At 73.5% G+C, this 52,697-nt stretch carries 44 protein-coding genes, 2 tRNA genes, 1 rRNA gene and 2 pseudogenes; 35 read left to right on the top strand and 14 right to left on the bottom strand.

Annotated elements, in window-relative coordinates; all coding sequences use genetic code 11:
* Positions 1–90, top strand: a 5S ribosomal RNA gene (gene rrf, locus IF06_RS32885); the annotation flags it as partial.
* A 94-nt stretch (positions 91–184) separates the two neighbouring features.
* Here rrf and IF06_RS34465 read toward each other — a convergent pair.
* Entirely contained in the window at positions 185–1,981 is a 1,797-nt protein-coding gene (locus IF06_RS34465; protein WP_052166220.1) for a hypothetical protein, read from the bottom strand.
* Between IF06_RS34465 and IF06_RS34460 the strand changes: the two are divergent.
* Together IF06_RS34460 and IF06_RS0127135 are read left to right on the top strand one after the other, a co-directional pair.
* Positions 1,904–2,513 (top strand): annotated as a pseudogene (locus IF06_RS34460) (Replicase polyprotein 1ab); the annotation flags it as partial. The gene IF06_RS34465 and the pseudogene IF06_RS34460 sit on opposite strands and share 78 nt — an antisense overlap.
* A gap of 496 nt (positions 2,514–3,009) precedes the next feature.
* Positions 3,010–4,080, top strand: a complete 1,071-nt coding sequence (locus tag IF06_RS0127135) for an HAD-IIA family hydrolase (RefSeq protein ID WP_036311658.1) — start codon at positions 3,010–3,012, stop codon at positions 4,078–4,080.
* Positions 4,081–4,093: 13 nt separating this feature from the next.
* Here IF06_RS0127135 and IF06_RS0127130 read toward each other — a convergent pair whose 3' ends face one another.
* Positions 4,094–4,429 (bottom strand): SCP2 sterol-binding domain-containing protein, encoded by a 336-nt coding sequence (locus tag IF06_RS0127130; protein WP_013285576.1) that lies wholly within the window; start codon positions 4,427–4,429, stop codon positions 4,094–4,096.
* Positions 4,430–4,540: 111 nt separating this feature from the next.
* On the opposite strand from IF06_RS0127130, the gene IF06_RS0127125 reads away from it, so the two are divergent.
* From IF06_RS0127125 to IF06_RS0127105, 5 genes are all read left to right on the top strand, one after another.
* Positions 4,541–5,122 carry a phasin family protein gene (locus IF06_RS0127125; protein WP_030274387.1) on the top strand — a complete coding sequence of 194 codons (582 nt, stop codon included), beginning with the start codon at positions 4,541–4,543 and terminating at the stop codon, positions 5,120–5,122.
* Positions 5,119–5,346 carry a hypothetical protein gene (locus IF06_RS0127120; RefSeq protein ID WP_030274386.1) on the top strand — a complete coding sequence of 76 codons (228 nt, stop codon included), beginning with the start codon at positions 5,119–5,121 and terminating at the stop codon, positions 5,344–5,346. The genes IF06_RS0127125 and IF06_RS0127120 overlap by 4 nt, the downstream gene beginning before the upstream one ends.
* Positions 5,347–5,367: 21 nt before the next feature.
* Entirely contained in the window at positions 5,368–6,216 is an 849-nt protein-coding gene (locus IF06_RS0127115) for a TlyA family RNA methyltransferase (protein ID WP_013477413.1), read from the top strand.
* Positions 6,213–7,097, top strand: coding sequence for an NAD kinase (locus IF06_RS0127110; RefSeq protein WP_013285580.1), 885 nt, complete (start codon positions 6,213–6,215; stop codon positions 7,095–7,097). The genes IF06_RS0127115 and IF06_RS0127110 overlap by 4 nt, the downstream gene beginning before the upstream one ends.
* Before the next feature lie 468 nt (positions 7,098–7,565).
* Positions 7,566–11,294, top strand: a complete 3,729-nt coding sequence (locus IF06_RS0127105; protein ID WP_030274385.1) for a S8 family serine peptidase — start codon at positions 7,566–7,568, stop codon at positions 11,292–11,294.
* A gap of 46 nt (positions 11,295–11,340) precedes the next feature.
* On the opposite strand, the gene IF06_RS0127100 is transcribed toward IF06_RS0127105, so the two are convergent.
* Positions 11,341–12,315, bottom strand: coding sequence for a helix-turn-helix domain-containing protein (locus IF06_RS0127100; protein ID WP_030274383.1), 975 nt, complete (start codon positions 12,313–12,315; stop codon positions 11,341–11,343).
* Between the two features lie 79 nt (positions 12,316–12,394).
* Between IF06_RS0127100 and recN the strand changes: the two genes are divergently transcribed.
* The 9 genes from recN (at position 12,395) to IF06_RS0127055 (ending at position 25,366) form a co-directional block, all read left to right on the top strand.
* Positions 12,395–14,152 (top strand): DNA repair protein RecN, encoded by a 1,758-nt coding sequence (gene recN / locus IF06_RS0127095; RefSeq protein WP_013285583.1) that lies wholly within the window; start codon positions 12,395–12,397, stop codon positions 14,150–14,152.
* A gap of 118 nt (positions 14,153–14,270) precedes the next feature.
* The gene (steA, locus tag IF06_RS0127090) at positions 14,271–15,449 is read left to right on the top strand and encodes a putative cytokinetic ring protein SteA (RefSeq protein WP_013477411.1); all 1,179 of its coding nucleotides are present in this window, start codon (positions 14,271–14,273) and stop codon (positions 15,447–15,449) included.
* A 27-nt stretch (positions 15,450–15,476) separates the two neighbouring features.
* Positions 15,477–16,418, top strand: coding sequence for a copper transporter (locus tag IF06_RS0127085; RefSeq protein WP_013285585.1), 942 nt, complete (start codon positions 15,477–15,479; stop codon positions 16,416–16,418).
* A 61-nt stretch (positions 16,419–16,479) separates the two neighbouring features.
* Positions 16,480–17,343, top strand: a complete 864-nt coding sequence (locus IF06_RS0127080) for a hypothetical protein (RefSeq protein ID WP_030274380.1) — start codon at positions 16,480–16,482, stop codon at positions 17,341–17,343.
* A gap of 1 nt (position 17,344) precedes the next feature.
* Positions 17,345–19,042 (top strand): murein biosynthesis integral membrane protein MurJ, encoded by a 1,698-nt coding sequence (gene murJ, locus IF06_RS0127075; RefSeq protein ID WP_030274378.1) that lies wholly within the window; start codon positions 17,345–17,347, stop codon positions 19,040–19,042.
* Positions 19,039–20,172, top strand: a complete 1,134-nt coding sequence (locus IF06_RS0127070) for a glycosyltransferase family 4 protein (RefSeq protein WP_030274375.1) — start codon at positions 19,039–19,041, stop codon at positions 20,170–20,172. The genes murJ and IF06_RS0127070 overlap by 4 nt, the downstream gene beginning before the upstream one ends.
* A complete protein-coding gene (locus IF06_RS0127065) occupies positions 20,172–22,673 on the top strand; it encodes a hypothetical protein (RefSeq protein ID WP_030274373.1) in 2,502 nt (833 codons plus the stop codon). Before IF06_RS0127070 ends, IF06_RS0127065 begins: the two co-directional genes overlap by 1 nt.
* A gap of 322 nt (positions 22,674–22,995) precedes the next feature.
* Positions 22,996–24,726, top strand: a complete 1,731-nt coding sequence (locus IF06_RS0127060) for a CTP synthase (RefSeq protein ID WP_030274371.1) — start codon at positions 22,996–22,998, stop codon at positions 24,724–24,726.
* A 34-nt stretch (positions 24,727–24,760) separates the two neighbouring features.
* Positions 24,761–25,366: an NUDIX domain-containing protein gene (locus tag IF06_RS0127055; RefSeq protein ID WP_013285591.1), complete on the top strand. Its 606-nt coding sequence runs from the start codon at positions 24,761–24,763 to the stop codon at positions 25,364–25,366.
* A 63-nt stretch (positions 25,367–25,429) separates the two neighbouring features.
* Here the strand turns inward: IF06_RS0127055 and IF06_RS32340 are convergent, their stop codons facing one another.
* The gene (locus IF06_RS32340; RefSeq protein ID WP_030274369.1) at positions 25,430–25,681 is read right to left on the bottom strand and encodes a TM2 domain-containing protein; all 252 of its coding nucleotides are present in this window, start codon (positions 25,679–25,681) and stop codon (positions 25,430–25,432) included.
* A gap of 288 nt (positions 25,682–25,969) precedes the next feature.
* On the opposite strand from IF06_RS32340, the gene ald reads away from it, so the two are divergent.
* From ald to IF06_RS33715, 11 genes are all read left to right on the top strand, one after another.
* Complete coding sequence (gene ald / locus IF06_RS0127045; RefSeq protein ID WP_030274367.1) at positions 25,970–27,085, top strand: alanine dehydrogenase; 1,116 nt, start codon at positions 25,970–25,972, stop codon at positions 27,083–27,085.
* Between the two features lie 11 nt (positions 27,086–27,096).
* Positions 27,097–28,068: a site-specific tyrosine recombinase XerD gene (locus IF06_RS0127040; protein WP_030274365.1), complete on the top strand. Its 972-nt coding sequence runs from the start codon at positions 27,097–27,099 to the stop codon at positions 28,066–28,068.
* Positions 28,069–28,262: 194 nt separating this feature from the next.
* A complete protein-coding gene (locus IF06_RS0127035; RefSeq protein ID WP_013285595.1) occupies positions 28,263–29,186 on the top strand; it encodes a ParA family protein in 924 nt (307 codons plus the stop codon).
* 41 nt (positions 29,187–29,227) lie between these two features.
* Positions 29,228–30,316: a segregation and condensation protein A gene (locus IF06_RS0127030; RefSeq protein WP_030274363.1), complete on the top strand. Its 1,089-nt coding sequence runs from the start codon at positions 29,228–29,230 to the stop codon at positions 30,314–30,316.
* Positions 30,317–30,320: 4 nt separating this feature from the next.
* Positions 30,321–31,325: an SMC-Scp complex subunit ScpB gene (scpB, locus tag IF06_RS33260; protein WP_084588851.1), complete on the top strand. Its 1,005-nt coding sequence runs from the start codon at positions 30,321–30,323 to the stop codon at positions 31,323–31,325.
* A complete protein-coding gene (locus tag IF06_RS0127020; RefSeq protein ID WP_030274358.1) occupies positions 31,312–32,082 on the top strand; it encodes a pseudouridine synthase in 771 nt (256 codons plus the stop codon). The genes scpB and IF06_RS0127020 overlap by 14 nt, the downstream gene beginning before the upstream one ends.
* Positions 32,083–32,253: 171 nt before the next feature.
* Positions 32,254–32,934, top strand: a complete 681-nt coding sequence (gene cmk / locus IF06_RS0127015; protein WP_030274356.1) for a (d)CMP kinase — start codon at positions 32,254–32,256, stop codon at positions 32,932–32,934.
* Positions 32,931–34,337, top strand: coding sequence for a ribosome biogenesis GTPase Der (der, locus tag IF06_RS0127010; RefSeq protein WP_013285600.1), 1,407 nt, complete (start codon positions 32,931–32,933; stop codon positions 34,335–34,337). Before cmk ends, der begins: the two co-directional genes overlap by 4 nt.
* Before the next feature lie 147 nt (positions 34,338–34,484).
* A tRNA-Pro gene (locus tag IF06_RS0127005) sits at positions 34,485–34,558 on the top strand.
* Positions 34,559–34,995: 437 nt separating this feature from the next.
* Positions 34,996–35,670: a GNAT family N-acetyltransferase gene (locus tag IF06_RS0127000; RefSeq protein WP_030274354.1), complete on the top strand. Its 675-nt coding sequence runs from the start codon at positions 34,996–34,998 to the stop codon at positions 35,668–35,670.
* Positions 35,671–35,994: 324 nt separating this feature from the next.
* Positions 35,995–36,067 (top strand) — tRNA-OTHER (locus IF06_RS33715).
* Between the two features lie 567 nt (positions 36,068–36,634).
* Here the strand turns inward: IF06_RS33715 and abc-f are convergent.
* Positions 36,635–38,290, bottom strand: coding sequence for a ribosomal protection-like ABC-F family protein (gene abc-f / locus IF06_RS0126995; protein ID WP_030274352.1), 1,656 nt, complete (start codon positions 38,288–38,290; stop codon positions 36,635–36,637).
* Between the two features lie 105 nt (positions 38,291–38,395).
* Positions 38,396–39,256: an SDR family oxidoreductase gene (locus tag IF06_RS0126990; RefSeq protein WP_030274350.1), complete on the bottom strand. Its 861-nt coding sequence runs from the start codon at positions 39,254–39,256 to the stop codon at positions 38,396–38,398.
* A gap of 130 nt (positions 39,257–39,386) precedes the next feature.
* On the opposite strand from IF06_RS0126990, the gene IF06_RS0126985 reads away from it, so the two are divergent.
* Positions 39,387–39,998, top strand: coding sequence for a TetR/AcrR family transcriptional regulator (locus IF06_RS0126985; RefSeq protein WP_030274348.1), 612 nt, complete (start codon positions 39,387–39,389; stop codon positions 39,996–39,998).
* An 84-nt stretch (positions 39,999–40,082) separates the two neighbouring features.
* Here the strand turns inward: IF06_RS0126985 and IF06_RS0126980 are convergent, their stop codons facing one another.
* From IF06_RS0126980 to IF06_RS34040, 3 genes are all read right to left on the bottom strand, one after another.
* Complete coding sequence (locus IF06_RS0126980) at positions 40,083–41,660, bottom strand: FAD-dependent monooxygenase (protein WP_232236777.1); 1,578 nt, start codon at positions 41,658–41,660, stop codon at positions 40,083–40,085.
* A gap of 67 nt (positions 41,661–41,727) precedes the next feature.
* Positions 41,728–41,877, bottom strand: a complete 150-nt coding sequence (locus IF06_RS34045; protein WP_176921683.1) for a hypothetical protein — start codon at positions 41,875–41,877, stop codon at positions 41,728–41,730.
* Entirely contained in the window at positions 41,877–42,023 is a 147-nt protein-coding gene (locus IF06_RS34040; RefSeq protein WP_176921682.1) for a hypothetical protein, read from the bottom strand. Before IF06_RS34040 ends, IF06_RS34045 begins: the two co-directional genes overlap by 1 nt.
* 297 nt (positions 42,024–42,320) lie before the next feature.
* Between IF06_RS34040 and IF06_RS0126965 the strand changes: the two genes are divergently transcribed.
* The 3 genes from IF06_RS0126965 (at position 42,321) to IF06_RS0126955 (ending at position 45,963) form a co-directional block, all read left to right on the top strand.
* Entirely contained in the window at positions 42,321–42,935 is a 615-nt protein-coding gene (locus tag IF06_RS0126965) for a TetR/AcrR family transcriptional regulator (protein ID WP_030274343.1), read from the top strand.
* A 301-nt stretch (positions 42,936–43,236) separates the two neighbouring features.
* Positions 43,237–44,649 (top strand): glycosyltransferase family 2 protein, encoded by a 1,413-nt coding sequence (locus IF06_RS0126960; RefSeq protein WP_030274341.1) that lies wholly within the window; start codon positions 43,237–43,239, stop codon positions 44,647–44,649.
* Between the two features lie 90 nt (positions 44,650–44,739).
* Positions 44,740–45,963: a glycosyltransferase gene (locus IF06_RS0126955; RefSeq protein WP_030274339.1), complete on the top strand. Its 1,224-nt coding sequence runs from the start codon at positions 44,740–44,742 to the stop codon at positions 45,961–45,963.
* A 140-nt stretch (positions 45,964–46,103) separates the two neighbouring features.
* Here the strand turns inward: IF06_RS0126955 and IF06_RS0126950 are convergent, their stop codons facing one another.
* The 4 genes from IF06_RS0126950 to IF06_RS0126935 form a co-directional block, all read right to left on the bottom strand.
* Positions 46,104–46,664 carry an NADPH-dependent FMN reductase gene (locus IF06_RS0126950; protein ID WP_013285613.1) on the bottom strand — a complete coding sequence of 187 codons (561 nt, stop codon included), beginning with the start codon at positions 46,662–46,664 and terminating at the stop codon, positions 46,104–46,106.
* A gap of 11 nt (positions 46,665–46,675) precedes the next feature.
* Positions 46,676–47,611, bottom strand: a complete 936-nt coding sequence (locus IF06_RS0126945; protein WP_013477294.1) for an ROK family protein — start codon at positions 47,609–47,611, stop codon at positions 46,676–46,678.
* A gap of 8 nt (positions 47,612–47,619) precedes the next feature.
* Positions 47,620–47,973, bottom strand: a complete 354-nt coding sequence (locus IF06_RS0126940; protein ID WP_013285615.1) for a DoxX family protein — start codon at positions 47,971–47,973, stop codon at positions 47,620–47,622.
* Between the two features lie 91 nt (positions 47,974–48,064).
* On the bottom strand, positions 48,065–48,496 hold the full coding sequence (locus IF06_RS0126935; protein WP_013285616.1) for a type II 3-dehydroquinate dehydratase: 432 nt from the start codon (positions 48,494–48,496) through the stop codon (positions 48,065–48,067).
* A gap of 332 nt (positions 48,497–48,828) precedes the next feature.
* Here IF06_RS0126935 and IF06_RS0126930 point away from each other — a divergent pair, with 332 nt between their 5' ends.
* Genes IF06_RS0126930 through IF06_RS0126920 form a run of 3 tightly spaced genes read left to right on the top strand, consistent with a single transcriptional unit; the run spans position 48,829 to position 51,852 of the window.
* The gene (locus tag IF06_RS0126930) at positions 48,829–49,992 is read left to right on the top strand and encodes a DegT/DnrJ/EryC1/StrS family aminotransferase (RefSeq protein ID WP_030274336.1); all 1,164 of its coding nucleotides are present in this window, start codon (positions 48,829–48,831) and stop codon (positions 49,990–49,992) included.
* A complete protein-coding gene (locus IF06_RS0126925; RefSeq protein ID WP_030274335.1) occupies positions 49,989–51,119 on the top strand; it encodes a Gfo/Idh/MocA family protein in 1,131 nt (376 codons plus the stop codon). Before IF06_RS0126930 ends, IF06_RS0126925 begins: the two co-directional genes overlap by 4 nt.
* Positions 51,120–51,156: 37 nt before the next feature.
* A complete protein-coding gene (locus IF06_RS0126920) occupies positions 51,157–51,852 on the top strand; it encodes an HAD-IA family hydrolase (protein WP_013477291.1) in 696 nt (231 codons plus the stop codon).
* Between the two features lie 75 nt (positions 51,853–51,927).
* Here IF06_RS0126920 and IF06_RS0126915 read toward each other — a convergent pair.
* Positions 51,928–52,697, bottom strand: a pseudogene (locus tag IF06_RS0126915) (non-ribosomal peptide synthetase); the annotation flags it as partial.

The raw sequence follows: 52,697 nt of genomic DNA, 5'->3' as shown, positions 1-52,697 counted from the left end.
CCCGGTCACATTCCGAACCCGGAAGCTAAGCCCTCCAGCGCCGATGGTACTGCACTCGGGAGGGTGTGGGAGAGTAGGACACCGCCGGACAATCTTCCAGTCGAGGGCCGCCCCAGCAGGGGCGGCCCTCGACTGCGTTAGCGTTCTCGGCGGAAACGCCATCAGGAAGGATGTACCTGTGAGCTCAGGACCCCAGGGCGGGGACCGCCCCCGTCGTTACGAGGATCGCGCCGACCGCGGCCAGGGGCGTGGTGACGCCGGCCGCGACGGCCGTCGCGATGACCGTCCCTCGTACCGGGGCGGCCGCGACGACCGCCCGGGTGGCTTCCGTGGTGGCGACCGTGACAGTGGCGCCCGCGGCGGTGACCGTCGTGAAGGCGGTTTCCGCGGTGGCGATCGCCGCGAGGGCGGTTTCCGCGGTGGCGACCGTGACGGCGGTTTCCGCGGTGGTGAGCGTCGCGAGGGCTTCCGTGGCGGTGACCGTCGTGAAGGCGGCTCCGGCGGCGGTGACCGGCGCGAGGGCGGCTTCCGTGGCGGCGACCGTGAGGGTGGCTTCCGGAGTGGAAGCCGTCCGGGCGGCGACCGTCGTGAAGGCGGCTTCCGGGGCGGCGACCGTGACGGCGGTTTCCGCGGTGGTGAGCGTCGAGAGGGTGGCTTCCGGGGCGGCGACCGCCGCGAAGCCGGCACCCGCGACGGCAGCTTCCGCAGTGGTGACCGCCGTGAGGGCGGCTTCGGCGGTGGTGACCGTCGTGAGGGCGGTTTCCGTGGTGGGGACCGTCGTGAGGGCGGCGCCCGTGACGGTGGCTTCCGGGGCGGCGACCGTCGTGAAGGTGGCTTCCGCGGTGGTGACCGTGAGGGCGGCTTCCGCGGTGGTGACCGGCGCGAGGGCGGTTTCCGTGGCGGTGACCGTGAGGGCGGCTTCCGCGGTGGCGACCGCCGTGAGGGCGGTTTCCGTGGTGGGGACCGTCGTGAGGGCGGCGCCCGCGAGGGTGGCTTCCGTGGCGGTGACCGTGAGGGCGGCTTCCGCGGTGGCGACCGCCGTGAGGGCGGCTTCGCCGGTGGCGACCGCCGTGAGGGTGGCTTCCGGGGCGGTGACCGCCGCGAGGGTGGCTTCCGTGGTGGGGATCGTCGTGAAGGCGGTGCCCGCGAGGGCGGTTTCCGCGGTGGCGACCGTGAGGGTGGCTTCCGTGGTGGGGATCGTCGTGAGGGCGGCGCCCGTGAGGGTGGTTTCCGTGGTGGGGATCGTCGTGAAGGCGGCGCCCGTGAGGGTGGTTTCCGTGGCGGTGACCGTCGTGAGGGCGGTTTCCGCGGTGGCGACCGCGACGGTGGTTTCCGTGGCGGTGACCGTCGTGAAGGCGGGTTCCGTGGTGGCGACCGTGAGGGTGGCTTCCGTGGTGGGGATCGTCGTGAAGGCGGCGCCCGTGAAGGTGGCTTCCGTGGCGGTGACCGTCGTGAAGGCGGTTTCCGCGGTGGCGACCGTGAGGGTGGCTTCCGTGGTGGGGATCGTCGTGAGGGCGGCGCCCGTGAGGGCGGTTTCCGGGGCGGCGACCGTCGCGAGGGCGGCTACCAGGGCGGCGACAACCGCCGGGAGAGCTACGCCGGCGGCGAGCGCCGCGACGGCGGCTTCCGCGGCGGCGACCGCGACCGTGGCTTCCGGCGCGACGACCGGCGCGATGACCGGCGGCCGGGCGGCTACCGGGGTGAGCGGGACGGTGAGCGCCGTGGCTACGGCGACCGGCCGGGCGGCGACGACCGCCGGACCGGCAACTACGGCCCGCAGCGGGAGCGCCAGGACGAGCGTGGCGAGGGGCGTACCGGTGAGGCGCCGGAGCTGCCGGACGACGTCGTCGCGAGCGACCTCGACTCGGCCGTCCGGGCGGAGCTTCTCTCCCTGGCCAAGCCGGTGGCGGAGACTGTCGCCCGGCACCTGGTCGCGACCGGTCTGCTGATCGACGAGGACCCGGTGCTGGCGCTGGCGCACGCCATGGCGGCCCGGAGGCTCGCGTCGCGGATCGCCGCCGTGCGGGAGGCCGTCGGGCTGGCCGCGTACCACGCGGGTGAGTGGCAGACCGCCATCGCCGAGCTGCGGACGTACCACCGGATGAGCGGCCTGCAGAGCCACCTGGCGGTGCTGGCGGACTGCGAGCGGGCGCTGGGCCGGCCCGAGCGGGCCATCGACCTGTTCCGCGGCGCGGACCGGGACAAGCTCGACCAGGCCGTCGCGATCGAGCTGCTGATCGTGGCCGCCGGGGCGCGCGGCGACCTCGGGCAGAAGGACGCCGCGGTGGCGATGCTCCAGGTGCGCGAGCTGACCGGCGACTCGACCGACCCGTGGGCGGCGCGGCTGCGCTACGCGTACGCGGACGCCCTGCTGGCGGTGGACCGGCGCGAGGAGGCGCGGGAGTGGTTCTCCCGGGCCGCCGACGTCGACTCCGAGGGGGAGACCGACGCCGCCGAGCGGCTGCTGGAGCTGGACGGCGTGGTCATCGAGGGCGACGACGAGCCGGAGGACGACACCGACGCGTCCGAGGCGTCGGCCGAGGACGTCCGCGACGACGACGACCTCGACGACGAGGACGAGGACGACGAGGACGACCTCGACGATGACGACGACGAGGACGACCTCGACGACGACGATGACGACGATGACGACGATGACGACGACGACCGGGATGACGACGCGCCGCTGAGCGGCGACGACACCTCGGGCGTCGACGGGGACGCGGCACGGGCCGGCTACCGGGACCGGGACGCCGGCGATCTGGCCGCCGGCGATCTGGCCGACGACGAGCTGGCCGACGACGAGCTGGCCGACGACGAGCTGGCCGACACCGAGGTCGGCTCGCTCGCCGCCGACACCCCGACCACCACCGCCACGACCGAGGATCCGGCCACCGCACCGGCCGCCGACGCCCAGGCGCCGGCCGCCGACGTCACCCCGGACGGCAAGGCCGACCGGCCCGCGCCCGGTGACGCCGCGGACGGCGAGGGCGAGGCGGCGGACCGCCGATGACCGGGTACGCCGGTGACACCGCCTCCGGCGCGGATCGGGGCGAACCCGACCGCGCCGGGGCGGGCGGGCGGCTGGTCGACGCGTACTCGCTCGTCGTCTTCGACCTGGACGGCGTCATCTACCTGATCGACCGGCCCATTCCCGGCGCGGTCGAGGCGGTCGGCCGGCTGCATGCCGAGGGGCGCGCGGTCGCGTACGCGACCAACAACGCCTCCCGCCGCTCCAGCGAGGTGGCCGACCTGCTCACCGGCATGGGCGTCGCGGCCCGGCCGGCGGAGGTGCTCACCTCCGCGGCGGCCACCGCCGAACTGCTCCGCGACCGGCTGCCCGAGGGCGCACCCGTGCTCGTGGTCGGCGCGGAGGCGCTGCGCGCCGAGCTGCGCGCGGTGGGCCTGCGGCCGGTCGCCACCGCCGACGAGGAGCCCGCCGCGGTGGCCCAGGGTTACGGCCCGCAGGTCGGCTGGTCCGACCTGGCCGAGGCGTCCCTGGCGGTACGGGCGGGCGCGCCCTGGTACGCCACCAACACCGACCGCACGCTGCCCAGCCCGCGTGGCCCGCTGCCGGGCAACGGCTCGCTCGTCGCGGTGCTGCGGACCGCGCTCGGCCGCGACCCGGACGTGGTGGTGGGCAAGCCGGAGCCGGCGCTGTTCACCACCGCCGCGCGGCGGGCCGGGACCGGGCGCACGCTCGTGGTGGGCGACCGGCTGGACACCGACATCGAGGGCGCCCGCCGGGCCGGGCTGGACAGCCTGCTGGTGCTCACCGGGGTCAGCGACGCCGCCGAGCTGCTGGCCGCACCCGAGGAGCGCCGCCCCGCGTACGTCTCGTTCGACCTGGCGGGCCTGTTCGACCCGGCCGCAGTGGTGGCGGTGCCGGGCCGGGCCGCAGACGACGGCTGGTCGGTGACGGAGGCCGGCGCGGACCTCGTGCTCGACGGCGCGGGACCGCCGCTGGAGGCCCTCGCGGCGCTCTGCGCGCTGGCCTGGTCGACCGGGGCCGGGCCGCGCGTCCGGGCGCAGTCCACGGCGGCGGAGGAGGCCCTCGCCGCGTTCGGTCTGGACGACTGAGGCGCCGGGCCGCTCAGAGCAGCTTGCGGAGCTTCATCAGGTCGAACGGGTTCGCCTTGATCGACACCCGCCGGGAGGCCACCGCCGACATGACGTCGAGCCGGCCGTGCACCAGCGCGACGAGGTCGTCGCTGCCGGTGCTCAGCGCGATCTTGGCCTTCGGGTCGTCGCCGTCGGACAGGTCGACCAGCCGGCCACCCTCCAGCCGCCCGTGGAACGCGGTGCCGAGGTCGGTGATCCGGCAGGCCAGGGTGCGGTCGAGGTCGATGCGTCCCTGTGCCTCGGCGTTGCGGTCCAGCCGCGCGGCCAGGTCGTGCAACGCCTGCCGGCACTCGTCCACGCTGGCCACATCGTCTCCTCACCACGAACCACGCCGTTCCCGGCACCGTACCGCAATGGGGTGTCCGGGGTGCCCGGTAGCGTGGCACCTGCACACCTCGCCCCGCGGAAGGACTCAGGCATGCAGGACGCGTGGCGCGCCTACCTCGAGCTGGCCATGGGCCTGACGGAGGCGCCCCGGAAGAAGGCACAGGACGCGGTCATGCGCGTCGTCGGCCAGGGCGGCGCGACCGCCGCCCAGCTCCAGACGCTCGCCGAGGAACTGGTCGCGACCGGCCTGGCGAACCGGGAGTCGCTGACCAAGCTGGTCCGCTTCGAGGTGGACCGGGCGCTGGGCGCGGTCGGGCTGGCCACCGCCGACGAGGTCGCCGAGCTGACCCGCCGGGTGCACGACCTGGAGCGGCAGCTGCGCGAGGCGCGCGGCCACCTCGGGCCGGGCGACACGCCGCCCGCCGCCGCGCCGTCCGGAACAGGCGCGGCGCCGAAGACCGGTTCGCCCGCCGCCGAGTCCTCCCCGGCCACGACGCCGGCCAAGGCCCCCGCGACGACGCCGACGAAGGCGGTGGCGAAGAAGACGGTGGCCAAGAAGGCGATCGCGAAGAAGCCGCCGGCCACCGTGGTCCGTACCCCCGCCGACGGCTCGCCTGCCGCGCCCGCCCGGCCGGCGAAGAAGGCCACCGGGCGCCGGGCGGCCGGCTCGTGACCGCGCCCCGGCCCGGCCCGCCGCCGGGTCTGCGGCCCGGACCGCCCCCGGGGGTACGCCCCGCGCCGGTCGAGGAGGTCGGCGAGGCGCGGCACCCGGCGGTGGACGCGGCCGTACTCGGCATGGCCAACGCCGAGGCGCTCGCCCCGGCCGACCAGATCGCCCAGTACGAGGCGGCGTACGAGACGCTGCGCGAGACCCTCGCCACCATCGACCAGGCCTGAGCAGAGGCGGAGACACACCTGATGGCTCGTCGTACCCGGCTGGACGCCGAACTGGTCCGGCGCGGGCTGGCCCGCTCCCGGGAACAGGCCGCCGCGCTCGTGGAGGCCGGTCGCGTCCAGCTGCGCGGAGTGCAGGCGCGCAAGCCCGCGGCGATGGTCGACCCGGCCGACCCGCTGCTGGTCACCGGCGAGGACCCGGCACAGGAGTACGTCTCCCGGGGCGGCCACAAGCTGGCCGGCGCGCTCGCCGCGTTCGCCCCCGGCGGGCTGACCGTCACCGGCCGGCGCTGCCTGGACGCGGGCGCGTCGACAGGCGGTTTCACCGACGTGCTGCTGCGCGGCGGCGCCGCCGAGGTGGTCGCCGTGGACGTCGGCTACGGGCAGCTCGCCTGGTCGCTGCGGACCGACGAGCGGGTGCGGGTGTTCGAGCGCACGAACGTGCGTACCCTCACGCCGGAGGCGATCGGCGGCCCGGTCGACCTGACGGTGGCCGACCTGTCGTTCATCTCGCTGCGGCTGGTGCTGCCGGCGCTTGCGGCGTGCACCGGGCCCGGCGGTGACCTGGCGCTGATGGTGAAGCCGCAGTTCGAGGTCGGCAAGGAGCGCGTCGGCGCCGGCGGTGTGGTCCGCGATCCGGCGCTGCGCGCCGAGGCGGTGCTGGACGTGGCCGCTGCCGCCGCCGGGCTGGGCCTCGGCCTGGCCGGTGTCGCGGCCAGCCCGCTGCCCGGGCCGAGCGGCAACGTCGAGTTCTTCGTATGGTTGCGCGGGGACGCGCCCGCCGCGGATCCGGAGCGGGTCCGCGCGGTGGTGGCCGCCGGCCCGCAGGGCGCCGCCGCGACGGCGGCCACGACCGAGGAGGTGTCCGGGTGAGCCGTACCGCGCTGCTGGTCACGCACACCGGCCGTCGACGCAGCACCGAGCACGCCCGCGCGGTGGCAGCCGACCTGATCGCCGCCGGGTTCGAGGTGCGTGTGGTGGCCGAGGAGGCCGACGACCTGGACCTGCCGGGCGTGGTGCCGGTGACCGGCCCGGAGGCCGCCGAGGGCGCCGAGATCGTGTTCGCGCTCGGCGGGGACGGCACGTTCCTGCGCGCCGCCGAGCTGGCCCGCCCGGCCAAGGTGCCGCTGCTCGGCATCAACCTGGGCAAGGTCGGGTTCCTCGCCGAGGCGGAGATCGACGACCTGGACACCGCGGTCCGTGACGTGGTCGACCGCAACTACACGGTGGACGAACGACTCACCCTGGACGTCACCGCCGAGTTCGAGGGCGGGCCGACCATCGAGTCGTGGGCGCTCAACGAGATCAGCGTGGAGAAGGGCGAACGCGCCCAGATGCTGGAGCTGCTCGTCGACGTGGACGGCCGGCCGCTGTCCCGGTACGGCTGCGACGGCGTGATCTGCGCGACCCCCACCGGCTCGACCGCGTACGCGTTCTCCGGCGGCGGTCCGGTGGTCTGGCCCGAGGTGGAGGCGCTGCTGCTGGTGCCGATCAGCGCGCACGCGTTGTTCAGCCGCCCGCTGGTGACCGCGCCCACGTCGACGTTCGTCATCACCGTCGACCCGTTCACCACACTGGCCGTGCTCTGCTGCGACGGGCGGCGCGTCTACGACCTGCCGCCGGGCGCCCGGGTGACGGTGCGCCGGGGCACGCTGCCGGTGCGCATCGTGCGGCTGCGGGCCCGCCCGTTCACCGACCGGCTGGTGGCCAAGTTCGACCTTCCCGTCCAGGGCTGGCGGGGCAACCGTCGCTGACCAGCGGCTCAGCGGAAATCTCCGTTCGGCCCACCGGTCCCGGCGCTCGCGCGCGTTACGGTGGGCGTACGGGCCGCGAAGAGGTGAGTCCGGGCGCGGCGGTGAGGCCCGCCGCTTCCCGGATGCGGCCCACCTGTCGCGGGCTCGGCCAGGGGGTGGTCGGGGCCGCGACGGTCGGGACGCCGGAGCGTCGTAGCCGGCCGCGGCGGGCGGACCGGCACGCCGTGTCCGGTCGGGTGTCGACCCCGGCCGGGCCGACAGGTCGCAGGGCCGCCGCCGGAGGAAGCGGCGGCACGCGAGCTGGGCGACACGGTCTCCGGCGTCCCGGCCTCCACTCCGTCGTGCTCGTGTCCACCTGGCGACATGTCGCCGGTGCGGCGGCCTGTACCCGGTGACCAGGTGGCGGACGCCGTCGCAGACTCCGATCGCCGGTCTCACGAGGCCGGCCTCGGAGTAGAGGAGCGTCACATGCACCGGTTCCCCCGCTGGCTCGCCGCCGGCGCGGCCGGGGCGTTGGTGGTCGGGCTCGCCGTACCGGCGTCCGCCGTACCGCCCGCCCGGCCCGCCGGCCCGCCCCCGGGCACATCTGCCCCGGGCGCGCCGCCCGCCCGCGTCACGCTGATCACCGGCGACCAGGTCGAGCTGGTCCAGGCCGCGCCGGGCCGGATCGCCGCCACTGTCCACCCCGGGCCGGGCCGGGACCGGATCGTCTTCCAGACCACGCAGGCCGACGGCGGGCTGCGGGTACTCCCCGCCGACGTCGTGCCGTACGTGTCGGCGGGCGTGCTCGACCCGGACCTGTTCGACGTGCAGGAACTGGCCGAGCAGGGCTACGGCGACGCGGGCCTCACGGCGCTGCCGCTGATCGTGCGCTCCCGGGAACCGGCCGCCGGGCGGGTGCGCCCCCTCGCCGTCGCCGCCGAGTCCCGTCCGCTGTCCAGCATCAACGGCGCCGCGCTGCGTGTCGACAAGGACGATCTGGGCGCGCTGTGGACGTCGCTGCGGGAGACGCCGCAGGCCCGCACCGCGGGTGCCGGACCGGTCCGGCTCGGCGCGGGCGTGGAGCGCGTGTGGCTGGACGGGCGGGCCCGGGTGGCGCTGGAGCACAGCGTCCCGCAGATCGGTGCGCCCGCCGCGTGGGCGGCCGGGCGCGACGGCGCCGGCGTGCGGGTCGCGGTGCTCGACACCGGCGTGGACGCCGACCACCCCGACCTGGCCGGCCGCGTCGCCGAGGCGCGCGACTTCACCGGCGGCGGCAGCGCCCGGGACGGCCACGGCCACGGCACCCACGTGGCGGCCACCGTCGCCGGCAGCGGCGCGGCCTCCGCAGGGCTGCGTAAGGGCGTCGCGCCCGGCGCGCGGCTGCTGGTCGGCAAGGTGCTCGACGACTCCGGCTCCGGCTACGACTCCGGCATCATCGCCGGCATGGAGTGGGCCGCGCGCTCCGGCGCCAAGGTGGTCAGCATGAGCCTCGGCGGCGCGCCCACCGACGGCACCGACCCCATGAGCCAGGCCGTGAACGATCTCACCGCCGAAACCGGCGCGCTGTTCGTGATCGCCGCTGGCAACGACGGTGAGCCGCGCAGCGTCGGCTCGCCCGGCGCGGCCACCGCCGCGCTCACCGTCGGCGCCGTCGACCGCGACGACGTGCTCGCCGACTTCTCCAGCCGTGGCCCGCGCCTGGGCGACAACGGCCTGAAGCCGGAGATCACCGCGCCGGGCGTCGGCATCGTCGCCGCCCGCGCCGCCGGCACCACCATGGGTACGCCTGTGGACGACGCCTACACCCGCGCCTCGGGCACCTCGATGGCCACGCCGCACGTCGCGGGCGCGGCCGCCGTACTCGCCCAGGAGCATCCCGGATGGACCGCCGCGCAACTGAAGGACGCGCTGGTCAGCACCACCCGGCCGAGCACCGGCGCGACGGTGTTCGAGCAGGGCGCCGGGCGGGTCGACGTGGCCCGTGCGCTGCGCCAGCGGGTGTACGGCACGGCCACCGCCGACTTCGGCCGGCTGACCACCGGCGGGCCGGCCGCGACCCGGACGGTGCGCTACGTCAACGGCACCGGAGCCGCGCAGACCCTGCGTCTGGCGCTGGAGCTGCGCAACCTGGACAGCGGCGCGGCCGAGACCGACGGCCTGACACTCGACGCCGGCACGGTGACGGTGCCGGCCGGCGGCGGTGTGGACGTGCCGCTGCGCGCCGACCCGGCCCGGCTGGACCGGGGCCCGCACGGCGGCTGGCTGGTCGCCACCGGCACGGACGGCGTGACGGTGCGTACCGCGGTCGGGCTCACGCTCAGCGGCCCGCAGCACACCGTGACGCTGCGCGCGCTGGACCTGGCCGGGCGGCCCGGATCGTCGCCGGTGGTGACGCTGTTCGGCGAGCACCCGGAGTCGGACGCGATGGGCTGGCTCGGCGTCGGCGACGAGTGGCGGATCCAGGTGGAGGAGGGTCCGTACCTGCTGCACGCGCTGATCGAGCACGGCGCGCCGCTGGACGAGCAGCTCACCCTGGTCACCGACCCGGAGCTGACAGTGGACCGGGACCTCACGGTGGTGCTCGACCCGCGGCGCGGCACGCCGGTACGGATCGAGACGCCGAAACCGTCCGAGCAGCGGGCCGTCCTGAGCTTCTACCAGCACCGGGTGTTCGGTAACGGCCGGCAGGTCGACCACGGCGTGATGACGTTCAGCACCGTGCAGCAGCTCAACGTCACCCCGACCCGGCAGGTGCGCCGCGGCGAGTTCGAGTTCTCCTCGCGCTGGCAGCTCGTCGCACCGATGGTCGACATCGACGTCAGCGGCGTGTCCGGCGCGCTGGACGTCAACCTGATGGGCCAGTCACCGGCCCCGGCCGGGCGGCAGCGGCTACGCCTGGTCGCCGCCGGCACCGGCGCACCCGGTGAGCTGGCCGGCGTGCGGGGCGCGGCGGCGCTGCTCACCGCGTCCGCCGACCGGTCCGAGGAGGAACAGGTGGCCGCCGCGGCGGCGGCCGGCGCGAAGGCGGTGCTGATCGTCCGGCCGGCGGACCACAGCGCGTGGACGGTGTGGCGTCCGACCGGGGAGCGGCTGCCGGCACCGGCGCTCGCGGTGGCGTACGACGACGGGCAGCGGATGCTCGCGGCGGCGCGTACCGGCCGGGCCCGGATGGACCTGACGCTCACCGTTGACAGCCCGTACCTCTACGACGTGTTCCAGGTGTCGAAGGGCCGGGTGCCGGAGCGGATCCTCCACCGGGTCACCGCCGCGAACACGGCCGAGGTGACCGCGCGCTACGGCGACACCGGCGGCCTGGACTGGGCCACCGAGCAGCGGTTCGGGTGGCGGCCCTGGCAGGAGTTCTCCTGGAACGACGACCAGCGGATGGTGCGTACCGGGACGACCCGGCGGGAGTACGTCAGCTCCGGTGACTCGTGGTGGCAGCACCGGGTGCTGCACCGGCTGATGTTCTCCACCATGGGGACGCTGACCGGCGGCCTGTCCGACCGGCCCCGGCGCTACGCGGCCACCGACCGGACCACCGAGTCGTGGCACACGCCGCTGGTGCGTCCCGCCGTGCCGGCCGGTGCGGCCGCGCCGAGCCGGACCGCTGACACGCTCGACCTGAGGGTGGCCGAGTTCGTCGACGCCGACGGTCACGCCGGCGTGGACAACCGGTCGGAGGAGCAGGACACGGTGACCCGCCGGGTCAGCCGCGACGGGCAGCCGATCGCCGACCTGTCCGCCGGCTGGGCGCCGGTGCCTGCCACCGCCGGTCCGGCCCGCTACCGCCTCGACGTGACGACGGCACGGTCGTCGGCGGAATGGCGGTGGGCGACCCGTACCGAGACGGCGTGGGAGTTCACCTCGGCCCGCCCGTCCGGTGACGCGGCCCGGCCGCTGCCGCTGCTCCAGGTCGACTACCGGGTGCCGGCCGACCTGCGCGGCGAGGTGCCCGGCAGGCGGAAGCACACCGTCGGGCTGACGCTGCGCCACCCGGCCGGCCTGCCCGCGCCGGCCGGCACGACGGTACGCGCCGAGGTGTCGTTCGACGGCGGACGCACCTGGCGTACGGCGCCGGTACGCGGCTCCGGCACCCGGTTCACCGCCGAGGTGCCGGCCGGGCGCGGCACGGTGTCGCTGCGCGTCTCGGCGCGGGACCGGTCCGGCAGCACCGTGACGCAGACCGTGATCGACGCGTACGGGCTGCGATGAGACGCCGGGGCGGGGCGGTCCTGGGGCCGTCCCGCCCCGGCCCCGGTCAGATCCAGCCGCGCCGGGCGGCCTGGAACGCCAGCCCGGGCCGGGTGTCCACACCGGCGGCGGCCATCAGGTCGGCCAGCCGCCGCTGCACGGTACGCCGGCTCACCCCGAGCTGTGACGCGATCGACTTGTCCGGCACCCCGGCGACGAACAGCGACAGCAGCCGCGCCTCGTCGCCGTCGGGCTGGTAGCCGGTGGCGGCCCGGTCGGCGGGCGTGCCGAGCGGCGTCGCCATCAGCCAGTGGCTCTCGAAGAGCGCCAGCAGGGCGTCCAGCAACTGGCTGCGGCCGATCACCGCGGCCGTCGGCTCCCCGCCGTCGCGGTCGGGCACCAGCGGGCACACCGCGGTACGACCGTCCACCACGGCCAGTCGCACCGGCAGCCGGTCCAGCACCCGGGCCTGCTCCCCGGCGCGTACGCCCCGCTCCACGTCCGCGAGCGCGCCCGGCTCCAGCAGCATGGCCCGTTCGTAGATGGCCCGGTAGCGCACGCCGCGGGCGAGCGCGTCGAACTCCTCGACGTTCTCCGGCCCGGGCATCGCCAGCGGGTTCGCCCGGCAGAACCAGAGCACCTCCTCGCGCGCGCCGTTCTGCAGCTCGCGCAGCCGTTCCCGCAGCCCCCGCGCGCCGGTGACCACCTCGACCAGGTGCGCGGCGTCGTGGCTCCGCATCCCGGCCCGGTAGTCCTCGGCGAGCCGGCTGACAGCGGCGCGGGCCTCCTCCAGCGCTGACTGGCGGCGCAGCAGCGCCTCGCCCAACGGCACGTCCGGCGCGAGCGGCCGCAGCGGCGCGTCCGGTTCCGGCCCGGTCGGCAGCACGAGACCCTTGTCCCGCAAGGCGTCCAGCCGGGCGGCGACCTCCGCGCGGGGCCGTCCCAGCCGCTGTGCGAGCTCACCGGCCCGGGCCGTGTTCGCCCGTACCAGGCTGCGGTAGAGCTCCTCCTCGTCCGGGGTCAGGCCGATCTCCTCCAGCACGGGGCTGAACTGTACGGGTGCCTGCGGCTCGCCCTGCCGGCTGGTCAACTGTCACACGGCGGGGCTACTGTCGGGTGCTGTGCTGGAAGAGCTGCGCATCACCGGACTGGGCGTCATCGAGGACACCACGCTGCCGCTGGCCGCGGGGATGAACGTCATCACCGGCGAGACCGGCGCCGGCAAGACCATGGTGGTGACCGGCCTCGGCCTGCTCTTCGGCGGCCGCGCCGACGCCGGCCGGGTGCGCGCCCAGCCGGGCCGCGCGGCGGTGGAGGGCCGGCTGCGCCTGAGCGGCCGGGTGGCCGAGGCGGTGCACGCCCGCATCCTCGACGCCGGCGGCGAGCCCGACGAGGACGGTTCGCTGCTGCTCAGCCGCACCGTGACCATCGAGGGCCGCTCCCGGGCGCACCTGGGCGGGCGCGCCATGCCGGTGTCCACGCTCGGCGAGGTCGGCGAGCAGGTGCTCGCAGTGCACGGCCAGTCCGACCAGCTGCGGCTGCTGCGCCCGGCCGAGCAGCGCGCCTCGCTCGACCGGTTCGCCGGGCCCGAGCACGAGAAGCTGCTCGACGCGCTGCGCGAGACGTACGCCCGGTGGCGCACCGTCGTCGACGACCTGGCCGACCGGCGGCGCAACGCCCGCGAGCGCAACCAGGAGGCCGACCTGCTGCGGCTGGGCCTGGACGAGATCACCCGGGTCGACCCGCAGCCGGGGGAGGACGACGAGCTGAAGGCCGAGGCGCAGCGGCTGGAGCACGCCGAGGGGTTGCGTACCGCCGCGCAGGTGGCGCAGCAGTGCGTGGCCGGCGGCGTCGAGGCGACCGACGAGACGCCGGACGCGACGGTGCTGCTCGGCACCGCGCGGCGCACGCTGGAGGCGCAGGCCGGCACCGACCCGGCGCTGGGTGAGCTGGCGGCCCGGCTGGAGGAGGCGGCCACGCTCGTCACCGACGTGGCCGCGGAGCTGTCGGCCTACCTGGCCGCGCTGGACGCCGACCCGGCCCGCCTGCAGACCGTCTACGAGCGGCGGGCCGCGCTGCGCGCGCTCACCCGCAAGTACGCCGACGACGTCGACGGCGTGGTGGCGTGGGCCGAGCGGGCCCGCACGCGGCTGTCCGATCTGGACACCTCCGACGAGCTGCTGGACGAGCTGGACCGCGAGGCGACCCGGCTCGCCGGTGAGGTGGCCGACCTGGCCGGCCGGGTGTCGGCGTCCCGGCGGGAGGCGGCGGTCCGCTTCGCCGAGGAGGTGACAGTCGAGCTGGCCGGGCTGGCGATGCCGCACGCCCGCATCGAGGTGGCGGTGCTGCCGCGACCGGCGGGCCGGTCCGAGCCGAGCCTGCCGGTCAACGGCGTCGAGACCGGCGTCGGCGCGGACGGCGCCGACGAGGTGGAGCTGCGGCTGCTGGCGCACCCGGGCGCGCCGGCGCTGCCGTTGCAGAAGGGCGCGTCCGGCGGTGAGCTGTCCCGGGTGATGCTCGCCATCGAGGTGGTCTTCGCCGGCTCCGGCGGCCCGCCCACGCTGGTGTTCGACGAGGTCGACGCCGGTGTCGGCGGCCAGGCCGCGGTGGAGATCGGCCGTCGGCTGGCCCGGCTGGCCCGCAGTCACCAGGTGCTCGTGGTCACGCACCTGCCGCAGGTCGCCGCGTTCGCCGACCGGCATCTGGTGGTGGCCAAGGACACCGGGGGAGCGGTCACCACGAGCGGGGTGCGCGTGGTGGAGGACACCGAGCGCGCCCGGGAACTGGCCCGGATGCTCGCCGGTTTGCCGGACTCGGATCTGGGTATCGCCCATGCCGAGGAGCTCCTGGCCGTGGCGGCCAAGGAAAGGCGTCCGTGATACCCCGATTGTGAGCGCAAGCACACCGGCGCGGGTTCCGGTGTGCTTCCCTGGGTAGGCGGCCCTGCTCAGGCATGTCGCGACAGCAAAACCTGCCTCACATGCCAGGATGGTCACGATGCGTCTACCCACACTGCGCCGGAGCCGGAACCCGGAGCCGGGCTCCATCGTCGGCACCGCGCGCCTCGACCGCCGGACGAAACGGCTGGTCGGGCGGCTGCGACCCGGCGACATCGCGGTCATCGACCACGTCGACCTGGACCGGGTGGCGGCCGACTCGCTCGTCGCGGTGGGTGTGGCGGCGGTCCTCAACGCCAAGCCGTCGGTCTCCGGCCGCTATCCCAACCTCGGCCCGGAGGTGCTGGTCTCGGCCGGCATCCCGCTGCTGGACGACCTCGGCGAGAGCGTCTTCGAGCAGGTCCGCGAGGGCGACCGGGTCCGCATCGAGGGCAACACCGTCTTCGTCGGCGACGATCCGGTCGCGCACGGCTCGTTGCAGGACGCCGAAACAGTGGCCAAGTCGATGGCCGACGCCCGGGAGGGCCTGTCGGTGCAGTTGGAGGCGTTCGCCGCCAACACGATGGACTACCTGCGCCAGGAACGCGACCTGCTGCTCGACGGCGTCGGCGTGCCGGAGATCCAGACCCAGATCCAGGGCCGGCACTGCCTGATCGTGGTGCGCGGCTACGACTACAAGGCCGACCTGGACGTGCTGCGCCCGTACATCCGGGAGTTCAAGCCGGTGCTCATCGGCGTGGACGGCGGCGCCGACGCGCTGGTCGAGGCGGGCTACACCCCAGACATGATCATCGGGGACATGGACTCGGTCACCGACGACGTGCTGCGCTGCGGCGCCGAGGTGATCGTGCACGCCTACCCGGACGGGCGGGCGCCGGGCCTGGCCCGGGTCAACGGGCTCGGCGTACCGGCGATCACCTTCCCGGCGGCGGCCACCAGCGAGGACCTGGCCATGCTGCTGGCCGACGAGAAGGGCGCGTCGCTGCTGGTGGCGGTCGGCACGCACGCCACCCTGGTGGAGTTCCTCGACAAGGGGCGCGGCGGCATGGCGTCGACGTTCCTGACCCGGCTGAAGGTCGGTGGCAAGCTGGTCGACGCCAAGGGCGTCAGCCGGCTCTACCGGCAGAGCATCTCCGGGTCGTCGCTGCTGCTGCTGGTCCTGTCGGCGGTGGCCGCGATGGCCTCCGCGGTGGCGGTCTCCACCGTCGGGAAGGCGTATCTGGGCGTGGTCTCCGAATGGTGGGACAATTTCGTGTTCCAGCTCGGCCAGCTCTTCTAGCTCCCCGACGATCAAGAGGCTGCAAGCGTGATCAACTTTCGCTACCACGTGGTGTCCCTGACCGCGGTGTTCCTGGCGCTGGCGATCGGCCTGGTGGTCGGCACAGCCGCCCTCAACGGGCCGGTCGCCGACTCGCTCCGGGAGAACGTCAACGGCCTGCGCAAGGACAACTCGCTGATGCGCCAGTCGGTCAACAGCATGCAGAAGCAGCTGGAGACCGAGGAGGACTTCGCCGCCGAGATGGCCCAGCTCGTCCTGCCCGGCAAGCTGACCGGCCGCCGGGTGCTGGTGCTCACCCTGCCCAGCGGCCGGGACCAGGCCGAGGGCGTGGTGAAGATGCTCCAGACCGCCGGCGCCGACGTCACCGGCCGCATCGACGTGCAGGACAAGTTCGTCAACCCGGACAGCAACAACAACCTGCTGGAGCTGGCGGTCACCGCCGCCCGCCCGAACAGCGCCCCCACCGGCAACCTGCCCGGTAACGGGCACGGCGTGGAGACCTCCAGCGCGCTGCTGGCCAACGTGCTGGTGGACCGCCCGGCCGGGAGCCCGCCGGTCAGCGACGCCGACCGGCGCGCCGTGCTGGAGCAGTACGCCACCGCCGGCTACCTCACCCCGGCGGACCGGATCTCCACCGCCGCCGAGGCGGTGGTGATGGTCACCGGCCAGCCGTACGTGGACAAGGACTCGGCGAAGAAGGACGAGTCGGTGGTGAAGATCGCCGAGCAGTTCGACCGGGCCGGCGCGCTCGTGGTCGCCGGCATGGGCTCGACCGGCGGCAACCTCGTCTCCGTGGTCCGCGGCGACCCGGTGCTGTCGCAGACCATCTCCACCGTCGACAACGCCAACACCGTGCAGGGCCAGCTGGTCACCAGCCTCGCCCTGGCGCAGCAGCTCACCGAGAAGAAGACCGGCCAGTACGGCGTGGGCGACAACGCCGCCGCCCGGGTGCCTACACTGCCCCGGTGACCGCTCCGGGCCGCCCGGTCCGTGCCCGCGTCGCGTTCGAAGTCCGGATCGAGGAGGTCCCGTGAGACTGGGTCGGCTGCTGGCCGTGGGCGCGGGAGCGCTGGCCGCCCGCTACGTGCTGCGTCAGACGCGTACGTCGCCGGGCGGGCCGGCGTTGGAGCGCACCAACTACCGGGGCCGCACGGTGACCCTGGCCGCCGGTCCGGCTTTGGCCGTCGGCGCGGCCACCGGGGCCGCGCTGGGCGCCGGTAGCGCCCCGGCCGGCGCCGCCGCGCTCGTCGCCGGGCTCGGCGCGGGCGCTGTCGGCCTCTACGACGACGTGGTCGGCGCCCGCCCCGAACAGAAGGCCGCGAAGGGGTTCGCCGGGCATCTCGCCGCGCTGCGCGAGGGTCAGGTCACCGCCGGGATGGTCAAGGTCGCCGGGGTGGGCGTGGCCGGGCTGGGCGCCGCCGCGCTGCTCGCCGCCGACCGGCGGGTCGCCGCGCACCCGCGCCGCCGGCGGGCCGGTGCGTTCGGCCGCGGGCTCGACGTGCTGCTCGGCGCCGGCGTGGTGGCCGGCACCGCCAACCTGGTCAACCTGCTCGACCTGCGGCCCGGCCGGGCGTTGAAGTCCGGCATACTGCTCGGCGCGCCGCTGACCGCCGGCCCGTACGGCGGCCTCGCCGCGGGCGCCGTGGGCGCGTCGGCCGCGCTGGTCGGCGACGACCTCGGCGAGCGCGTCATGGTGGGCGACAGCGGCGCCAACGCTCTCGGCGCGCTGCTCGGCGTGAGCCTCGCCGCGCGTACCGGGCCGCTGGGCCGGGCCGGCGTGCTGGCCGTGCTCGCCGCGCTCACCGCGGCCAGCGAGAAGGTCAGCTTCACCCAGGTCATCGCGCGGACCCCGGGACTGCGGCACCTCGACGAGCTGGGCCGGCTCCCGGACTGACGTGACGAAACCGGCTCCTCTCGCCGCCGCCGGCCGGGTCGCCGGGGCGGCCGCCCTCATCGCCGTCCTCACCGTCCTCAGCCGGCTCGCCGGCTTCGGCCGTACCGCCGTGTTCACCTGGATGCTGGGCCCCACCGATCTCGGCGGCGCCTACCTGGTGGCCAACTACGTCCCGAACTTCATCTTCGAGATCGTCGCCGGTGGGGCGCTCGCCAGTCTCGTCGTACCGCTGCTGGCCGGCGCCGTCGAGGCGGGTGACCGGCGCGCGGTGGCCGCCACCACCGGCGCGCTGCTGACCTGGACGCTGAGCCTGCTGGTCCCGCTGGCGATGCTGCTGGCGCTGTTCGCCGACCCGCTGCCGGGCCTGATCGGGAACGGTCTCAGCGAGGCCCAGCAGGCGTCCGGGGCGCGGATGCTGCGGGTCTTCGCGCCGCAGCTGCCGCTGTACGGCGTGGGGATCGTGCTGACCGGTGTGCTCCAGGCGCACCGCCGCTTCGCCTGGCCGGTGATCGCGCCGCTGCTGTCGAGCGTCACGGTCATCGCCGTCTACCTGGGCTTCACCGCGCAGCAGGGGCGGCTGGCCACGATCGGGGAGGCGGGACGCGGCGGCGAGCTGCTGCTGTCCGCCGGCACCACGCTCGGCGTGGTGGTGCTCTCACTGTCGCTGCTGATCCCGGTGCGCCGCCTGCGGCTGCGGATCCGGCCGGGCTACCGCTTCCCCGCCGACGCCCGCGCCCGGGTCGGCGGTCTGGTGGTCGCCGGGGCGGTCACCGTGGCCGCCCAGCAGATCGCCCTGGTCGTCGCGCTCAACCAGGTCACCTACGGCCGGACCGCCGACGTCAGCGTCTACAACCTCGCCCAGACCGTCTACTTCCTGCCCTGGGCGGTGCTGGCCGTGCCGCTCGCGGTGGCCGCGTACCCGACGCTCGTCGCGGCCCGGGCCACCGGCGACGAGCGCGCCTACCGGGAGACCCTGGCCCCGGCGGTACGCGGGGTCGTGCTGCTCAGCCTGCTCGGCGCCGCCGCGCTCGTCGGCACCGCGATCCCGGTCGGGCACTTCTTCTTCTCCGATGCGCTCGACGCGCGCACCGCGGCGGCCGGGATCGCCGGTTTCGCGCCCGGCCTGGTCGGCTACGGCCTGTTCGCGGTGCTCACCCGCGCGCTGTACGCGCGGGGAGAGACCCGCGCGGCCACAGTGGCCACCGCGCTCGGCTGGCTCAGCGTGCCCGCGCTCGCCGTGGTGTCCGCGCAGGTGGCGCCGCTGGCCGACCGGGTGCTCGCGGTGACGCTGGCGACCTCGGCCGGCATGCTGCTGCTCGGCGTGCTGCTGATCGCCGCGGTCCGGCGGGCCGCCGGTGGCGAGGCGCTGGCCGGTGTCGGCCGGGCCGGCGCCGCCGGGCTGCTCGCGGCCGTCGTCGCCGGAGCCGGCGGAGCGGCCGTCTCGGCGGGACTCGCCGGGCTCGGTGACGGCACCCCGACGACACCGTGGGCCCTCGCGCAGGGCATGCTGTCCGGGGTCGTGGTCGGTGTCCTGTTCCTCGCCGTCGCCTGGCTGACCGACGCCCGCGACCTGCGGCCGCTGCTCGCGACCGTGACCCGCCGGCTGCGCCGGCGACGCCCGGCCGGCGGGGACGACGGCCCGCCGGCGCAGCAGCACCCCGGCGAGCGGGGTGACGGAAGGGAGACCGTTTCCTCATGACGGACGCCTCGCCGGCACCGCGCTGGCCCGGGTCGGTGGCCCTGGTGCTCGCCTCCAGCACCGGCGGGGTCGGGCAGCACGTGCGCTCGATCACCCGAGGGCTGACCGAGGCCGGCGCGTCCGTGCTGGTCTGCGGCCCGGCCGCCACCGAGGAACAGTTCGACTTCACCGGCGCCGGGGCCCGGTTCACGCCGGTGGAGATCCCGGCCAGCCCCACGCCGGGCGACGCGCGCGCGGTCACCGCGCTGCGCCGGGCGCTCGCTGACAAACCCGTCGACGTGGTGCACGCGCACGGGCTGCGCGCCGGCCTGGTGGCCGCGCTCGCCCGTCCCGCCGCGCCGCTGGTCGTCACCTGGCACAACGCGGTCCTCGCCAATGGCCTGCGCGGCGCGGTGTCCCGGCTGGTCGAGCGGGTCGTCGCCCGGTCCGTGCGGGTCGCGCTGGGCGCCTCCGCCGACCTGGTCGACCGCGCCGCCGCGCTCGGCGCCGCCGACGCCCGCCTGGCCCCGGTCGCCGCGCCGGCGCTGCCCGCGCCGCGGCGCCGCCGCACGGCGGTACGCGCCGAGTTCGCGGTCGCCGCCGACCAGCAGCTGATCCTCTCGGTGGGCCGGCTGCACCCGCAGAAGCGGTACGACGTGCTGATCGACGCCGCCGCCCGCTGGCGGACCCGTACTCCCGCCCCGCTCGTGGTGATCGCCGGCAGCGGTCCGGCGTACCTGCCGCTGGCCGCCCGGATCTCGGCCGCCCGCGCGCCGGTGACGCTGCTCGGGCACCGTACCGACGTGGCGGACCTGCTGGGCGCCGCCGACCTGGCGGTGGTGACGAGCGACTGGGAGGCCCGCCAGCTGTTCGCGCAGGAGGCGCTGCGGGCGGGCGTACCGCTCGTCGCGACCGCCGTCGGCGGGCTGCCGGACCTGGTCGGCGACGCGGCGGTGCTGGTGCCGCCGGGCGACGTGGACGCCGTCGACGCGGCCGTGCGTGACCTGCTCGACGACCCCGTACGCCGGGCCGATCTGGGCCGTCGCGGCCTGGCGCGGGCCGCGACCTGGCCCACCGAGGCGGACACCATGGCCGCGCTCGCCGGCCTCTACGCCGAGCTGACACCCCAGCTCTCCACCGGGAACCGCTGATGCTGCGCAGACTGACCCCGGTGCTGCTGACGCTGGTCGTGGTGGCGCTGGGCATCACCGCGCTCTCCGCCCGCCCGGACGAGGGTGCGACCCGGCCCGGCGCCGACTTCGTGGTGCTCGTCGGCGCGGCGGGCCTGCGGTGGGACGACGTCGACCCGGAGAACACGCCGACGCTGTGGCGGATGGCCGAGCAGGGCGCGATCGGGTCGCTCTCGGTACGCTCCGCGCACCGCCCCACCTGCCCGGTCGACGGCTGGCTCACGCTCGGCGCGGGGAACTTCGCCGCCTGGCCCGGCGCCCGCCCGGGCGGTGGCTGCCCGGCCACCGGTGTGACAGTCGAGCGGCCCGACGGCATCGGCGCGAACCTGCCCGACCAGCCCAGCGCGGTGGCGCACAACCAGGAGCAGCTCTCCTGGGGCGCCACACCCGGCGCGCTGGCCGAGTCGGTGCGCTGCTCGGTGGCCGTCGGCCCGGGCGCCGCCGTGGCCGCCGCCCGCCCGTTCGGCCGGGTCGACAGGTACGCGCCCACGCTCCCGGAGAAGCCGGCGGAACTGCTCGGCTCCTGCGTGCTGAGCATCGTCGACGTCGGCACCGTCGACGACGACGACCCGGAGGTACGGGCCGCCCAGGCGCGGCAGGCCGACGCCCGGCTGGCCCGGGTGCTCGCCGCCCGGCCGCCGCGCTCGCTGGTGCTCGTCGCGGGCGTGTCCGACACCGACTCCCCGGCGCGGCTGCACGTCGCGATCGCCGACGGACCCGGCTGGGAGGGCGGCTGGCTGACCTCGCCCAGCACCGCCCGGTCCGGCTACCTGCAACTGATCGACCTGGCCCCGACCGTGCTCGCCGTGCTCGACAAGCCGATGCCGGAACGGGCGTTCCTCGGCCGGCCCGCGGTGACTGTCGACGACCGGCCGGACGACCTGCGGGCCGCGATCGAGGCGCCGGCCGACGCGGACCGGGAGGCAGCCGCCCAGCGCCGCGTCGCCGGCTGGTTCTTCACGCTGCTCGCCGCCGCCCAGCTCGCCCTCGCGGTGGCGGTGCTGCCGCTGCTGCGCCGCGCCCGCCGGCTCGCCGGACCGCACGGGCCGGAACCGGTGTCCCCGCGGATCGTGGCGGTGGTGGAACTGCTGCTGATCGCCGCCGCGCTGGCAGTGCCCGCAGCGTTGCTCGCCGACGCCGTGCCCTGGTGGCGCGGCGACCACGCGGGCCTCTGGTACGCCTCGGTGACCGCGCTGCTCATCGTCGGCGGCACCGCCGCGGTCCGGTTCAGTCCCGGACACGAGCGCACGCTCGGTCCGCTCGGGGCGGTCGCCGGGCTGGCCACGCTCGTCGTCGGAGTGGACGTGCTCACCGGCTCCCGGTTGCAGCTCAACGGCGTGGTCGGCTACTCGGCGCTGGAGGGTGGCCGGTACGCCGGGCTCGGCACCGTCGGGCTGGGCGTGTTCATCGCCGGGGCGCTGCTGTGCGGCGGCTGGCTCGCCCAGCGGTTCCGCAAGGGCTGGCGGCCGATGGTGATGGTGACGGTCGGCGGGCTCGCCGTGGTGATAGTGGGCAGCCCCTACCTGGGGGCCGACTCGATCGGCGCGATCGCGCTCACCGCCGGGGTCAGCGTCGCGGCCGCGATCTGCAGCGGCGGCTGGCTGACAGTGAGCCGGCTGGCCTGGGCCACCATGGCCGCGCTGGCGGTCACCGTCGGCTTCGCCCTGGTCGACCTCGGCCGTCCCGCGGACGAGCGGGGCAGCCTGGGCCGGTTCCTGGCCGCTGTGGGCGACGGCACCGGCGGGCTCACCGTGCACCGGTCCAGCAGCTCCAACATCCAGACGCTGGTGAACAGCCCACTGACCGTGCTGGCCCTGGCCGGGGCGGCGCTGGTCTGGCTCGCGCTGCTCCAGCCCTGGGGCGGGCTGATGCGGCTGTTCGGCATCTATCCGGCGATCCGGGCGGCGATGGCCGGCACCGGCGTGGCCGTCGGGCTGGGCGGCCTCCTCGGCGGGTCGGCGCTGGACGTGGCCGGCGCGGCGGCGGCCCTCGTGGTGCCCATGGCGGCCCTGGCGGCGCTGCGGGTGCTCGACCACTCCACCGACCGTACGGTGCCCGACAGCGGGCGTGGCGGCGGTGAGACGGGCGCGGTCCCACCGGGCGGACCGGACGACTCCTCCAGGGGCGGCGCGGCCGGCGACCCGGCCGGCGACGGTGCGGGTGGCGACGGTGCGGGTGGTGGTCGGTCGGCGGGCGACGGCTCGGCCGCCGACGGCTCGGCCGCCGACGGTGCGGCCGGCGACGGTGCCGGCGACCCGGGGGAGGCCGGGGAGCCGGCCGGACCGGACGGGCAGGACTCCTCAGGTACGGGGGCGCCGGACGGGCCGCGCGCCGCTGGCTCGGACGGGCCGCGCTCCGCAGGCACGGAGGCGCCGGACGGGCCGCGCGCCGCGGGCACGGCCCGCGGGGCGCAAGTGCCCGCACAGCCGACCCCGGCGTCCTCGGACATCCCTGCCCGCTGACCCCGCCCGCGTGGCCCGCCAGGTCTGCCGCCCGCCGGTTCGGGGAGGTGGCGGGGTCGAGGCCCGGTGGAAGGCACCACATCGGCGAGCTGGTGTCGATCAAGGGCCCGGACCCGGGCCGGACCCGGGCCGGACCCGGGCCGGAGGAGGGCCGGGAGAGCGCCGGGGGAGGGCCGGCACCGGCCTCACGTGCGCCGACAGCGGGTGCGACGCCGGCTCACGGTCCGGATGGTGTTACCGTGGAATCCCGTGGATCGCGTGATCACTCTGCTGATCGGCACGGCGGTTCGCACGACCGCTACGGACGACACGGGAGCAGGCCTTGGCCCCAACAGCACGGACGACCAGGCACATTTTCGTCACCGGGGGCGTCGCCTCCTCGCTGGGTAAGGGCCTCACCGCCTCCAGCCTCGGCAGTCTGCTGACCGCGCGCGGACTGCGCGTGGTGATGCAGAAGCTCGACCCGTACCTGAACGTCGACCCCGGGACGATGAACCCGTTCCAGCACGGCGAGGTCTTCGTCACCGAGGACGGCGCCGAGACCGACCTCGACGTCGGGCACTACGAGCGGTTCCTCGACCGGGACCTCTCCGGCAAGGCGAACGTCACCACCGGCCAGATCTACTCGGCGGTGATCGCCAAGGAGCGGCGCGGGGAGTACCTCGGCGACACGGTGCAGGTCATCCCGCACATCACCAACGAGATCAAGGCCCGCATCCGCGGCATGGCCGACCCGGACGCCGACGGCCAGGTGCCCGACGTGGTGATCACCGAGGTCGGCGGCACTGTCGGCGACATCGAGTCGCTGCCGTTCCTGGAGTCGATCCGGCAGATCCGCCACGACCTGGGCCGGGACAACTGCTTCTACCTGCACGTGTCGCTGGTGCCGTACCTGGCGCCGTCGGGCGAGCTGAAGACCAAGCCGACCCAGCACTCGGTGGCGCAGCTGCGCAGCATCGGCATCCAGCCCGACGCGCTGGTGCTGCGCTGCGACCGGGAGATCCCGGAGAAGGTCAAGGAGAAGCTGTCGCTGTACTGCGACGTCGACCGGGAGGCGGTCACCGCCGCGCCGGACGCGCCGAGCATCTACGACATCCCGAAGGTGCTGCACCGCGAGGGCCTCGACGCGTACGTGGTGCGCCGGCTCGGCCTGTCGTTCCGCGACGTGGACTGGACCCGCTGGGACGACCTGCTGGAGCGGGTGCACCAGCCCCGGCACACGATCACCGTCGCGCTGGTCGGCAAGTACGTCGACCTGCCCGACGCGTACCTGTCGGTCAGCGAGGCGATCCGGGCGGCCGGGTTCGGCCACCGCGCCCGGGTGCAGCTCAAGTGGGTGCCCAGCGACGACTGCGTGACCCCGGCGGGTGCCGCCGCCGCGCTGTCCGGCGTCGACGGCATCGTGATCCCCGGCGGCTTCGGCGTCCGCGGCATCGAGGGCAAGGTCGGCACCGCCCGGTACGCGCGGGAGAACGGCATCCCGCTGCTGGGCCTCTGCCTCGGCCTCCAGTGCATGACCATCGAGGTGGCCCGGCACCTGGCCAACCTCGACGGGGCGAACTCGCTGGAGTTCGACGAGGAGGCCGTGCACCCGGTCATCGCCACCATGGCCGACCAGGAGGACATCGTCGCCGGGCGCGGCGACCTGGGCGGCACCATGCGGCTCGGGGCGTACCCGGCGAAGCTGGCCGAGGGCTCGATCGTCGCCGAGGCGTACGGCAGCACCGAGGTCAGCGAGCGGCACCGGCACCGGTACGAGGTGAACAACGCCTACCGCGACCAGCTCACCAAGGCCGGTCTGACCATCTCCGGCACGTCGCCGGACGGGCGGCTGGTCGAGTTCGTCGAGCTGGACCGCAACCTGCACCCCTTCTTCGTGGCCACCCAGGCGCACCCGGAGCTCAAGAGCCGCCCCACCCGGCCGCACCCGCTGTTCGCCGCGTTCGTCGGCGCCGCCGTGGCGTACTCGCAGGCCGACCAGCTGCCGGTGGACCTGGACGGCGCGTCGAAGAAGGCCGGCGGCGGCGGTGGCGCGAAGGCGTCCGCGAAGTGAGCGGCCGGTCCGCGCGGGCGCGCGGGGAGGCGGCGTGAGCGGCGTCGAGCACCGGTACGAGGTGACCGGCCGCCGGGAGATCTGGTCCGGCCGGATCTTCTCCGTGGTCAGCGACGACGTCACCATGCCCGGCGGCGGCAGCGCGACCCGCGACTACGTGCGGCACGTCGGCGCGGTCGCCGTGGTGGCGCTCGACGACGCCGGTCAGGTGGTGCTGATCCGCCAGTACCGGCACCCGGTCGGCCGGCACCTGTGGGAGCTGCCCGCCGGGCTGATGGACGTCGGCGGCGAGGACCTGGCCGCCGCCGCGCTGCGGGAGCTGGCCGAGGAGGCGGACCTGACCGCCGGGCGCGTCGACGTGCTCGTCGACCTGCACAGCTCGCCCGGTTTCGCCGACGAGGTGGTGCGGGTGTTCCTGGCCCGCGACCTCGCCGACGTGCCGGCCGATCAGCGGCACGACCGGCACGACGAGGAGGCCGACCTCCAGGTGGTCCGCGTGGACCTGGACGAGGCGGTGCGGATGGTGCTGGCCGGCGAGATCACCAACGCGTCCTGCGTGGCCGGGCTGCTCGCCGCCGCCCGCGCCCGCGACACCGGCTTCACCGAGCTGCGCCGCCCGGAGGCGCCGCTGCCGCGCTGATCCGCAAACGACGAGGGGCCGCCCGGCGCACTGCGCCGGGCGGCCCCTTCCGTGCGCCTGTGGTCAGTCGCGCAGAGGGCGTCCCTGCCCGTCGACACCGCCGTTGACGAGGATCAGGATGCCGTCGACGAGGCCCCAGATCGCGCCGAAGCCGCACGTCACGAGCGTGACGATGAGCTGGATGACACCGGTCTTGGTGTCGCCCATGTAGAACCGGCCGATGCCGAAGCCGCCGAGCAGGATCTGAAGCACACCCGCGACGACCTTGCTCTTGTCGGAGACGCCCTGCGGGTACTGCTGATAAGGAGTGGTCATGAGCGGACACAATAGTGATCGGTTCACGTCCTGTCGGCCTCGCCGCTCAGCCGATGGGAAGATGTCATCGAACTTTGTCCTCTCGGCGGATGGCGTCTCCACCGGGCAGTCCGAGGCATGCCTGACACACCGTCAGGACCAGCGGGCACCGGATGTCACAGTGTCGCCGCCCGTGGGCTTCCCACGGGCCTAGACTGCCGCCGGCGGGACAGGCGGACCGCGCCGGCAACGGAGCCGGCGCGGCCGCGCAGTCGGGGGTGAGCCGCCCCGGAGGAAGGTGTCTGCATCGTGAAGGTCGGAATCCCCCGCGAGGTCAAGAACCACGAGTACCGGGTGGCGATCACGCCCGCCGGCGTCAACGAGTTCACCCGCCACGGCCACGAGGTCTTCGTGGAGGCAGGCGCCGGAGTCGGTTCGAGCATCACCGACGACGAGTTCGCCGCCGCCGGCGCGAAGATCCTGGCCACCGCCGACGAGGTGTGGGACACCGCCGATCTGGTGCTGAAGGTCAAGGAGCCGATCGCCGAGGAGTACCACCGGATGCGCGAGGGGCAGGTGCTGTTCACCTACCTGCACCTGGCCGCGTCCCGCGAGTGCACCGACGCGCTGGTCGACCGGAAGGTCACCGGCATCGCGTACGAGACGGTCGAGCTGCCCGACCGCTCGCTGCCGCTGCTCGCCCCGATGTCCGAGGTGGCCGGCCGCCTCGCCCCGCAGGTGGGCGCCTTCTACATGATGCGTACCGGCGGCGGGCGGGGCGTGCTGCCCGGCGGCGTCTCCGGTGTGTACGCGGCCAAGACCGTGGTCATCGGCGCGGGCGTGTCCGGCCTGAACGCCGCCGCCATCGCGCTCGGCCTCCAGTCCGAGGTGCTGCTGCTGGACAAGAACGTGGCCCGGCTGCGCTCCGCCGACGCCATCTACCGGGGCCACCTGCAGACCGTCGCCTCCAACGCGTACGAGATCGAGCGGGCCGTGCTCGACGCGGACCTGGTCATCGGCGCGGTGCTGGTGCCCGGCGCGAAGGCCCCGAAGCTCATCTCCAACGAGCTGGTCTCCCGGATGAAGCCGGGCAGCGTGCTCGTCGACATCGCCATCGACCAGGGCGGCTGCTTCGAGGACTCGCGCCCGACCACGCACGCCGACCCGGTCTACAAGGTCCACGACTCGATCTTCTACTGCGTGGCGAACATGCCCGGGGCGGTGCCGAACACCAGCACCTACGCGCTGACGAACGTCACCCTGCCGTACGCCCTCGAACTGGCGAACCAGGGCTGGCAGCAGGCGCTGCGCAACGACCCGGCGCTGGCCCTTGGTCTGAACACCCACGCCGGCAAGGTCGTCTACGGCCCGGTCGCCGAGGCGCACGGCATGGACGTGCTGCCGCTGGACGAGGTGCTGAGCTGACCGACGCCGCTGTGCGCAGGGCCGGCGCGGAACCCGCGCCGGCCCTGCGCCGTGCGGTCCGGACCTACCTGGACCACCTCACCGTCGAACGCGGGCTGTCCGCGAACACGCTCGCCTCGTACCGCCGCGACTTGGACCGCTACCTCGCCACATTGGCCGCAGCAGGGGTGGACGACCTGGCCGCCGCCGGGCCCGCGCAGGTCGAGGCCCACCTGGCCCGGCTGCGCGCCGGCGACGACGACCACCCGCCGCTCGCCGTCTCCTCCGCCGCCCGCGCGGCCAGCGCGGTCCGCGGCCTGCACCGCTTCGCGCTGCGCGAGGGACTCGCCGGCGCCGACCCCAGCCGCGACGTCCGCCCGCCCGCGCCGCCGCGCCGGCTGCCCCGCGCGCTGCCCGTCGACGCGGTCCTGCGGCTGCTGGAGGCCGCCGACCTGCCCGGCGCCAGCGGCGACGCCGCCGCCCGCGCGCTGCGCGACCGGGCGCTGCTGGAATTCCTGTACGGCACCGGCGCGCGCATCTCCGAGGCGGTCGGCGCGGCCGTCGACGACCTCGACCTGGACGCCGGCACGGTGCTGCTGCGCGGCAAGGGCGGCCGGACCCGGCTGGTCCCGGTCGGCGGGTACGCGGCCGACGCGCTGCGCGCCTGGCTGGTCCGGGGCCGCCCGGCGCTGCTCGCCGCCGGGCGCGGCACCCACGCGGTGTTCGTGAACGCGCGTGGCGGCCCGCTCACCCGGCAGGGCGCCTGGGCCGTGCTGCGTACCGCCGCCGCACGTGCCGGCCTGCCGGTCGACGGGCCCGACGCGGTCTCCCCGCACACGCTGCGCCACTCGTACGCCACCCACCTGCTCGACGGCGGCGCGGACGTGCGGGTGGTGCAGGAACTGCTCGGCCACGCCTCGGTGACCACCACCCAGGTCTACACGCTGGTGACTGTGGAGCGGCTGCGCGAGGTGTACGCGACAGCCCACCCCCGCGCCCGCTGAGTGCCGACGTGGCCGGACCTGGCTGACGGGCGGCCGACACGCCGACCCGCTACCGAACGCGCTGCTGGCCGGTGGCGTACAGTCGGCATCGGCGCGGGCCTCCAGGTACGACGGACCGGGGGTGCGCAGCGGCGCCGCGAGGGACGTCGGACGGCTCCGACGCCGGGTGGTCGTCGGGAGGGGGCAACGAGGACATGGCAGGAAACGGTGACCGTGCCGAGACCTGGACGTCGGAGCTCCGTGAGCAGCAGGCGACGCTCGGTGCCGATCTCGGCCCCGCCGACCCGGCCGCGTACACCATGCGCAAGCCGATCCCCGAACCCATGCCGACCGACCGGCACGGCCCGGCGCGGATCATCGCGATGGCCAACCAGAAGGGCGGCGTCGGCAAGACCACGACGACCATCAACCTGGGCGCGGCCCTGGCCGAGTACGGCCGCAAGGTGCTGCTCGTCGACTTCGACCCGCAGGGCGCCCTCTCCGTCGGGCTGGGCGTCAACCCGCACAACCTGGACCTGTCGGTCTACAACCTGCTGATGCAGGACGACGTCACCGCCGAGGACGTCCTCATCAAGACCGACGTGGCCGGGCTGCACCTGCTGCCCGCCAACATCGACCTCTCCGCCGCCGAGATCCAGCTGGTCAACGAGGTCGCCCGGGAGATGGCCCTGGCGCGGGTGCTGCGGACCATCCGCAAGGAGTACGACTTCATCCTGATCGACTGCCAGCCCTCGCTGGGCCTGCTGGCGATCAACGCGCTGACCGTCGCGCACGGCGTGCTCATCCCGCTGGAGTGCGAGTTCTTCAGCCTGCGCGGTGTGGCGCTGCTGCTGGACACCATCGACAAGGTGCGCGAGCGGCTCAACTTCGACCTGGAACTCGAAGGCATCCTCGCCACCATGTACGACAGCCGCACCACCCACTGCCGCCAGGTGCTCCAGCGGGTGGTCGAGGCGTTCGGCGACAAGGTCTACCAGACCGTCATCACCAAGACGGTGAAGTTCCCCGAGTCCACGGTGGCCGGTGCGCCGATCACCACCCTCGACCCGGCCTCCTCCGGCGCGCGCAACTACCGGCAGCTCGCCCGGGAGGTCATCGCCGCCCAGGCGGACCGGTAGGGCGCACGCCGGCCGCCCGCCGCGTCGTCTACGGTTTCCCGGTGACCGCACCGCCCCTCGACCCGCCGCACGGCCCCGGCGACCCCGCCGTCGCCGCGGAGCTGGCCGCCGAGGTCGACGGTGTGGTGCCCGCCGAGCCGGGCACCGGCGAACAGACGAGTGGCTTCACGGTCCGGCTCGACAACTTCACCGGCCCGTTCGACCTGCTGCTCCAGCTGATCAGCAAGCACAAGCTGGACGTCACCGAGGTCGCGCTGCACAAGGTCACCGACGAGTTCATCGCGTACCTGCGCGCCATGGGCGACCAGTGGGACCTGGACGAGACGAGCGAGTTCCTGCTCGTCGCCGCGACACTGCTGGACCTGAAGGCGGCCCGGCTGCTGCCCTCGGCCGAGGTCGAGGACGAGGAGGACCTGGCGCTGCTGGAGGCGCGGGACCTGCTGTTCGCCCGGCTGCTGCAGTACAAGGCGTACAAGGAGGCCGCCGCGCACATCGCCGAGCTGGAGGCGGTCGGCGGCCGGCGCTACCCGCGGGCGGTCACACTCGAACCGCGGTACGCCGAGGCGCTGCCCGACCTGGTACTCGGCATCGGTCCCGAGCGGCTGCGCAAGCTCGCGGTCAAGGCGATGAGCCCGAAACCGGTACCCGAGGTCTCAATCGCCCACGTGCACATGGTCCGGGTCAGCGTCCGGGAACACGCCGGCATCATCGCCGACCGGCTGCGCCGCGCCGGGATCGCCACGTTCTCGCTGCTCTGCGCCGACTGCGAGATGACGCTCGAGGTGGTGGCCCGGTTCCTGGCGCTGCTGGAGCTGTACCGGCAGGGTCTCGTGGCGTTCGTGCAGGAGCAGGCGCTGGAGGAACTCACTGTCCGCTGGACCGGCCCGGCCGACGGCGATGCCGAGCTGACAGTCGACGAGTACGCCGGCAGCCCCGAACCCACGACCACGTCCGTCCCCGCCGCGCCGCCCGACGACTCGGCTGCTCCGGCCGAGGACGCTGCCGCGGTGGCCGGCGATGCCGCCGAATCCGCTGGCGCCACCGTGCCGGGCGACGTCGCCGCAGCTGCCGCATCCGACGCCGCCGTGCCCATTGAGACGGCGGACGAACCCGCACCGACGCAGGAGTGAACGGATGAGCGACGAGGAACGGCGCGACTCCCTGGCCGACCAGGCCGCCGCCTGGGTGCCCCCGTGGGAGCGCCCCGCCCCGCCCAAGCCGGCGCCGGACGACTCCGACCCGCCCGCCGAGCACCCGGCACCCGACATCGCGGACACCGCCGGTTACCGGGAAGCAGATCTCGACGCGACACCGGATTCCTCGGCGGATCTTGGAAGCGAAGGGCCCCCAGAGGGGCCCATTCCTTCCAAGATCGCCACGGTTCAGGGGGATCTTGGTACGGGGACGCCCCTCGGAGGGCGGGACCGTACCAAGATCTCGGGAGAGGCCGGGACGGACGACGTCGGGCGGGACGTCGCCGCGGCCGCGCAGGAAGCGGCGCCGCGGGCGAGCGGGGGAGCGGGGGCTGACGGCGTACCCCCTAAGCGGGGACGGCGGCGGGCCGTGCCGGAACCGGCGCCCGCGCCCGTCCTGGACGACGCGGAGCTGCGCGGCGCCCTGGAGGCGATCCTGCTCGTGGTGGACCAGCCGGTCAGCGAGCTGGTCCTGGCCGAGATCCTCGAACAGGCGCCGGAGCGGGTCGGCGCGATGCTCGACGAGATCGCCGCCGGATACACAGCGGCCGGGCACGGGTTCGACCTGCGCCGGGCCGCGGGTGGCTGGCGTCTCTACACCCGGCCGGAATACGCGACGTACGTGGAACGGTTCGTACTGGACGGGCAGTCCGTGCGGCTGACCCAGGCCGCGCTGGAGACCCTCGCCGTGGTCGCCTACCGGCAGCCGGTGACCCGTTCCCGCATCTCGGCCATCCGGGGTGTCAACTGCGACGGGGTGCTCCGTACCCTGGTGGGTCGCGGCCTGGTCGAGGAGTGCGGCACCGAAGCGGACAGCGGCGCCTACCTCTACCGGACCACCACCATGTTCCTGGAGAAGCTGGGGCTGAACTCGGTGGACGACCTGCCGCCGCTCGCCCCGTTCCTTCCCGACGACGTAGAAGAGCTTGCCGATGCGACGCGATGACCGTGCTCCGAAGCCCGACGCCCCCGTGTACGAGGGCGCCGAGCGCCTCCAGAAGGTGCTCGCCGCCGCGGGGGTGGGTTCCCGGCGCGCCTGTGAAGACCTGATCTTCCGGCGCCGGGTCACAGTCAACGGGCGGGTGGCGCAGCTCGGCGACAAGGCCGACCCGGCCCGCGACGTGATCGTCGTCGACGGGGAGCGGCTCCAGGCCGACGTCCGCCTGGTCTACGTGGCGATGAACAAGCCGCGCGGGGTGGTCACCACCATGGCCGACGAGAAGGGCCGCACCGAGCTCGCCGACTTCATCGGCGCGCGGCTGGAGCAGCGGGTCTACCACGTCGGGCGGCTGGACGCCGACAGCGAGGGTCTGCTCCTGCTCACCAACGACGGCACCCTCGCCCACAAGCTCATGCACCCGTCGTACGAGGTACTCAAGACCTACCTCGCCGAGGTGGCCGGGCCGATCCCGCGCAACCTGAGCAAGCGGCTGACCGCCGGCGTCGAGCTGGAGGACGGGCCGGTGAAGGTCGACGGGTTCAAGCTGGTCGACACGCTTGGCAAAACCGCCCAGGTGGAGCTGACCCTGCACGAGGGGCGCAAGCACATCGTCCGGCGCCTGATGGCCGAGGTGGGACACCCGGTGAGCCGTCTGATCCGTACCTCGATCGGTCCGATCAAGCTCGGCGACCTGCGCACCGGGCGGATGCGGCGGCTGACCAACGCGGAGGTCGCCGCCCTGTTCAAGGCCGTGGGTGACTGACCCCGACGATCGGGGTACGGCTCCCGGTAGGCTTCGACGCGGTCCGCGGGCCGGCACACGCCGGCCCGGTGGGACGCCCGCGCGGCGCGGGCATGATTCAAGACGGAACATCCGCTCAACGGCGCCCGACAAACCGGGCGACCCGCGAGGTACGGGCTGAGGAGGACAACGGTGGAGGAAAACGTACCGGCCGGGCGATGCGTGGTCGCTGTGGACGGGCCGTCCGGTTCGGGTAAGTCCACCGTGTCGCGGCGACTGGCGACGGGCCTCGGCGCCCGCTACCTCGACACCGGCGCCATGTACCGGGCGCTGACCTGGGCGGTCCTGCGCTCCGGCGTGGAACTCACCGACACCGAGTCGGTCGCAAAGGTCGCCGCCGAGGCCGACCTCCGCATCGGCACCGACCCTCAGGGGTACGCCGTGACAGTCGACGGCACCGACGTGTCCACCGCCATCCGCGGCGCCGAGGTGACCGGAGCCGTCTCCGCGGTGGCCGCCGTCGCCGCCGTACGCGAGCTGCTCGTGGACCGGCAGCGGCGGGTGATCGCCGACGCGGGCCGGATCGTGGTCGAAGGCCGGGACATCGGCTCGGTGGTCGCGCCGGACGCGGACCTGAAGGTGTACCTGACCGCCTCCGAGGCGGCGCGCGCGAAGCGGCGCAGCGCCGAGGACGCCGCCGACGTCGCGGCGACCGCCGCCGACCTGGCCCGCCGGGACCGGCTCGACTCGACCCGCAAGGTCAACCCGCTGCAGCAGGCCCCTGACGCGGTGGTGCTGGACACCACCGAGCTGGGCATCGACGAGGTCGTGGCGCGTCTGCGGGACATGCTCACCGAGCGGGGTGCCGCGTGAGCGAGGACTTCGAAGGCTGGGTGGAGTTGCGCGAGCCGGAGGCCGACTCCGGTGAGCCGACCGGCCCGCAGCCGGTGGTGGCAGTGGTCGGCCGCCCCAACGTCGGCAAGTCCACGCTCGTCAACCGCATCATCGGCCGTCGGCAGGCGGTCGTGGAGGACATCCCCGGCGTGACCCGGGACCGGGTGCCCTACGACGCGCAGTGGAACGGCCGGGCGTTCACAGTCGTGGACACCGGCGGCTGGGAACCCGACGCCAAGGACCGTGCCGCGGCCATCGCCGCCCAGGCCGAGATCGCGGTGGTCACCGCCGACGTGGTGCTGTTCGTGGTGGACGCCATGGTCGGCTCGACCGACGTGGACGAGGCCGCGGTGAAGATGCTGCGCCGCAGCGCCAAGCCGGTCATCCTGGTCGCGAACAAGGCCGACAACACCACCATCGAGATGGAGGCGACCTCGCTGTGGTCGCTCGGCCTCGGTGAGCCGTTCCCGGTGTCGGCGCTGCACGGCCGCGGCTCCGGCGACCTGCTCGACGCCATCCTGGACGCGCTACCCGAGGCGCCGAAGATCGTGGAGAACCGGCCGCGCGGCCCGCGCCGGGTAGCCCTGGTCGGCCGCCCCAACGTCGGCAAGTCCAGCCTGCTCAACCGCTTCTCCGGCGAGGAGCGGGCGGTCGTCGACTCGGTCGCGGGCACCACAGTCGACCCGGTCGACAGCCTGGTCGAGATCGGCGGCGAGACGTGGCAGCTGGTCGACACCGCCGGTCTACGCAAGCGGGTCGGCAAGGCCAGCGGCACCGAGTACTACGCCAGCCTGCGCACCGCCTCGGCGATCGAGGCGGCCGAGGTCGCCGTGGTGCTGATCGACTCCAGCGAGGTGATCAGCGAGCAGGACCAGCGGATCCTCACCATGGTCGTCGAGTCCGGCCGGGCGCTGGTCATCGCGTTCAACAAGTGGGACCTGGTCGACGGCGACCGCCGCTACTACCTGGACAAGGAGATCGACCGGGAGCTGCGACGCATCCCCTGGGCGATCCGGCTGAACCTGTCCGCGAAGACCGGCCGCGCCGTCGACAAGCTCGCGCCCGCGCTGCGCAAGGCCCTGGCCAGCTGGGAGACGCGCATCCCGACCGCGCAGCTCAACCAGTGGCTCACCGCGCTGGTCCAGGCCACCCCGCACCCGGTACGCGGCGGACGCGCGCCACGCATCCTGTTCGCCACCCAGGCCGGGGCGGCGCCGCCGCGGTTCGTGCTGTTCACCACCGGGCCGCTGGACGCCGGCTACCAGCGCTTCGTCGAGCGCAAGCTCCGCGAGGAGTTCGGCTACGAGGGCAGCCCGATCGAGATCTCGGTACGCCCGCGCAAGAAGCTCGGCCCCGGCGGCCGAGGCAAGGCCCACGGCTGACCCCTGGTCGCCGCTTGTTGCCGCGCGCCACCCTCCTAGGACGCTCTAGGGGGTGTGGCGCGCGGCGCGGGAGGGGCCTCTGCGCACGGTGCGAAGATCCTGCGCTAAGCTGTATCGGCTGCCGCGGGGGAGACCCGGCGGGGGCATCGGGACGTGGCGCAGCTTGGTAGCGCACTTGACTGGGGGTCAAGGGGTCGTCGGTTCGAATCCGGCCGTCCCGACGCAGGTCAGAGGGCTGATCCGGATATCGGGTCGGCCCTTTTTGGCGTTCTGGGGACCAGTCGGTCAAGTGCGCCGCCCGGTAGCGCTCCTTGACCGTTGGTCAAGTCTGAAATGTTCAGCCGGGACGGCTACCGCATCGTTCGCTTTCTGGATCAAAAGCGGGCCGCGCCGGCCGGCCACACTGATGGACGACGAGAACCGTGAAGGCCCCGCGGCTCTGCCCTGAACCCCTGCCCTCAGAGATCAGCCGGGGCGAATCGCCTCGTCGGGCACCACAAGGGCTACCAGCCTTCCCGGACAGGAACAAGGTGGAGCACCCTACCGGACGAATGCCTTTGCCCCTTCCGGGAAGGCTGGACGGTCTACGACTGCCCGACGAGGAGATCGCCAACATCTTCGGGCAACGGCCGACGGCAGGACAGGGCATGATGCTCGGATGACATTGGCCGAGATCTGGCCCGTGCGCCGTCTGCGGGTGACGACGTCCATGCTTGAGCTGGCTGTGCCGGGTGAGGACGAGCTTGCCGAACTGGCGATCCGTGCGGCAGCCGGCATCTACGATCCGCAGAACCGATTTCTGACGCGTTCGCCCGTAGCGGGATGGGAGTCGGGACCGTCTCCCCAGGCCGAGTGGTCGTTCCTGCGGTACTACTGGGCATCCCTAGCGGACTGGCGGCCGAGCAGATGGAACCTGGTAATGGCTGTGAAGGTCGATGGCGTGTGCGTCGGAGTGCAGGAGATCGGCGCGCAGGACTTCGGGATCACTAAGACCGTCTCGACGGGGTCATGGATCGCGCGGCGGTTCCAGCGGCGTGGTTACGGCAAGGAGATGCGGGGCGCCATCCTGCATCTCGCGTTCGCCGGGCTTGGAGCGGATCGCGCCGAGTCCGCCGCTTGGTCCACCAACGCGCCGTCGCTGGGAGTCTCGTGGTCGCTCGGCTATCAGTCGAACGGCACCACAGTCCGGGCTTTCGACGGTGCCCGCCAGGAGCAGATCAACCTGGTGCTCGACCGCGAACGGTGGGAGAGCCAACGTGACGACATCGCGATTCACGGACTCAGCGACGAGGTGCTTGAGCTGATGGACGTTAAGCGGGCCGCATCCCGGTGATGGCCGCTGCCCGCGTGGCCGCACGTTCGTTGGGCTGCATAACCATTGGTACAGCCAAGCTGGCCGCCAGGCGTGGGTGACGAGCGACGGCAACCGACGAGGTGAATAGGTCAGCCGTACCAGCCGAGGCCGGCCGACAACAGGCTTGATCTTTGCAATCACGGGAGCGCGGTGTGCCGGCTCCGTGCCCGATGGAGCGGCTGGCGAGGGGAACCGGCGCTCAGTTCCTCGATGTGCGACCGGGGACCAGGAGGGGACCACACGTCGTGCGGGATGGTGGACGGCATGCCGTCGACTACCCGGCCTGATCTTGGGGACAGCGTGCGGGACGTGCGGGAACGCTTAGCGAAGCGTCCTGGGGGTCAAGGGGTCGTCGGTTCGAATCCGGCCGTCCCGACCGGTTGACCTGGGGAGATGGAGATCTTCCCAGGTAACGGCGGTAACATCCGGTAGCGAATGATCTTTGATGGCGGTAACCGTGCCGCGGGTTGAGGTCGTTCCCCTCGGCGTTCACCGGCTTTGGCCTGCGGCTCCGCGCCAATGCCGGATGGGCCGGCATGTTGCTTCCTTGATCTCATATCAAGTGCCTTAGGTGTCGGCAGCTGCCACGACGCCGGGTGAGTGGTGTAGAAGCTGGCCCTGTGCCTGCCGAGGTTTCCATCCAGGCAGTTCAAGCGGCATGTCCGTACTCATGGAGGATGCCACCGACCGGTTACGTCGGTGGATGTGCAAGGCGGGCGAGCGTCCGGGGCGATGATCGGTTCGGGCAGCGGAGCGAGTGGCCGGGCGTTGGCGCGGTCCGTCCCGGCGGCGACGGCAGAACTCGGCTCACCTATGCGGGATTACCCGCCGATATCAGCCATGTCGTTCCGCACTGGAGCCGGCCCTGCAGGTTGATGACGTGCGGGTCGTTGCCCGGGTCAGCCAGGATGTGCTTGTGAACGACGAGCGGGCCCCGTCGTGGTCACACAGCGATGTGGGGCAGGGTCGCCCTGCCCGCCTTGAGCTCTAGGTGGGAGCCGGTGAAGGCAGCCCGCATGCGCCGGTCGTGGGTGACGATGACGAGCGAACCCTCGTAATCGGTCAGAGCATTCTGCAAGTCGTCTATCAGGTCTGGGGACAGGTGGTTGGTGGGTTCGTCCAGGAGCAGCAGATCGGCCGGTTCGCTGACCATGCGGGCGAGTTCGAGCCTGCGACGCAGTCCGGGAGAGAGAGCTTTGACCGGCGAGGCGAGATGGGTGGCGCGGAGCAGTCCCAGCGCGAGCAGCGCATCGGCGTGTTCGGCTGGATCTCCCGGTCGCCCTGCCGCGAACGCTTCCAGGACCGTGCCTGCGTTGTACACCATGCCGTTCTGCTGACGCAGGTGACCCACGCGGGGAGCCTGGCGGACTGTGCCGGTGTCGGGGGCGAGTTCGCCGGCCAAGACGCGCAGGAGCGTGGTCTTGCCCGCTCCGTTGGGTCCGGTCACCAGCAGGCGTGCTCCCGGTTGGATTCGCAGTGACTCGACGTACAGGCGCTCGCCGACACGCACGTCCGTCAGTTCCACGAGAGGGCCGGCGGTGCCGATGTCGGCAACGGTGACGTGGGCGGTGAACCGCAAAGGCGGCGGAGGCGGCGGAACTCGGTTCAGATGGAGCCGTTTCAGCCGTGCACGAGCGCCGCGGATCCTGCTCATCGCCCCGTGCGCCCGTGATCTGGCGCGAAACGCGCCCGCCCCGCTGAAGGCGGCCGGGGCCTTGCGCGGGATGGCGGCCAGCCGTTTCGCATGAGAATCAGCCAGCCCTTCCTGGCGGATCAACTCGGCGCGCCACTCCTGGTGCTCTCTCGCCCAGCGTGCCTTGGCCGCCGCCTTGGCCTCCAGGAATCCGGTGTAGCCGTTGCCGTAACGGTGAACAGTGGACAGATCGTGGTCTACCTCCAGGATGGTGGAGGTGACCCGCTCCAGGAAAAGCCGGTCGTGAGTGACCGCGATCAAGGTACCCCGGTGATTTCGCAGGTGGCTCTCCAGCCAGGCGACGGCCTGGTCGTCGAGGTCATTGGTGGGTTCGTCGAGGAGCAGCACCTCGGGAGCTGCGGCCAGGGTCACGGCCAGCGCGAGCCGGGACCTCTGCCCGCCCGACAAGGTGCCGAGCAGGCGGTTGCGGTCCAGTCCGGGCAGGCCGAGTGCGTTCAGCATGATCTCGACCCGGGTGTCGGCCTGATATCCCTCGCGGGCTTCGAACCGGGCGACCAGTTCGCCGTAGAGGGCCAGCTCGACGGGCGTGGCCTCACCCAGGCCGAACTCGGCCTGCCGTATCCGGCGCTCCAGGTCGCGCAGGTCCGCCAGCGCGAGATCGACGGCGTCGCCGACGAGGGCCGTTCCGGGCAGGTCCAGGGTCTGGGCCAGATAGCCGACGCCACCGGGCGCCGCGACGGTGACGGAGCCGTTGTCGGGTCGGCTTCGTCCGGCGAGCAGGCGCAGCAGAGTGGATTTTCCGGACCCGTTGTCGCCGATCACACCGACCTTTTCGCCGGGCTTGACCGTGAGCGAGACCTCGTTCAGCACGATCCTGTCGTCATACCGCTTGGTGACGCCGGACAGGGCGAGTTGAGTGTCGGATGAGGGATGACCGATGCGCATAAGCGTCCTCCTGATGTCGGCGCGGTCGAGTGGACTGTCGCTGCCGGAGTTGGCGGTGCGGCGGTTCTGGTGCCGGAAAGGCCGGTGTTGACGCCGGTCCTTCGGTCAACTAGCGATTTCGGGGGCGGGCACGGCGTGCTCGGCAGCGCGACTGACCTGCTCCCAGGCAGCCCAGGTCTCCATCCGCCGCTGGCAGATGTCGAAGGCCAGGTCGTAGACCATGCTGCCGAGCAGCAGCCGCAGCGGCGGGTCTTCACTGTCGACCAGCTTCAGCAGCGCGTCGGCGGCCAGACGCGGCTCACTGTCGATCGAGCCCTCGGCCCAGTGCTTTTCCAGCTCGGCGCGCAACGGGCCGTATTCCGCCAAGGCTGCCGTCGTCGTCATGCTGGTGTACAGGTTGGTCCAGTAGCCGCCGGGCTGGACGATGCTGAGCTTGATACCGAACGGCGCGGCCTCCGCCGCCAGTGCCTCGCTCATGCCCTCCAGCGCGAACTTGCTCGCGCTGTACATGCCGGTGCTCGGGAAACCGCCCAGGGCGGCGATGCTGGAGACCTGCACGATGTGACCGGATGACTGGGCCCGCAGGTGCGGCAGGACGGCCTGGCAGACCCACATCGCCCCGAAGAGATTGACCTCCAGTTGGGCGCGCGCCTCGGCCTCGGTGAACTCCTCGACCATGCCCGAGGACATGGTCCCAGCATTGTTCACCACGATGTCGAGCCGACCGAAGTGCTCGACGGCGGCGTTCACGGCGGCGAACACCGCGTCGCGGTCGGTCACGTCCAGGGGAAGGGCAAGTAGCCGATCTCCGTACCGGTCGTCGAAGTCCCGCCGGGCGATGGTGCGGGCGGCGGCGGCCACTTGATCGCCGCGCTCCAGTGCGGCGAGAGCGAACGCACGGCCCAGGCCGCGGCTGGCTCCGGTGATGAACCAGGTGCGGGAGGAGGCGCTATCCGGGGTGTGCATATGCAGGACTCCGATCGGCTGCGTTGATTAGACGAGACGGTCCGTCTCGTAATAATGGCGACGGTATCAACTCCCCTTGCGCTGGGTCAAGACGGACCGTCTCGTCTAGTTAGCTTGTTAGGGTTGCGGTATGACGACACACCGCACGTCCCCCTCCAACGCGACCCGCCGGAACGAAGCCTCCCGGCGGGCCATCCTCGCCGCAGCCTTCGAGCTGGTGCAGGAGGTGGGATACGCCAAGCTGAGCATCGAGGGCATCGCAGCCCGGGCGGGTGTTGGCAAGCAAACGATCTACCGCTGGTGGCCCTCCAAGGGGGCGGTCCTCTTCGATTCCTTCCTCATGCTCAGCGAGCAACCAGACGGCGGAGGGAGTGCCCTGCCCGACACTGGTGATCTGGAGGCAGACCTGAAGGGGGTACTTCGAGCCACGATCGAGGAACTCAACGATCCGCGCTACGACGAGCCGATGCGCGCCCTGAACACAGAGATCACCCATGATTCGACACTCGCCGCTCTCTACGCCGAACGGCTGGACAGCCCGATGAGAGAACCGAAGAAACAACGACTGCGCAGCGCCCAGCGGGCTGGGCAGCTGGCCGAGGACCTCGACCTCGACGTGGCCGTCGACATGCTTTGGGGGCCCCTGCTCAACCGATGGCTCCAGCGCAGCAGAGCGCTCACCCCCGACTATGCCGACAGTATCGTCGAGACCGCTCTCAACGGGCTGCGCCCGCGTCGCTGAGGCTTGCGAAACATCCCTTGAGTTCCTCTGGACGCCAAGGTCAGGGGCCCCGCATCCGTGAGCGTGGGCGATCTGGTCGTCGTTTCAGGGTGTGCCGAACCAGCCGGAGAGCGCTTCGCGCAGCGCGGGCGCGGCGGTGTCGGCGGGTTCATCGAGGGTCGCGGCCCAGGCGATGTGGCCGTCCGGCCGGATCAGGAGCGCGTCGGCCGGTCGATCGTCGGTCTTGGCGGTGTGGAGGTCGACGCGATGCCGCCAGTCCCGGGCGGCCTCGCGCAGGTCCGGCCGGTCGGCGAGGTCGAGGAGGGCGGGCCGCGCACCAGGCATGAGCTCCGCGAGGCTGGTGACGCCCTGGTCGGTGTGCAGGGTGAGGTCGGGGGCGAAGGTGCCGGCCAGCGGGTGGTGGCCGGCGCCGGGCATCGGGTAACGGATGTCGGTACCGGATACCAGCGCTCCCATGCGACGCAGCGGCTGCTCGTCGGTGAGCAGCTCGGAGAAGACCTCCCGCAGTGCTTCGGCGGCCGCGTCGTGCCCGCGCCGGAGTGCCACCTGGGCGCGGGTGTGCAGCATGGTTCGGGCGGCGGCCTGGCTGCGTTCGCCGTGGTAGGTGTCCAGCAGGCCGGGCGGCGCCCAGCCGTGCAGGTCGGCGGCCAGCTTCCAGGCCAGGTTGACCGCGTCCAGCATGCCGGCGTTGAGGGCTACCCCGGTGGCCGGGAACAGATGCGCCGCATCCCCGGCCAGCAGGGTCCGCCCGGCCCGGTAGCGCTCGGCTTGGCGGGCCTTGAAGGTGAAGCGCGACAGCCGAAGCGCCTCGGCGACCGGCAGGTGCGCGCCGAGCACGCGGCGGACGCTGTCCTGCAGTTCGGTGACGGTCATCGAGACGTCGTCGTCGTATTCGGTGTTCTCGTCTTCGATGGTGTAGACCGAGACGACCTTGGAGTCGGGCGATGAGCCGACGCCGAGCAGGCCGTGGTCCGTGCGGGTGAAACCGGCGCGGATGGTGCCGAAGCCGGGCACGTCGAGATCGCCGTTGCCGAGCACGGTCACCGTGTCGGGCAGGGTGACCTGGGCCAGCCGGTTGACCTCCGGATAGGTGGTGCCGGGGAAGCCAATGCCAGCCCAGTCGCGGATGCGGCTGCGCGCGCCGTCGCAGCCCACCAGGTAGCGGGCGTTGATCCGGTACGGCCCGTCCGGGCCCCGCACCTCCACGGTCACCGCGGCCTCGTCCTGGCTTACCCCGATCACCTCGTGCCCACGTTGGACGTCGACACCGAGTTCGCCGGTGCGTTCATCGAGCAGCCGCTCCAGCAGCGGTTGCGGCAGCGGCAGGGCGTGCAGCGGGGGATCCGGCAGATGGGTGAAGTCCAGGTGCACGCCGCCGAACGGGAACCGGGGGGCGAGGCCGGGGCCGGGGCAGGCGGCTTCGAAGCGTTCCAGTAAGCCCCGGTAGCGCAGCAGCTCCAGGATTTGCCCGCCGAGACCACCGGCCTTGGGGGTGTCCCGGCGCTGCGGCTGCCGCTCCAGCAGCAGCGGTCGCACACCGGCCAGACGCAGCTCAGCGGCTAGCATCAGCCCGGTCGGACCGGCGCCCACAATGACCACGTCGGCGTTCATCACTGGCGACTCCGCTCGTAAGCTTCCGTCGCATCCCCGCGTGCCCCGCACGCGGTCAACAGCACACGCACTTCGCTACTCCCCATTTCCGTGGATTCTGGCCTCGGTTGACGATTCCTCACCCAGCGGCGCGTTGCCGGGTGAGATCATGATGATTCATCTCGATCGATCTTTGATCGTGTCGTCCCGCCGTGTGCGCGAGGATGGCGGCGACCAGTTCCTCGTGCGCCTCCGGCGGCAGCATGTGGCTTATGCCGGCCACGATCATCAGCCGCGCTCCCGGGATCTGCTCGGGATGATCGTGCCGTGCCCCGGCTTGACCGGCTCGTGGCCGCCCTCGATGACCAGCGTGGGCGCCTTCACCTGGTGCAGCACCCCTACCGGCTCGAAGTCGGGCTTGGCCGCTGCGGCCATCCGGTGGTCGGCCGTCGCCGACAGGTTGCGGGCCGTCGGCGCACGGCCTTCTTCAACTCCTGGGCGTGGTCCTCATCGCGGCCCGCTCCTCGGCCGCGAATCCTTCGTGCTCACTGTTTTCGGTGCTGCTCATGGCAGATCACTCCTTGCGGATTTGATGAGGCGCATTCCTGGGCCCGCGGGTGGCGACATGCCACCACACTCCTCCATCGGCACGCACCGTGCCGATCGGGGCTCAATGTCGCACGCGGCCCGCTACATTGTCAACGGCACGCCGTGTGCCGATAGGATCGCGGCATGACCGACACGCCTGCCACGCCACGGCGCCGAGGCGCTGCGCGCACTGAAGAACTGCTGCGAGTGACCCTCGATCTGGCCGCGGAGGTCGGTTACGCGGGACTGAGCATCGAGGCGGTCGCCAGGCGGGCCGGGGTCGGAAAGCACACGATCTACCGGCGTTGGCCGTCCATCGCGGCGCTGCTGCTCGACGCGCTCAGCCTCGTGTGGACCAGCGATCTGGACTACCGCAACGCCGGGGACGTCCGTGCGGATTTGCGCGAACAGTTCCTACGCTCAAGCCTGGCCCTATCCAGCCCGCCGATCGGCCCCGTCTACCGCGGAGTCATCGCCGAGGCGCAGGCCGATTCCACGCTACGGGCGACCCTGCACGAACGGTTCCTGGCCACCGTCGAGCAGAGCACCCTCGACCGGATCACCCGCGCTCAGCGCACCGGTGAACTCGCCCCAGGAGCGGACCTGGAATTCGCCGCCGAGGTGCTATGCGGCACTCTCTACTACCGCTGGCTGCTGTCAACCCGCCCCATCGACGAGAACGCGGTCGACGGACTGCTGGACATGTTCATGGCCGCGTACGGCACATCAACTCGTTGCAGTGACCATGAGCGTTGTTGACGGCGTGGCCGCTACCGGCCATGGGCGCAGCAACTCGCCACCGAACTCCTCGGCCGCGACAGCCGCAACCTGCCAGGCGTACGTGAGTTCGCCAGCCGAATCGGGTTGATCTAACCCTCTGCTTCCTATCGCGGCTGCTGCTCCTGCGCGTGGGTAGGTTCCGGTCAGGCGGCGACTGTCATGTCGGGACAGTGCACCCCTATAGACCCCTATTGATGCGTAAGGATGTCGTCGCGGAGCGTTATCGTCTGACGATGTCGCCGCCCCCCGACGGCAAGATCGTCTGACGGAGAGGATCGCCATGTCGCTGCCCACCAACCCTCCGGCGCTGAGCGTGGTGATGCCGACCTACCAGGATCCGCAGTGCCTCGCGCTGACCCTCAGGGCGCTGACCCGGCAGACGCTGCCGCCGGAACGCTTCGAGGTGATCGTGGTCCGGGACGGTGGCTCGTCCGACGGGTACGCCGAGGCGCTCGCCGAGGGTGCCGGTCTCCGCCTGCGCGTGCTGGAACTCGCCGAGCGCAAGGGCCGCTCCGTCGCCCGCAACGAGGGGGCGCGCCGTGCCTGCGCACCTCTGCTGGTCTTCCTCGACGCCGACTCGTGGGCGGTGCCCGACCTGCTGGAGCGGCACCTCGCCTGGCACAGCGTGCCCGGCAACGCGGCGGTGCTGATCGGCCGGCGGGACGAGATCGGCCTCGCTGACCTGCCGGCAGTGCTGGCCGGGGAGTCGCACGCGGTCGCACGCGCCTTCCCGCACGGCGGCGACCTGCGGTTCGCCACGGGGCTTCCCGACGACGGGGGCGAGTGGCTCCGGGCCGGCTGGGTCATCGCCTACACGCACAACATCTCGCTGACCAGCGCTCACTTCGCGCAGGTCGGTGGTTACCGCGAGGCGTTCGGTCTGAGCTACGGCGTGGAGGACGTCGAGTTGTTCTACCGCGTCGACCGCAGCCTCCCCGACGGCGTCAACTTCGGCTACGACGACGACGCCCGGGTCGTCCACCTGCCGCACCACAAGAACATCACCCGCAACTGGATGGAGATGAAGGCCAACTTCCAGCAGGCGGCCCGGCTCTATCCGTGCCTGGAGTGGGAGTTCCTTACCGCCGTCATGGGGTACGAGGCGATCCGGCGCATCCTGCACTATCGCGCGCTCATCGACGAGTGCGTCGAGCGGTCGGCCTGCGCCATCGGGCCCGCCGCCGCGCGCCTCGCCGGCCAGGTGCGGGGGCACCGCACGCTCTGGATCGGCACCGGCCGCGCCGATTCCGGGTTGCCCACCTCGGCGTTGACCTTCGACTACGCCGCACCCATCGGGCGGACCAACTTCCACCTGCTCGGCGTCGCCCCGCCCATGCCGCCGGGCAGCCTGGACGCGGTGATCAGCGTGGACTTCTGGCGGTACCTGCTGTGGCCGGAACTCTGCCAGTTCATCTCGGCCTCGCTGCTGCTGGCCGGCGAGGTCCACCTGGTCGCCACCGCCGACTCGACGCCGGGGATGTGCGCCGCCGACCCGCAGACGCTGGACTACCTGCGCCAGGCGCAGGCCGCGGCCTGCGCGGCCGAGCTGCGCGCGGTCGAGGGGCTCGGCCACGTACTGATCCTGCGGCCCCTCCGACCCGCGCCCGGCGCCGCGCGCCGGGTACCCGCTCAGACCGCCGCCAGAGCGCGACCCGCTGCCCTGGTGCCGGGGCGCTCCACGACGCGGGGATAGCAGATCGACGGTGCGGCCAGGCCCGACAACGCTGTCGGGCCTGGCCCAGCCGCGCCCGGATCCGGCGCAAAAGACGGAAAGGCGAGTACCATGCGCGTACTGCTGTCGACTCTCGGGTCGCGCGGCGATGTCCAACCACTGGTGGCGCTCGCGTCGCGGTTGACGGCCCTCGGCCACCAGGTCCGCCTCTGCGCCCCGCCCGACTTCGCCCGCTGGGTGGCCAGCTTCAGGATTCCCTTCGTGCCCGTCGGCCCGCCCTGGCGCAGGTCGGCGGCGCCCAGGTCGCGGGCCGCCGTGCCAAAACCCTCGCCCGCGCAGGTACGCAAGCTCGCCGAGTCCTCCATCGGCATCCAGTTCGAGGTGCTGTCGGCCGCAGCCCGGGACTGTGACGTCCTCGTCGCGTCGACGGGCCTCCAGATCGCCGCCCGCACCGTGGCGGAGAAGCGCGGCATCCCGTACATCTTCGCGGCGCTCTGCCCGGCGGCCCTTCCCTCACCCCACCACCCCCCGCTGCCGCTGCCGGTGTTCGGGGAGGTCCCGGCGCCCGCGTCGGCCGACAACAGCGACCTGTGGGCCGCCAACCTGCGGCACGTCAACGACACCTTCGCCGCGCCCCTCAACGCGCTGCGGTCGGCGGTGGGGTTGGGCACGGTCGACGACGTCAGCGACCACATCCACACCGACCGGCCGTGGCTGGCCACCGACCCGACCCTGGCACCCTGGCCGGACGTCGCCGATCCGGCCGTCTACCAACCGGGCGCCTGGCTCCTGCCCGACAAGCGGGCCCTGCCCGCCGAGCTGACGGCCTTCCTGGACGCCGGCGGGCCGTGCGTCTACGTCGGATTCGGCAGCGTCGCCGCACCCCCGGGTCTGCTGGAGACGGCCGTGCGGGCCGTGCGCGCGGTCGGTTGCCGGCTGGTCGTCTCCCGGGGCTGGGCGCCGCTCTCGCCGGTCGACCGGTCCCCCGACTGCCTGGTGGTCGGCGAAGTGAACCAGCAGGACCTGTTCCGGGAGGTGGCCGTGGTGGTCCACCATGGCGGCGCGGGCACCACGACCACGGCCGCGCGGGCCGGGACGCCGCAGGTCGTCGTACCGCAGGTGTACGACCAGCACTACTTCGCGCGCCGGGTGTCCGCGCTCGGCATCGGCACCGCACACCCCGGCTCCGTGCCGACCGTCGAGTCGCTGACCGAGGCTCTGGGCGCCGCGCTGCGGCCGGAGGTGGCCGCCCGCGCCCGCGAGTTCGCCGGCGTCGTACGCACCGACGCGGCGCAGGTCGCCGCGGAGCGGTTGGTCGTCGCACCGGGAGCCTGAGCGGGCAGCCCCGCCCCCCTGGCTCACGACCGGGCGGGGCCCGGCCACGGACCCAGGCGACCGGTGCCGTGCCGTGCCGAGCGGGCGGGTCGACGCTGGATGCCCGACCCCCGTCACCGGCCCGCGCAGCCGCAGCGGCGTCAGGCCCGGCGCAGCGTCCGCAGTGTGCCGGCCCAGGCGACCACCTCGTCGAGCATGGTGCCGAGGGCCTGCTCGTGGTGCGCGGCCGGCCGGAAGTCGCGGAAGTTGACGAAGTCGGTCGTCAGAGAGAGCGCGACCTGGGAGCGGACGTCGGCGACGCCGAGCTGCCCGAGCACCAGCCGCAGGTGCTCCGCCGCCCGGGTGCCGCCGTGCACGCCGTAGCTGACGAGGCCGGCGGCGGCGTGCTGCCACTCCTGGTAGAGGAAGTCGAGGGAATCCTTCAGTGCGCCCGGGATGGAGTGGTTGTACTCCGGCGTGACGAAGACGAAGCCGTCGAACCCGGCCACGGTCGTCGCCCAGCGGCGTACGGCGGGGCGTCGCGACGGCGCCATCGACGGTGGCAGCACCTCGTCGAAGTGTGGCAGGGCGTAGTCGGCGATGTCGACCAGCTCGACAGTGGCGTCGCCCCGCTTGGCGGCGACGTCGCGCACCCAGCGGGCCACGGCGTCGGCCTTGCGGCCGGGTCGCGTGCTGCCGACGATGACACCGATCCTGACCATGCTGCTCTCCTCTACGCGATGGGGGTGGGGCGCGCGGGAGCCGGCGTGCCGGTCAGGTCACGAGCCAGCTCCACCGCGCCGTGCAGGGACGACAGCCCGCCGAGGGCGGCGGGACGCACCGGTGGCGCCGGACGGCCGGGCCGGCCGGCGCGGCGTGCCCGTTCCGCGACGAGCGGCACGAAGCCGGGCAGGCCGGCGGCGAACCCGCCGCCCACGATCGCCAGCGCCGGATCGAGGATCTCGCCGAGGCTCACCACCGCCGCCGCCAGCGCCCGGCAGCTCTCCTCGACCGCCGCCACCGCCCAGGGCTCGCGCCCGTCGAGTCCGGCCCGCAGGTCATCGAAGCCCACCTCGCCGCCCCGGCGGGCGGCAGCACGGCGCAGGGTGGCGGGGCCGGACGCGATGGACTGGAGGCAGCCATGCCGGTCGCAGTCGCAGCGCTCGCCATCGAGAGCGACGACCACGTGACCGATCTCGGCGGAGGACCGGCCCGGCACCGGCCGGCCGGCCAGTACGACGCCACCGCCGATCCCGGTGCCGACGCCCAGGTAGACCACGTCGTCCGCGCCGGCGCAGCGCGCCTCTGCAAGGGCGGCGAGATCACCATCGTCGGCGACGGCGGTTGCCGCGTCGGGAAAGAGGCGGCGCAGCGCGCCGGTGAGGTCGAGGCCCACCCAGCCGGGGCGCCCAGGCCAGGTGGTGACGGTGCCACCGGTGTCAGTGGTCGCCGGCATGGCCACCCCGACCGCGTCCACCGGTCCCCACCGGTCGCGCAGCCGGTCCACCTCGACGGCCAGCACCGTCAGGTCGGCGGCCGGGTCGGCAGTCCGGGGCCAGCGGAAGGTGCGGTCGTACGCCGGCTGCCCGGGCGCCTCCGCGCGCAACGCGACCTTGGTGCCGCCGACGTCGATGCCGAGGACGCCGCCGTGGCGCTGCGGACCGGACACGGCCGGCCTCAGCCCAGCCGCACGTGCAGGTAGACGAGCGCGAGGGCGGCCACGGCAAAGATCACCGGCGTCAGGATCGTCGCGGCCGGGTCCTTGGCCCGGGAGTGGTAGACGACCGCGCCCGCCATCTGCAGGGCGAGACCGATCGCCGCGGCGATGCCCAGGGGCGGCCAGAGCAGGCCGAGCAGCAGCCCGGCGACCGCGGCGAGTTCCAGCACCCCCAGCGCGCGTGTCAGCCCCGGCGAGACGCCGAGGTGGTCCATCCGCTCGCGCATCTGTGCCTGCCCGGTGAGCTTCGGCACGGCGGTGCCCACGAACACGGCGGCGAGGACGAGGGTCAGGACGAGGACGGAGATCTCCACGTGAGGTCCTTCGGGAAGAGTCGGGACGTGCGGACGACCGCGCTGCCGGCACGCCGGCGCCCACGGCACTGGACGGCGGGGTGCCCGGTCGTCATCGGACGGTCGCGGTGAGGGCGCGCGCGGCCAGCCGGTAGCCCAGCGCTCCGAGCCCGACGATCACCCCGCTGGCCAGCGGGGCGATCACCGAGTCGTGCCGGAAGCTCTCCCGCGCCCACACGTTGGACAGATGCACCTCGACGAAGGGCCGGGGGTAGTTGGCCAGCGCGTCGCGCAGGCTCCAGCCCGCGATCATCAGGGCGCCCGGGTTGACGATCGCGCCCACCGTGTCGTAGCTGTTCTGGATCGTGCGGATCAGCGCACCCTCGCAGTCGTGCTGCTCGGCGACCACACCCCAGCCCCGGGTGGCGACCTCCTCGCCGACGGCGCGTTGGATGTCGTCCAGGGTGTCGGTGCCGTAGATCTCCGGTTCCCGCCGGCCGAGAATGCCCAGGTTCGGGCCGTTCAGCAGCAGTACGTCCGACACGCTTCACCTCGTGGGGCACGGCCCTGGTCCCGCAGAGCCTGATGACTGGTCACCGCAGTCTTACTACGCCAACGGCTCCCGGCGAACCGGCGGCGCCCGAGGCGCGGGTGGACTAAGGGGTGGCTAGGGGCTGTTAGGGGCGGTGACCGCGTATCCGCGTCGGTTACCGTCCTCCCTGCTGAGCGACGCCGCCGGCTCCGGACGGAGGCGTCACGTACCGCGCGGCCATCCGGTGCTCCGCTGTGCCCGGACCGCGTACCGGCGGTCTCGGGTCGTCCCGCCCGATGGTCAGTCGAAGCCCCTGGTCTGCCCGAGTTGGGAAGTGGGAAGTCATGAGTGGTCAGCCCTCGACGGTGTCCGAGTTCCCCGAGTGGCCGCAGTACGGCGACGAGGAGCGAACCGGACTGATCCGCGCCCTCGAACAGGGTCAGTGGTGGCGGATGGGCGGCAGTGAGGTCGACTCCTTCGAGCGGGAGTTCGGTGACTACCACGGCAGCCCCCACGCGCTCGCCGTCACCAACGGCACCCACGCGCTGGAAGTCGCGCTGGAGGTGCTCGGCGTCGGCCCCGGTACGGAGGTGATCGTCCCGGCCTTCACGTTCATCTCGTCCTCGCTGGCCGCGCAGCGTCTCGGCGCGGTCGCCGTGCCGGTCGACGTCGACCTGGACACCTACTGCGTCGACCCCGCCGCCGTCGAGGCCGCGATCACCCCCCGTACCAAGGTGATCATGCCGGTGCACATGGCCGGGCAGTTCGCCGACATGGACGCGCTCGACAAGCTCGCCGCCGACGCCGGGGTGGCTCTGCTGCAGGACGCGGCACACGCCCACGGCGCGCAGTGGCGGGGCCGGCGGGCCGGCGCGCTCGGCTCGGTGGCCGCCTTCAGCTTCCAGAACGGCAAGCTCATGACCGCCGGCGAGGGCGGAGCGGTCGTCTTCCCCGACGAGGAACTGCGCGAGCGGGCATTCCTCGTGCACAGCTGCGGCCGGCCCCGCACCGACCGCGAATACCTGCACAGCACCACCGGCTCGAACTACCGGATGAGCGAGTTCACCGCCGCTGTGCTACGCGCCCAGCTGACCCGCCTCGACGAGCAGATCGCGCTGCGCGAGCAGCGCTGGCCGCTGCTGTCGAGCCTGCTCGCCGAGATCCCGGGCGTCGTCCCGCAGGCGACCGACCCCCGCACCGACCGCAACCCGCACTACATGGCGATGTTCCGGATCCCCGGGATCGGCATCGAGCGCCGCCGTGCCGTGGTGGACGCGCTCATCGCCCGGGGCGTCCCGGCGTTCGTGGCGTTCCGGGCGATCTACCGGTGCGAGGGCTTCTGGATGGCCGGCGCGTCCGACGAGTCGGTAGAGGCGATCGCGGCCCGCTGCCCCAACACCGAGCAGATTCACTCCGACTGCGTCTGGCTGCACCACCGCACTCTGCTCGGCACGGAGCAGCAGATGCACGAGATCGCCGCCGTGCTCGCCGACGTCCTCGCCGGATGACGGCCCGGCCCCCGGCCGCGGCCGGCCGGCCGGTGCGGGTCGCGGTGGTCGGCCTCGGCTGGGCCGGGCGGGAGATCTGGCTGCCCCGGCTCGCCGCACACCCCGGCTTCGAGGTGGTCGCCGTGGTCGACCCGCAGCCCGTGGTGCGCGATCAGGCCCGCGACACCCACGCCGTCGCGTCCGCGTACGCCGACGTCGAGGACCTGCCCGCCGGAACGGTCGACCTGGCGGTGGTCGCCGTACCGAACCACCTGCACGCGGTCGTCGCCGTCCGGCTGCTGCGCCGGGGCGTACCGGTGTTCCTGGAGAAGCCGGTCTGCCTGACCTCCGCCGAGGCGGGCATCCTGGCCGACGCGGAGCGCGACGGCGGCGCGGTGCTGCTGGCCGGCAGCGCCGCCCGTTACCGGGCCGACATCCGGGCGCTGGCCGACGTGGCCGGCGGGCTGGGCCCGATCCGGCACGTCGATGTGGCCTGGGTTCGCGCCCGAGGGGTGCCCGACGCGGGCGGCTGGTTCACCCGCCGCGACCAGTCCGGCGGGGGTGCGCTGGTGGACCTCGGCTGGCACCTGCTCGACACGGTTCTGCCGCTGCTCGGCCCGGCCCGGGTCACTCACGCGATCGGCAGCGTCTCGGACGACTTCGTCAACGACAGCGCCGCCCACGCCGCCTGGCGCGGCGGGGCCGACACCGCAGGCCACGTTCCCGGCGACGTCGAGGACACCGCCCGGGGATTCCTGCTCACCGACACCGGCGCCTCCGTCGCCCTGCACGCCTGCTGGGCCTCGCACGAGTCGCTGGACCGCACCACCGTCACCGTGCACGGCGCCGCGGGGTCGGCGACGCTGCGCTGCACGTTCGGCTTCAGTCCCAACCGGGAGCCCACGCCGGTGCTGACGCGTACCCGCGACGGCCGGACCGCGCGGCTGCCGCTGCCCGGGGAGCCGATCGGCGCGGAGTACGACCACCAGCTCGACGCCCTGCCCGGGCTGCTCGCCGACCCGGCCGTCCGGGGCGCGGCCGTCGCCGAGGCCCGCCGGACCATCGACATCATCGAACGGATCTACCAGTGCGCCCGGCCCACCCGGCCGGAGCGCCAGCACGCACTGGTGGGCCATCGCGCCGGGTGAGAACCACCGTCGGCCCCAACCCCTTCCGGGAGCAGCCATGAGCCGTCCATCGTCCACAGTCGAGGTGACCCCGCCGTCGCCGGCGCGCGGCCCGATCCGCGCGGTCGTGTTCGACCTCGACGGCGTCATCGTCGACAGTTCGGCCGTCATGCGTGAGGCGTTCAGCATCGCGTACGCCGAGGTGGTGGGCGACGGGCCGGCACCGTTCGAGGAGTACAACCGGCACATGGGCCGGTACTTCCCGGACATCATGCGCCTGATGGGGCTGCCCCTGGAGATGGAGGAGCCGTTCGTCCGCGAGAGTTACCGGATGGCCCACCTCGTGCCGCTCTTCCCCGGCGTCCGGGAGACCCTGGAGACCCTGCACTCGCGTGGCATCCGAATGGGGATCGCCACCGGCAAGGCCGGCCCGCGGGCCCGCTCCCTGCTCGACCAGCTCGGCGTGCTGGGCCTCTTCGGCCAGGTGATCGGCTCCGACGAGGTGGCCCGTCCCAAGCCTGCCCCGGACATCGTGCTCCAGGCACTGGGCAACCTCGACGTGCCGCCGCACGAGGCCATGATGGTGGGCGACGCGGTGATCGACCTGCTCAGCGGCCGGGACGCCGGGGCGACGGCCGTCGCCACGACGTGGCACGGCGGGGACATCGCGGCGCTGCTCGCCGCCGGCCCCGACCTGGTCGTGCACGCCCCGGCGGAGTTGCTGGCGCACTGCCCGGCGGCCCTCGTCCACTGACCCGGACCGGAGCGCGCCGGGCTGCTCGCGCGGGCCGCACGGCGCGCTGCCGCCGAGCCTGCCGGCAAGCGGCGCTCAGCGTGTGTCGCTGACCGCCTCGGGGCCGGCTTCCAGGAAGCGCAGCATGCCGGTGGCCAGGATCTCGGCGACGGGGGCCGGGACCAGATCGGTACGGATGGTGACCCGCAGGAGGACACTCTCATCGCCGGGCAGTACCTCGGCGACGCAGGCACCGGACCACTCCCGGGCGTACGGTTCGACGACCTCCTCGGTCCGGCAGCCGGGCAGGTCCAGCGGGAGGACGAGGTTGTCCTGGTAGGCGAACGAGGGCAGGCTGTTGATCACCTCGCGGGGCAGGTCGAGGACCGGGTCGTCGGTGACCATCTCCAGGAAGGAGACGTCCTGGGCGGCCATCAGGTCGTCCGCGGCCTGCTGGAGGCCCCGCATCAGGTGTTTCTCCGGGCCGCCGAACCGGACCCGGAGACAGTTGCTGCTGATCCTGCTCGTGAAGGCGGAGTCGAGGACGCGGCTGCCGCGCTGGGCGACGATCATCAGCAGGGCGATGTCGTCCTGCCCGTGGATGGCGCGTAGCGCCGAGGCGTAGGCGGCGGCGAAGTAGGTGGAACGGCTGAAGCGGTGTTCGACGGCGGCTCGGTCCCAGCGCCGCACCAGCTCGGGCGGGACGGCGACGATGTGCCCGGTCTTGGGGCCCCAGGTCGGGGTCTGTTCCAGGATCTCCTGCGGCCGGCCCGTGCCTTGGCGGGGCAGGTCGCGTAGTTGTTCGCGCCAGTAGGTTCGTTGGGTTTGCAGGTCGGCGGCGTCGCGTAGGCGGGTGTATTCGTCGT

The organism is Micromonospora globosa, from assembly GCF_000717585.1.
GTDB lineage: Bacteria > Actinomycetota > Actinomycetes > Mycobacteriales > Micromonosporaceae > Micromonospora > Micromonospora aurantiaca.
This window is presented reverse-complemented; position numbering and strand designations above follow the sequence as displayed.

Excerpts from the sequence above, each read along its gene's own strand:
- IF06_RS0127135 (WP_036311658.1), top strand. The coding sequence starts at position 3,010 with ATGACCGGGTACGCCGGTGACACCGCCTCCGGCGCGGATCGGGGCGAA.
- IF06_RS0127125 (WP_030274387.1), top strand. The coding sequence starts at position 4,541 with ATGCAGGACGCGTGGCGCGCCTACCTCGAGCTGGCCATGGGCCTGACG.
- IF06_RS0127115 (WP_013477413.1), top strand. The coding sequence starts at position 5,368 with ATGGCTCGTCGTACCCGGCTGGACGCCGAACTGGTCCGGCGCGGGCTG.
- IF06_RS0127105 (WP_030274385.1), top strand. The coding sequence starts at position 7,566 with ATGCACCGGTTCCCCCGCTGGCTCGCCGCCGGCGCGGCCGGGGCGTTG.
- steA (WP_013477411.1), top strand. The coding sequence starts at position 14,271 with ATGCGTCTACCCACACTGCGCCGGAGCCGGAACCCGGAGCCGGGCTCC.
- IF06_RS0127070 (WP_030274375.1), top strand. The coding sequence starts at position 19,039 with ATGACGGACGCCTCGCCGGCACCGCGCTGGCCCGGGTCGGTGGCCCTG.
- IF06_RS0127065 (WP_030274373.1), top strand. The coding sequence starts at position 20,172 with ATGCTGCGCAGACTGACCCCGGTGCTGCTGACGCTGGTCGTGGTGGCG.
- IF06_RS32340 (WP_030274369.1), bottom strand. The coding sequence starts at position 25,681 with ATGACCACTCCTTATCAGCAGTACCCGCAGGGCGTCTCCGACAAGAGC.
- IF06_RS0127035 (WP_013285595.1), top strand. The coding sequence starts at position 28,263 with ATGGCAGGAAACGGTGACCGTGCCGAGACCTGGACGTCGGAGCTCCGT.
- scpB (WP_084588851.1), top strand. The coding sequence starts at position 30,321 with ATGAGCGACGAGGAACGGCGCGACTCCCTGGCCGACCAGGCCGCCGCC.
- IF06_RS0127020 (WP_030274358.1), top strand. The coding sequence starts at position 31,312 with ATGCGACGCGATGACCGTGCTCCGAAGCCCGACGCCCCCGTGTACGAG.
- IF06_RS0127000 (WP_030274354.1), top strand. The coding sequence starts at position 34,996 with ATGACATTGGCCGAGATCTGGCCCGTGCGCCGTCTGCGGGTGACGACG.
- abc-f (WP_030274352.1), bottom strand. The coding sequence starts at position 38,290 with ATGCGCATCGGTCATCCCTCATCCGACACTCAACTCGCCCTGTCCGGC.
- IF06_RS0126990 (WP_030274350.1), bottom strand. The coding sequence starts at position 39,256 with ATGCACACCCCGGATAGCGCCTCCTCCCGCACCTGGTTCATCACCGGA.
- IF06_RS0126985 (WP_030274348.1), top strand. The coding sequence starts at position 39,387 with ATGACGACACACCGCACGTCCCCCTCCAACGCGACCCGCCGGAACGAA.
- IF06_RS34045 (WP_176921683.1), bottom strand. The coding sequence starts at position 41,877 with ATGATCGTGGCCGGCATAAGCCACATGCTGCCGCCGGAGGCGCACGAG.
- IF06_RS34040 (WP_176921682.1), bottom strand. The coding sequence starts at position 42,023 with ATGGCCGCAGCGGCCAAGCCCGACTTCGAGCCGGTAGGGGTGCTGCAC.
- IF06_RS0126965 (WP_030274343.1), top strand. The coding sequence starts at position 42,321 with ATGACCGACACGCCTGCCACGCCACGGCGCCGAGGCGCTGCGCGCACT.
- IF06_RS0126960 (WP_030274341.1), top strand. The coding sequence starts at position 43,237 with ATGTCGCTGCCCACCAACCCTCCGGCGCTGAGCGTGGTGATGCCGACC.
- IF06_RS0126955 (WP_030274339.1), top strand. The coding sequence starts at position 44,740 with ATGCGCGTACTGCTGTCGACTCTCGGGTCGCGCGGCGATGTCCAACCA.
- IF06_RS0126950 (WP_013285613.1), bottom strand. The coding sequence starts at position 46,664 with ATGGTCAGGATCGGTGTCATCGTCGGCAGCACGCGACCCGGCCGCAAG.
- IF06_RS0126930 (WP_030274336.1), top strand. The coding sequence starts at position 48,829 with ATGAGTGGTCAGCCCTCGACGGTGTCCGAGTTCCCCGAGTGGCCGCAG.
- IF06_RS0126925 (WP_030274335.1), top strand. The coding sequence starts at position 49,989 with ATGACGGCCCGGCCCCCGGCCGCGGCCGGCCGGCCGGTGCGGGTCGCG.
- IF06_RS0126920 (WP_013477291.1), top strand. The coding sequence starts at position 51,157 with ATGAGCCGTCCATCGTCCACAGTCGAGGTGACCCCGCCGTCGCCGGCG.